Annotated in this window: 53 protein-coding genes and 1 pseudogene (1 of these 54 running past the window's edge); 15 read left to right on the top strand and 39 right to left on the bottom strand. The window is 40.4% G+C overall.

The genetic code is table 11. From position 1 onward, the window contains the following. The 3 genes in view from OD757_RS17785 to abaQ are tightly spaced (at most 10 nt apart) and all read right to left on the bottom strand, a layout consistent with a single transcriptional unit that may run on beyond the window. Positions 1-5, bottom strand: partial view of an aldehyde dehydrogenase (NADP(+)) gene (locus tag OD757_RS17785; protein ID WP_263032701.1) — the beginning only. Its footprint begins 1,570 nt before the window's first position; the window shows 5 of its 1,575 coding nt (coding positions 1-5); its start codon is at positions 3-5; the stop codon falls past the left edge of the window. A gap of 10 nt (positions 6-15) precedes the next feature. Beyond that, the gene (gene araD1, locus OD757_RS17780; protein WP_263032700.1) at positions 16-1,014 is read right to left on the bottom strand and encodes an AraD1 family protein; all 999 of its coding nucleotides are present in this window, start codon (positions 1,012-1,014) and stop codon (positions 16-18) included. Between the two features lie 10 nt (positions 1,015-1,024). Further along, positions 1,025-2,329: a multidrug efflux MFS transporter AbaQ gene (abaQ, locus tag OD757_RS17775; protein ID WP_034677663.1), complete on the bottom strand. Its 1,305-nt coding sequence runs from the start codon at positions 2,327-2,329 to the stop codon at positions 1,025-1,027. Between the two features lie 169 nt (positions 2,330-2,498). Here abaQ and OD757_RS17770 point away from each other — a divergent pair, with 169 nt between their 5' ends. Continuing rightward, the gene (locus tag OD757_RS17770; RefSeq protein WP_263032699.1) at positions 2,499-4,232 is read left to right on the top strand and encodes an IlvD/Edd family dehydratase; all 1,734 of its coding nucleotides are present in this window, start codon (positions 2,499-2,501) and stop codon (positions 4,230-4,232) included. Positions 4,233-4,315: 83 nt separating this feature from the next. Continuing rightward, on the top strand, positions 4,316-5,032 hold the full coding sequence (locus OD757_RS17765) for a FadR/GntR family transcriptional regulator (protein ID WP_263032698.1): 717 nt from the start codon (positions 4,316-4,318) through the stop codon (positions 5,030-5,032). 67 nt (positions 5,033-5,099) lie between these two features. Here the strand turns inward: OD757_RS17765 and OD757_RS17760 are convergent, their stop codons facing one another. Together OD757_RS17760 and OD757_RS17755 are read right to left on the bottom strand one after the other, a co-directional pair. Next, positions 5,100-5,894: a TorF family putative porin gene (locus tag OD757_RS17760; RefSeq protein WP_263032697.1), complete on the bottom strand. Its 795-nt coding sequence runs from the start codon at positions 5,892-5,894 to the stop codon at positions 5,100-5,102. An 82-nt stretch (positions 5,895-5,976) separates the two neighbouring features. Then, positions 5,977-6,891 (bottom strand): LysR family transcriptional regulator, encoded by a 915-nt coding sequence (locus OD757_RS17755; protein ID WP_263032696.1) that lies wholly within the window; start codon positions 6,889-6,891, stop codon positions 5,977-5,979. A 100-nt stretch (positions 6,892-6,991) separates the two neighbouring features. Here OD757_RS17755 and OD757_RS17750 point away from each other — a divergent pair, with 100 nt between their 5' ends. The 8 genes from OD757_RS17750 (at position 6,992) to OD757_RS17715 (ending at position 16,100) form a co-directional block, all read left to right on the top strand. After that, positions 6,992-8,098 carry a muconate/chloromuconate family cycloisomerase gene (locus tag OD757_RS17750; protein ID WP_263032695.1) on the top strand — a complete coding sequence of 369 codons (1,107 nt, stop codon included), beginning with the start codon at positions 6,992-6,994 and terminating at the stop codon, positions 8,096-8,098. Between the two features lie 23 nt (positions 8,099-8,121). Next, positions 8,122-8,412 carry a muconolactone Delta-isomerase gene (catC, locus tag OD757_RS17745; protein ID WP_263032694.1) on the top strand — a complete coding sequence of 97 codons (291 nt, stop codon included), beginning with the start codon at positions 8,122-8,124 and terminating at the stop codon, positions 8,410-8,412. 162 nt (positions 8,413-8,574) lie between these two features. After that, positions 8,575-9,495, top strand: a complete 921-nt coding sequence (gene catA, locus OD757_RS17740; RefSeq protein WP_263032693.1) for a catechol 1,2-dioxygenase — start codon at positions 8,575-8,577, stop codon at positions 9,493-9,495. 134 nt (positions 9,496-9,629) lie between these two features. Next, positions 9,630-10,301, top strand: coding sequence for a 3-oxoacid CoA-transferase subunit A (locus tag OD757_RS17735; protein ID WP_263032692.1), 672 nt, complete (start codon positions 9,630-9,632; stop codon positions 10,299-10,301). 18 nt (positions 10,302-10,319) lie between these two features. After that, the gene (locus OD757_RS17730; RefSeq protein WP_087088202.1) at positions 10,320-10,973 is read left to right on the top strand and encodes a 3-oxoacid CoA-transferase subunit B; all 654 of its coding nucleotides are present in this window, start codon (positions 10,320-10,322) and stop codon (positions 10,971-10,973) included. 400 nt (positions 10,974-11,373) lie between these two features. After that, the gene (pcaF, locus tag OD757_RS17725; protein ID WP_263032691.1) at positions 11,374-12,588 is read left to right on the top strand and encodes a 3-oxoadipyl-CoA thiolase; all 1,215 of its coding nucleotides are present in this window, start codon (positions 11,374-11,376) and stop codon (positions 12,586-12,588) included. A 10-nt stretch (positions 12,589-12,598) separates the two neighbouring features. Beyond that, positions 12,599-13,378 (top strand): 3-oxoadipate enol-lactonase, encoded by a 780-nt coding sequence (pcaD, locus tag OD757_RS17720; RefSeq protein ID WP_191011703.1) that lies wholly within the window; start codon positions 12,599-12,601, stop codon positions 13,376-13,378. 259 nt (positions 13,379-13,637) lie between these two features. Then, the gene (locus OD757_RS17715) at positions 13,638-16,100 is read left to right on the top strand and encodes a penicillin acylase family protein (protein ID WP_263032690.1); all 2,463 of its coding nucleotides are present in this window, start codon (positions 13,638-13,640) and stop codon (positions 16,098-16,100) included. Positions 16,101-16,170: 70 nt separating this feature from the next. Here the strand turns inward: OD757_RS17715 and OD757_RS17710 are convergent, their stop codons facing one another. The 14 genes from OD757_RS17710 to OD757_RS17645 all read right to left on the bottom strand — a co-directional run bounded on the left by OD757_RS17710 (position 16,171) and on the right by OD757_RS17645 (position 32,132). Further along, the gene (locus OD757_RS17710; RefSeq protein ID WP_263032689.1) at positions 16,171-17,658 is read right to left on the bottom strand and encodes an NAD-dependent phenylacetaldehyde dehydrogenase; all 1,488 of its coding nucleotides are present in this window, start codon (positions 17,656-17,658) and stop codon (positions 16,171-16,173) included. A gap of 44 nt (positions 17,659-17,702) precedes the next feature. Beyond that, positions 17,703-19,310, bottom strand: a complete 1,608-nt coding sequence (locus OD757_RS17705; protein ID WP_263032688.1) for a GMC family oxidoreductase — start codon at positions 19,308-19,310, stop codon at positions 17,703-17,705. A 66-nt stretch (positions 19,311-19,376) separates the two neighbouring features. Further along, a complete protein-coding gene (locus tag OD757_RS17700) occupies positions 19,377-20,594 on the bottom strand; it encodes a hypothetical protein (RefSeq protein WP_263032783.1) in 1,218 nt (405 codons plus the stop codon). Positions 20,595-20,737: 143 nt separating this feature from the next. Beyond that, positions 20,738-23,053 (bottom strand): primary-amine oxidase, encoded by a 2,316-nt coding sequence (gene tynA / locus OD757_RS17695; protein ID WP_263032687.1) that lies wholly within the window; start codon positions 23,051-23,053, stop codon positions 20,738-20,740. A gap of 208 nt (positions 23,054-23,261) precedes the next feature. Beyond that, on the bottom strand, positions 23,262-24,176 hold the full coding sequence (gene feaR, locus OD757_RS17690; RefSeq protein WP_004708584.1) for a transcriptional regulator FeaR: 915 nt from the start codon (positions 24,174-24,176) through the stop codon (positions 23,262-23,264). Between the two features lie 197 nt (positions 24,177-24,373). Next, entirely contained in the window at positions 24,374-25,330 is a 957-nt protein-coding gene (locus OD757_RS17685; RefSeq protein WP_263032686.1) for a p-hydroxyphenylacetate 3-hydroxylase reductase component, read from the bottom strand. A 45-nt stretch (positions 25,331-25,375) separates the two neighbouring features. Continuing rightward, positions 25,376-26,329 carry a PDR/VanB family oxidoreductase gene (locus OD757_RS17680; protein WP_263032685.1) on the bottom strand — a complete coding sequence of 318 codons (954 nt, stop codon included), beginning with the start codon at positions 26,327-26,329 and terminating at the stop codon, positions 25,376-25,378. 34 nt (positions 26,330-26,363) lie between these two features. Next, positions 26,364-27,101 (bottom strand): SDR family NAD(P)-dependent oxidoreductase, encoded by a 738-nt coding sequence (locus OD757_RS17675; RefSeq protein WP_263032684.1) that lies wholly within the window; start codon positions 27,099-27,101, stop codon positions 26,364-26,366. Positions 27,102-27,111: 10 nt separating this feature from the next. Beyond that, positions 27,112-27,597, bottom strand: coding sequence for an aromatic-ring-hydroxylating dioxygenase subunit beta (locus OD757_RS17670; RefSeq protein ID WP_263032683.1), 486 nt, complete (start codon positions 27,595-27,597; stop codon positions 27,112-27,114). A 10-nt stretch (positions 27,598-27,607) separates the two neighbouring features. Then, complete coding sequence (locus OD757_RS17665; RefSeq protein ID WP_263032682.1) at positions 27,608-28,885, bottom strand: aromatic ring-hydroxylating oxygenase subunit alpha; 1,278 nt, start codon at positions 28,883-28,885, stop codon at positions 27,608-27,610. A gap of 29 nt (positions 28,886-28,914) precedes the next feature. Then, entirely contained in the window at positions 28,915-29,448 is a 534-nt protein-coding gene (locus tag OD757_RS17660; protein WP_263032782.1) for a nuclear transport factor 2 family protein, read from the bottom strand. A gap of 4 nt (positions 29,449-29,452) precedes the next feature. Next, entirely contained in the window at positions 29,453-29,812 is a 360-nt protein-coding gene (locus OD757_RS17655) for a hypothetical protein (RefSeq protein ID WP_000387554.1), read from the bottom strand. Between the two features lie 25 nt (positions 29,813-29,837). Further along, the gene (locus OD757_RS17650) at positions 29,838-30,986 is read right to left on the bottom strand and encodes an acyl-CoA dehydrogenase family protein (protein ID WP_263032781.1); all 1,149 of its coding nucleotides are present in this window, start codon (positions 30,984-30,986) and stop codon (positions 29,838-29,840) included. Positions 30,987-31,022: 36 nt separating this feature from the next. Next, positions 31,023-32,132 carry an amidase gene (locus OD757_RS17645; protein ID WP_263032681.1) on the bottom strand — a complete coding sequence of 370 codons (1,110 nt, stop codon included), beginning with the start codon at positions 32,130-32,132 and terminating at the stop codon, positions 31,023-31,025. A gap of 149 nt (positions 32,133-32,281) precedes the next feature. Here OD757_RS17645 and OD757_RS17640 point away from each other — a divergent pair, with 149 nt between their 5' ends. The 3 genes from OD757_RS17640 (at position 32,282) to OD757_RS17630 (ending at position 35,864) form a co-directional block, all read left to right on the top strand. Beyond that, the gene (locus OD757_RS17640) at positions 32,282-32,749 is read left to right on the top strand and encodes a MarR family winged helix-turn-helix transcriptional regulator (protein ID WP_009392094.1); all 468 of its coding nucleotides are present in this window, start codon (positions 32,282-32,284) and stop codon (positions 32,747-32,749) included. Positions 32,750-33,148: 399 nt separating this feature from the next. After that, complete coding sequence (locus OD757_RS17635; RefSeq protein ID WP_263032680.1) at positions 33,149-34,498, top strand: spinster family MFS transporter; 1,350 nt, start codon at positions 33,149-33,151, stop codon at positions 34,496-34,498. 109 nt (positions 34,499-34,607) lie between these two features. Continuing rightward, positions 34,608-35,864, top strand: a complete 1,257-nt coding sequence (locus OD757_RS17630) for an OprD family porin (protein WP_263032679.1) — start codon at positions 34,608-34,610, stop codon at positions 35,862-35,864. A gap of 39 nt (positions 35,865-35,903) precedes the next feature. On the opposite strand, the gene OD757_RS17625 is transcribed toward OD757_RS17630, so the two are convergent. Genes OD757_RS17625 through OD757_RS17610 form a run of 4 tightly spaced genes read right to left on the bottom strand, consistent with a single transcriptional unit; the run spans position 35,904 to position 39,741 of the window. Next, the gene (locus tag OD757_RS17625; RefSeq protein ID WP_263032678.1) at positions 35,904-36,647 is read right to left on the bottom strand and encodes an SDR family oxidoreductase; all 744 of its coding nucleotides are present in this window, start codon (positions 36,645-36,647) and stop codon (positions 35,904-35,906) included. A gap of 15 nt (positions 36,648-36,662) precedes the next feature. Continuing rightward, entirely contained in the window at positions 36,663-37,361 is a 699-nt protein-coding gene (locus tag OD757_RS17620) for a histidine phosphatase family protein (protein WP_263032677.1), read from the bottom strand. After that, positions 37,358-38,479: a phosphotransferase family protein gene (locus OD757_RS17615; protein ID WP_263032676.1), complete on the bottom strand. Its 1,122-nt coding sequence runs from the start codon at positions 38,477-38,479 to the stop codon at positions 37,358-37,360. Before OD757_RS17615 ends, OD757_RS17620 begins: the two co-directional genes overlap by 4 nt. A gap of 17 nt (positions 38,480-38,496) precedes the next feature. Further along, positions 38,497-39,741, bottom strand: coding sequence for an acyl-CoA dehydrogenase family protein (locus OD757_RS17610; protein ID WP_263032675.1), 1,245 nt, complete (start codon positions 39,739-39,741; stop codon positions 38,497-38,499). 88 nt (positions 39,742-39,829) lie between these two features. On the opposite strand from OD757_RS17610, the gene OD757_RS17605 reads away from it, so the two are divergent. Both OD757_RS17605 and pcaU read left to right on the top strand, forming a co-directional pair. Next, positions 39,830-40,759, top strand: coding sequence for a LysR family transcriptional regulator (locus OD757_RS17605; protein WP_263032674.1), 930 nt, complete (start codon positions 39,830-39,832; stop codon positions 40,757-40,759). A gap of 32 nt (positions 40,760-40,791) precedes the next feature. Then, a complete protein-coding gene (gene pcaU, locus OD757_RS17600; RefSeq protein ID WP_204389372.1) occupies positions 40,792-41,604 on the top strand; it encodes an IclR family transcriptional regulator PcaU in 813 nt (270 codons plus the stop codon). A gap of 93 nt (positions 41,605-41,697) precedes the next feature. Here pcaU and OD757_RS17595 read toward each other — a convergent pair whose 3' ends face one another. From OD757_RS17595 to OD757_RS17520, 16 genes and pseudogenes are all read right to left on the bottom strand, one after another. Continuing rightward, positions 41,698-42,564, bottom strand: a complete 867-nt coding sequence (locus tag OD757_RS17595; RefSeq protein WP_263032673.1) for an MBL fold metallo-hydrolase — start codon at positions 42,562-42,564, stop codon at positions 41,698-41,700. A 4-nt stretch (positions 42,565-42,568) separates the two neighbouring features. Next, on the bottom strand, positions 42,569-42,982 hold the full coding sequence (locus tag OD757_RS17590) for a DUF6691 family protein (protein WP_263032672.1): 414 nt from the start codon (positions 42,980-42,982) through the stop codon (positions 42,569-42,571). Positions 42,983-42,986: 4 nt separating this feature from the next. Next, a complete protein-coding gene (locus OD757_RS17585; protein WP_111854082.1) occupies positions 42,987-43,400 on the bottom strand; it encodes a YeeE/YedE family protein in 414 nt (137 codons plus the stop codon). Positions 43,401-43,535: 135 nt separating this feature from the next. Next, the gene (locus tag OD757_RS17580) at positions 43,536-43,994 is read right to left on the bottom strand and encodes a DUF6438 domain-containing protein (RefSeq protein WP_263032780.1); all 459 of its coding nucleotides are present in this window, start codon (positions 43,992-43,994) and stop codon (positions 43,536-43,538) included. A gap of 652 nt (positions 43,995-44,646) precedes the next feature. After that, positions 44,647-47,076 (bottom strand): glucose/quinate/shikimate family membrane-bound PQQ-dependent dehydrogenase, encoded by a 2,430-nt coding sequence (locus OD757_RS17575; protein ID WP_009392123.1) that lies wholly within the window; start codon positions 47,074-47,076, stop codon positions 44,647-44,649. An 81-nt stretch (positions 47,077-47,157) separates the two neighbouring features. Beyond that, complete coding sequence (locus OD757_RS17570) at positions 47,158-48,477, bottom strand: carbohydrate porin (protein WP_263032671.1); 1,320 nt, start codon at positions 48,475-48,477, stop codon at positions 47,158-47,160. Positions 48,478-48,546: 69 nt separating this feature from the next. Beyond that, entirely contained in the window at positions 48,547-50,001 is a 1,455-nt protein-coding gene (locus OD757_RS17565) for a NosD domain-containing protein (RefSeq protein WP_263032670.1), read from the bottom strand. 19 nt (positions 50,002-50,020) lie between these two features. Beyond that, entirely contained in the window at positions 50,021-50,848 is an 828-nt protein-coding gene (aroD, locus tag OD757_RS17560; protein WP_263032779.1) for a type I 3-dehydroquinate dehydratase, read from the bottom strand. Positions 50,849-50,918: 70 nt separating this feature from the next. Further along, positions 50,919-51,548 (bottom strand): protocatechuate 3,4-dioxygenase subunit alpha, encoded by a 630-nt coding sequence (gene pcaG, locus OD757_RS17555; RefSeq protein ID WP_263032669.1) that lies wholly within the window; start codon positions 51,546-51,548, stop codon positions 50,919-50,921. Between the two features lie 14 nt (positions 51,549-51,562). Beyond that, complete coding sequence (pcaH, locus tag OD757_RS17550; RefSeq protein WP_016137964.1) at positions 51,563-52,288, bottom strand: protocatechuate 3,4-dioxygenase subunit beta; 726 nt, start codon at positions 52,286-52,288, stop codon at positions 51,563-51,565. A 10-nt stretch (positions 52,289-52,298) separates the two neighbouring features. Beyond that, positions 52,299-52,712, bottom strand: coding sequence for a 4-carboxymuconolactone decarboxylase (pcaC, locus tag OD757_RS17545; RefSeq protein ID WP_005306044.1), 414 nt, complete (start codon positions 52,710-52,712; stop codon positions 52,299-52,301). 15 nt (positions 52,713-52,727) lie between these two features. Continuing rightward, complete coding sequence (locus OD757_RS17540) at positions 52,728-54,083, bottom strand: MFS transporter (RefSeq protein WP_263032668.1); 1,356 nt, start codon at positions 54,081-54,083, stop codon at positions 52,728-52,730. A 42-nt stretch (positions 54,084-54,125) separates the two neighbouring features. After that, on the bottom strand, positions 54,126-54,911 hold the full coding sequence (pcaD, locus tag OD757_RS17535; protein WP_263032667.1) for a 3-oxoadipate enol-lactonase: 786 nt from the start codon (positions 54,909-54,911) through the stop codon (positions 54,126-54,128). Beyond that, positions 54,908-56,263 (bottom strand): 3-carboxy-cis,cis-muconate cycloisomerase, encoded by a 1,356-nt coding sequence (locus OD757_RS17530; protein WP_263032666.1) that lies wholly within the window; start codon positions 56,261-56,263, stop codon positions 54,908-54,910. Before OD757_RS17530 ends, pcaD (OD757_RS17535) begins: the two co-directional genes overlap by 4 nt. A 2-nt stretch (positions 56,264-56,265) precedes the next feature. Further along, complete coding sequence (pcaF, locus tag OD757_RS17525; RefSeq protein WP_263032665.1) at positions 56,266-57,477, bottom strand: 3-oxoadipyl-CoA thiolase; 1,212 nt, start codon at positions 57,475-57,477, stop codon at positions 56,266-56,268. 12 nt (positions 57,478-57,489) lie between these two features. Then, a pseudogene (locus OD757_RS17520) lies at positions 57,490-57,671 on the bottom strand (3-oxoadipate CoA-transferase); the annotation flags it as partial.

Raw genomic sequence — 57,671 nt, 5'->3', positions numbered from 1 at the left:
ACCATTTTATATTCCTTAAAGAGTAATAACTGAACCAATCGGTAGCTCTGGTTGGGTATGGGCAAGTTTGTTTTTAAGTGGAAGACCGAACTCTTTCATCTCTATTTCAAACTCATCGTTGACTTGCGCTTGAATACCGTCGGCAAAAGACAAAGTGGCTGTACCGAAATAGTGAATATGAACATCCCCTGCTTTTAAAAATTGTTGATACTTAAAGTGGTGATATTCCAGATTTGCCAAGCTATGACACATATTGTCTTCACCAGATAAAAACTCTTTTTCCCAAATAATTTGTCCATCACGGCGTAAACGACTTGTTCCTACTAAATGTTTCGGTAACTCGCCTGTCCGTAAAGCTGGACCAAAACTGCAAAAACGCAATTTTGAATGGGCCAGATATAAATAATTACGGCGCTCCATCACGTGGTCAGAATATTCATTCCCCAATGCAAACCCGATTCGATAAGGCTTTAAATCTTCCCCAATAACGTATAGGCCTGCGATTTCAGGTTCTTCGCCGCCGTCTTCGGCAAATGGTGGTAAAGGCAACTCAGCTCCCGGTCTCACCACAATTGAACCGTCACCTTTATAAAACCATTCTGGCTGTGCCCCGATCTGGCCTTCTGGTGGACGTCCCTTTTGTAGTCCCCATTGAAATATCTGCATGGTGTCGGTCACAGAGCTGTCATCGCTTAAATTTTGCTGATGCATTTTGTCGCGTGCTGATGCAGAACCTAAATGGGTTAAACCTGTACCGGAAACTAAACAGTGCGTTGGGTCTGGATGATCTAAAGGCGGCAGTACCTTTAAATCTGCTAATAAAGATGAATAATCATAAGTCTCCGCTTCAAACCCTAGCGCCTCAACTTGTTGCTCCAATGAAACTTTATTGCGGATTGCTAAAAGTGCTAAATCACGAACCGATTGAATATTTTTAACCGGATATGCCATGTTGCCTTCTACTTTGGCAACAGCACGTTGATTTGCACGATTTTCAAATTGAATAATTTGCATGTTTTATTCCTTACAAAGGCTTTTGAATATTCACTGTTTGTGTTTTTTGACGTTCGAGCTTGGCATAGACGATGTAAGTCAAAATCAGGCCAAAAAGCATGACGATAGATAAGAAATACAAACCAGCAGCCATATTTCCTGTGTATTCTTTTAAAAGTCCAATGCCAAATGGCCCAACATAGCCACCTAAATTTCCGACAGAATTGATTAAGGCAATGCCAGCCGCTGCACTTGCACCCGTTAAGAAACGGCCTGGTAATGTCCAAAACACAGCAGTTGATGAAAATAGGCAGAACGCAACCACGGCCAAAGCAGCTAATTGCATGACTGGAGAATTTAGCCAACCACTCAAAAACATTGCGCAAGCGCCTAATGCGTAGAGAAAACTTAAATGTCCATAGCGGTCATTTAGACGGTCAGTACTACGTGGAATAATTAATAATCCAATAATTCCAAAAACGTAGGGAATGCTAGATAAGAAGCCAATTTGAAGATCAGTACCACCCCCAAATTGCTTGATAATAGAAGGCAACCACAGATTTAAACCGTAAATACTTAAAGTCACTGGTAGGTAATACAATGCTAATAAAAGTACGCGTTTGTCTTTTAAAGCATGTAATGGATTGGCATGTCGTGTTTGATCGTATTCGGCTTCATCTTTAATAAGTTCATTTTTAAGCCATTGCTTTTGTTCAATGCTTAACCATTTCACTTTATCAATGTTATCGGGTAACCACAGAAATGTTGGTAGAGCTAATAAAACTGCGGGTAAGCCAACTGCAATAAATAACCATTGCCAACCGTGTAAATTTGCAATGCCATCCATGCCAAGTAATAGACCAGCTAAAGGCCCAGCAATCATCATGGCGATGGGTTGCGAAAGCACAAACATTCCCATAATTTTTCCGCGATGCCGCACGGGATACCACTGAGTGATGAGGTATAAAACACCCGGAAAAAAGCCCGCTTCTGCTACACCTAGTAAAAACCGTAAGAAATAGAAGCTTTTTGGACCTTGAATGAGTGCCATTGCCATGGTGATTAAACCCCACGTCAATAAAATGCGGGTAAACCATTTGCGGGCACCAAATTTGTCTAAAAGTAAATTACTTGGAACTTCAAAAAGAAAATATCCAATGAAAAATAAGCCTGCTCCTAGACCGTAGGCTGCATCACCAATTCCGACATCGGCACCCATGTGCAAATGAGCAAAACCCACAGCGGCTCGATCGATGTATGCCACCAGATATAGTATGACTAATGCAGGTATCAGTTTAAACGTGACCGTCCGTATTACATCCTTTTCGAAATCCATGTTCGACTCCATTTCCTATTATTTACTTATAGAGCATCTTGCTCGTAAATTATCCTTTCAATTTAAAATATAGTAATACTATTTAAATTTCAAACCTTTTAAAAATAAAATTTATGGTGTATTTTTAATTTAATTAATTCTAATAGTAATACTATATAGGGAAATTTGTATGAATAACAAACAAGTTCTTCGTTCGGCTGCCTGGTTTGGTACAACGGATAAAAATGGCTTTATGTATCGTAGTTGGATGAAGAACCAAGGAATTCCAGATCATGAGTTTCAAGGCAAACCGATTATTGGGATTTGTAATACTTGGTCTGAACTTACGCCATGTAATGCCCATTTTCGAAAAATTGCCGAACACGTAAAAAAAGGGATTTTAGAAGCGGGCGGCTACCCTGTTGAGTTTCCTGTGTTCTCAAATGGTGAGTCGAATTTACGGCCTACCGCCATGTTTACCCGTAACTTAGCCAGTATGGATGTTGAAGAAGCTATTCGTGGTAACCCTATTGACGGCGTAGTGTTACTGACAGGTTGTGATAAAACCACCCCTGCATTATTAATGGGAGCTGCAAGCTGTGATATTCCTGCCATTGTAGTGACTGGTGGACCTATGCTTAATGGTAAGCACAAAGGTAAAGACATTGGTGCGGGCACCATCGTTTGGCAAATGCATGAAGAGTTAAAAGCAGGCAAAATCGATTTAAATGAATTTTTATCTGCTGAATCTGGTATGTCACGCTCGGCTGGTACATGTAACACCATGGGCACAGCTTCAACAATGGCGTGTATGGCTGAAGCCCTAGGCACTTCTTTACCCCACAATGCGGCTATTCCAGCGGTAGATTCGCGTCGTTATGTGTTGGCTCATCTTTCTGGCATGCGTATTGTTGACATGGTTCATGAAGATTTACGTCTTTCCAAAATCTTAACCAAAGAAGCTTTTGAAAATGCCATTAAAGTCAATGCAGCTATTGGTGGTTCAACTAATGCCGTGATTCACTTAAAAGCAATTGCCGGCCGTATTGGGGTCGATTTACAACTCGATGACTGGAACCGTATCGGCCGTGGCATGCCAACTATTGTTGACTTACAGCCTTCGGGTCGTTTTTTAATGGAAGAGTTCTATTATAGCGGTGGCTTACCAGCTGTGATTCGTCGTATGGGCGAAGCCAACCTTTTGCCACATCCACAAGCTTTAACCGTAAATGGTCAAGGCATTTGGGAAAATTGCCAGCAGTCACCTATTTATAACGATGAAGTGATTCGGAAAATAGATAATCCAATTCGACAAGATGGCGGCATGTGTATTTTACGCGGTAATTTAGCACCTAAAGGTGCGGTGCTTAAACCATCTGCTGCTACACCGGAACTGATGAAACACCGCGGTCGTGCAGTTGTATTTGAAAACTTTGATGACTATAAAGCCCGCATTAATGACCCAGATCTTGATGTCGATGAAACTTGTATTCTAGTCATGAAAAATGCTGGTCCTAAAGGTTATCCGGGCATGGCAGAAGTTGGAAATATGGGATTGCCACCAAAGGTTTTAGCCAAAGGCATTACCGACATGGTCCGTATTTCCGATGCACGGATGAGTGGAACAGCGTATGGCACGGTCGTTTTACATATTGCCCCAGAAGCTATGGCGGGCGGACCTTTAGCCGTAGTTCAAAATGGTGACTTTATTGAACTCGATGCCTATGCAGGAAAACTTCACCTAGAAGTAAGCGATGAAGAGCTTAAGCAACGTCTTGAGAATTTAGCGCCTCCAGCACCGCCAAGTTTTATTGGCGGCTACCGCAAACTCTATGTAGAACACGTTTTACAAGCCGATGAAGGTTGTGATTTTGATTTCTTGGTCGGTTGCCGTGGCTCGGAAGTTCCACGTCATTCTCATTAATAATTATTCTTGAAAAAGATGATCTTGTTAAAAGACAAGGTCATCTATACCATAGGATATTCAACATGTCGTAATAGTAAAATATGAGTAAAGCTGACTATAAAAATCCTATTCCTAGCAAAAGCCAACATGCATTAATTGTTCAACAATTGGGATTAAAAATTGTTTCTGGAGAAATCTCAGAAAACGAGAAGCTCCCGAGTGAAGTAGATTTATGTGAGGAATATAAAGTCAGCCGTCCTGTCTTTCGTGAAGCAATACGCGTTTTAAATGCTAAAGGCTTAACTTACTCAAGACCCAAAATCGGAACTGTGGTGAGGCCGAAAGACGAATGGCATTTACTTGACCCCGATGTACTGTTTTGGCTAATTCAAACAACGCCTGAACACGAATTTTTTAAAACCCTTTCTACCGTACGACGCGTTTTAGAACCAGAGCTGGCTTATATTGCAGCAAGTACGGCAAACGAAGATGATATTGAACGTATTAAACATGCTTATGAAGGGATGGAAAAAGCGACCACAGTTGAAGAATTTATAGAGCCAGATATTCAATTTCACTTAGCAATTGCCAAAGCAACTCATAATGACTTGCTGGCTTATATGTCGAAAATGCTGGTCTTACCTTTACAACAATCGATCCAAGTCACCAGTTTACGCCCAAATTTACAAAGTCACTCGTTACCTAGACATAAAGCGATTTTGACAGCAATTGAAAATAAAGATCCACTCTCTGCTCGCCATGCCTCTCTCGTTCAACTAGACGACACCAAAATGGCTTATGATTTAATTAAAAAATAATTTTATAGATTGGTGGCATAAAGCCTGATCACTCAAAATAAAGTCATCAGGCTTTTTTATTTATAAATTAGAACACTTTTTTTACAGAAACTGTAAAGGTCGAATCAATCGGATTTGATATAGGTGCGTCCGGCTCACCATTACTATACTTTTTATAGAAACCATTTTTATCCCATGCTTTGGTATAAGCTAATCCTGTACTCCAACCATCGCCTAAATCTTTAATCAGCTCGGCTTTAACATCCTGAAAATTAGCTTCTGAGAAGTTTTTAATTCTTTCATAGCCATAATGAGCACCGAAGGTCCAAGTTTCATTGATAGGCTGTGTAAAGTTCAGGTCTAAATAAGTTGTTCCTCTTGACCGTTTACCTGCTGGACCTCCCATCGTATCTGAGTTATAGCCTGCATAATCGGGTGTATAGGTAATAAAATATTTAAGACTTAGAGGACCATAGCTAATTTGAGGTACAATTTCGCCATAGTTATAACTGGTACTGCCCGTTTCAGGCGTACTTGCGGCTCCCGGATAGTAGTAATAAAAAACAGTCATTCCAGCCGAAAATTTATCGAAAGTTTTGATATAACCTGCATAAAAATCCCACTCAACTGAAGCATCTCTAAGATAGTTAGAACTTACATTGGATGCCCAAGTACCCACAAATAATCCATTCGGATTTGCATAATCTAGACCAACCTGTAATGCAGGCTTGCCCCAAGTTTGTTGAAAACCACGTGAAATATATTGACTTGCGAAGGTTACATTAGCACTGTAGGGAGAAACTTGTTCTTGTTCATTTAATTGTTCAGCATGTATAACACCTGTAGACATAATGAGAGAAGCTACGCCTAAAATTTTTCTCATCTATTAATTCCTTTTAAATATTACCTATAGGTTTAAAGTTTTTAAAATAACATGATAAGTTATTTAAAAGCGTATTAAAAACTTATAAATTTAAATTTCTGGACACTTCTTCTTGACTATAGATCTCTTCAATACAATCTAAAATTTTAGGGATATACGAACTTTGGTCCATGTTTCGCATTGATAAAGAAATAGGACTATAAGCTTCTAAATCTAAGATATTTAAATAAGTGAGATTCTTCATTCCAATGTCACAGGCACTTTCCGGAATAATACAAATACCCTCCCCAGATGCCACTAATCCTAAGGCCATATGGATTTCTCGTACTTCTGTCAACTTGGCTGGAATTAAGCCTAGCTTGGTAAATAAAGCTTGAATTGTGGTCGAAAAATTAGGCTTCGGTGTGGTTGGATAAGAAAAAATAGTCTCATTAATAATCTGAGATAAGTAAATTCCTGAATCTTGAAACTCACTTAATGGATGCTTTTTATGAATCGCGAGTTTTAATTTTTCTTTTCGAAGTAAAAGTCTCTTAATGGCAGGGTCACTAATTGGTAATCGGCCAAAACCTAAATCGATTTTTCCTAACTTTAAAGCCTCGACCTGATCTCGGGTGCCACATTCAATAAGCTCGACATGAATATCAGGATTTTTTTGTCTAAATAGATAAATGACTTGGGGTAATCGTCCGTAAAGAAGTGAGCTCACATAGCCAACTTTGACAATATTTTCGACCAGCTTCATTTTTTTAGCCATCGAAGCTGCTTGAGCCGTATGTGTTAAAATTTGAACAGCATGTTGATAAAAAAACAGCCCTGCTTCTGTGGCTTTTAATGGACGCGACCCTTTCACAAACAAATCAATGCCTAACTCTTCTTCTAGTTTTTTGATTTGACGTGTTAAAGGTGGCTGGGCAATAAAAAGCTTCTCAGCCGCTTTTGTCAGACTTTGCTCCTCAACAACGGTCACAAAATAACGTAGATGTCTTAATTCCATTAATATACCTTTTTAGTATCTTAAAATACCGTTCTATATCTATTTTAGGCTATTACATTCTTCTATGGTATGTAAACAAGTTTGAAATAGTTGAAACTTCATGTATAGAACCATAGAAACCATACTTGTGGATATTCCAACTATCCGTCCTCACCAATTGTCTGTGACTACAATGCGTACTCAGACTTTGGTGCTCGTTAAAATTACGACCACGGATGGTATTGTCGGTTGGGGCGAAGCGACCACCATTGGTGGACTGAACTATGGTGAAGAAAGTCCTGAAAGTGTCAAAGCCAATATTGATACTTACTTTGCACCATTACTCACATCAGTTAAAGAGTTAAATGTTGCTCAAACACTAAAACTGATTCGTAAGAATATTAATGGTAACCGTTTTGCGAAATGTGCCATTCAGACTGCCCTACTTGATATTCAGGCAAAACGTTTAGGCGTGCCGTTAAGCGAAGTTTTAGGTGGACGTCTGCGTAATAGTTTACCTGTACTTTGGACACTCGCGTCTGGTGACACAGAAAAAGATATTGCTGAAGCTCGAAAAATGATTGAGTTAAAACGTCATAACACGTTCAAACTCAAAATCGGTGCACGCCATTTGCAACATGATGTTGATCATGTGATTGCAATTAAAAAAGCACTAGGTGCAGATATTAGTGTACGTGTCGATGTAAATCGTGCATGGTCAGAGCTGGAATGTATTCAAGGTATTCAACAACTGCAAGATGGCGGGATTGATTTAATTGAACAGCCTTGTGCTATTCAAAATACTGAAGCACTTGCTCGTTTAACGCGTCGTTTTGATGTCGCAATCATGGCAGATGAAGCTTTAACAGGCCCTGACAGCGCATATCGTATTGCAAAAAGTCAGGGTGCAGATGTATTTGCCGTGAAAATTGAACAGTCTGGTGGTCTGATTGAAGCATGTGAAGTTGCCAAGATTGCGGGTTTAGCAGGAATCGATCTTTATGGCGGCACTATGCTTGAAGGCCCTGTAGGTAGTATGGCTTCTGCTCATGCATTTGCAACCTTTGAAACATTAGCGTTTGGCACAGAATTATTTGGTCCGTTATTACTTACCGAAGAAATTTTGAAAGAACCGCTGCGTTACGAAAACTTTGAATTGCACTTGCCAACAGCTCCAGGCTTAGGCATTGAAATTGATGAAGATAAAGTTGAAAAGTTACGTCGTTAAGGCAACAGGATAAGGAGTTTCCCATGTTATTTCAAGTACGTATGGATGTGCATATTCCACTTGATATGCCAGCCGACAAAGCAAATGAAATTAAGGCCGTTGAAAAAGCCTATTCGCAAGATTTACAGCGTCAAGGTAAATGGCGTCACATCTGGCGTATTACAGGCCAGTACTCAAACATCAGTATTTTTGATGTCGAGAGCAATGAAGAATTGCACAACATTTTACAGGGATTACCTCTCTATCCTTACATGAATATCGAAGTGATGGCGCTTAATCGCCACCCTTCTTCTGTTCGTGATGATGATTCGTAATCCAAAAAAAATAGTTTGAGTGTGTGGTCTGAAGCACATTTAAAAACTAAATATATTGATTCAGAAGGTAACAAGGAACGTGGCAGCAACCATTCGCTAGCAAAATAAAATGCCCGCAACGCTGCCACCCAAAACCGTATTGCATACTTAAGGAGCTTTAGTATGAACCGTCAACAAATTGATGCGCTTGTAAAACAAATGAATGTCGACACTGCAAAAGGCGAAGTCGATGCACGTGTTCAGCAAATTGTAGTGCGCCTTCTCGGGGATTTATTTCAAGCCATCGAAGACTTAGACATCCAACCTTCAGAAGTATGGAAAGGTTTGGAATATTTCACAGACGCAGGTCAAGCCAATGAACTTGGTCTTTTGGCAGCTGGCTTAGGTCTAGAGCACTATCTTGATTTACGTGCAGATGAAGCTGATGCAAAAGCTGGCGTTACTGGTGGCACACCTCGTACCATTGAAGGTCCACTTTATGTAGCGGGTGCGCCTGAATCTGTTGGTTTTGCGCGTATGGATGATGGTACTGAATCTGGCAAAATCGATACCTTAATTATTGAAGGTACTGTGACTGATACTGATGGCAATATCATTGAAAATGCTAAAGTTGAAGTTTGGCATGCCAACAGTTTAGGTAACTACTCATTCTTTGATAAGTCTCAATCTGACTTTAACTTACGCCGTAGTATTTTGACTGATGCAAATGGTAAATATGTTGCATTAACGACTATGCCTGTTGGTTATGGTTGCCCGCCAGAAGGTACAACTCAAGCCCTTCTTAACAAGTTAGGCCGTCATGGTAACCGTCCATCTCACGTTCACTACTTTGTATCAGCACCAGGTTATCGCAAGCTGACTACTCAATTCAACATTGAGGGTGATGAGTACTTATGGGACGACTTCGCTTTCGCAACTCGTGATGGCTTAGTAGCAACAGCAGTTGATGTAACTGACCCAGCTGAAATTCAACGCCGTGGTTTAGATCACGCTTTCAAACACATCACGTTCAATATTGAACTTGTTAAAGATGTTGATGCTGCACCTTCAACTGAAGTTGAACGTCGTCGCGCTAGCGCTTAATTGAAAGTGTATGTGAGTTAAAAGTTCGCTTTTGACTCACAAAATTTATTCCATTTATTACTACCATTAAGAATTTCAATAAATTTTTAGCGGTAGTAATACATCACGTTACCTCATGCTCTAAGGTTTCTCACATGATTGACAAAAGTAAGTCCTCACTTAGCGAGGTTCTATCACAGATTAAAGATGGCGCGACCATCCTGATTGGTGGTTTTGGTACCGCAGGACAACCCGCTGAACTCATTGATGGTCTTATTGAACTGGGTGTTAAAGATTTAACGATTGTCAGTAATAACGCCGGTAATGGCGATTATGGTCTGGCGAAATTGCTGAAAGCCGGTTCAGTTAAAAAAGTAATTTGCTCTTTCCCTCGTCAGGCAGACTCTTATGTGTTTGATGAACTGTACCGTGCCGGAAAGGTTGAGCTTGAAGTGGTGCCACAAGGTAATCTGGCTTGCCGTATTCAGGCAGCAGGTATGGGCCTTGGGGCTGTGTTTACCCCAACAGGCTTTGGAACACTTTTAGCTGAAGGTAAAGAAACCCGTGAAATTGATGGTAAAGACTACGTACTCGAATATCCGATCAAGGCGGACTTTGCCCTCATTAAAGCTTACAAGGGCGACCGCTGGGGCAATCTGGTTTACCGTAAATCTGCACGTAACTTTGGCCCGATCATGGCCATGGCTGCGGATGTCACCATTGTTCAGGTTTCTGAAGTAGTGGAACTCGGTGGATTAGATCCAGAGCACATCATCACCCCAGGCATTTTTGTACAGCACATTGTACAAGTACAGCCCGCACAGTAAGCAATAAGGAGAAATAACATGAGCTACCAGAAACTCAGCCGTGACCAGATTGCAAAACGTGTGGCACAAGATATTCCAGATGGCGCCTATGTAAATTTAGGTATTGGCCTACCGACCAAAATTGCGAGCTATTTACCTGACGATAAAGATATTTTCCTTCACTCTGAAAATGGCCTATTGGCCTTTGGCCCACCGCCAGCGGCAGGTGAAGAAGACCCTGAACTGATTAATGCGGGTAAAGAATTTGTGACCATGCTAGAAGGTGGCAGCTTTTTCCACCATGGCGACTCCTTTGCGATGATGCGTGGTGGTCACCTTGATATTGCCGTGCTTGGTGCGTTTCAGGTTGCAGCGAATGGCGACTTGGCAAACTGGCACACCGGTGCACCGGATGCAATTCCTGCTGTGGGTGGTGCGATGGATTTGGCGGTTGGTGCCAAGAAAGTATTTATCACTACAGACCATGTGACCAAGCAAGGTGAGCCTAAGATTGTTGCTGAGCTCACTTATCCGGTTACAGGTAAACACTGCGTTGACCGTATTTATACCGATCTATGTGTGATTGATGTGACTAAAGATGGTTTAAAGGTGATTGAGAAAGTTGAAGGTCTTAGCTTTGAAGAGTTACAGGCTTTAACGGGTGCAACTTTGATTGATGCGACTCAAGGGTAAGTTTAAACAGCAGTAACTATCGTGAGAGGCGACATGGATGTCGCCCGTTGGACAGGGAGGCAAGGAAGCCTCCTCTGTTCAACAAAGGTTTTTGTTACTTTTGACCTTTCAAAAGTAAGGTATCACTTAAGCAAAAGACCTACGGATATCACAGTAAATTACAGCCGTGATGTTATCCGTTGATATGAAAATTTATAAATCATCACAACGTAGTCTTATCTGTTTAAGCCAGATGCCACCAGCTAATTCGTGTCACTTTTTTAAAAAAGTAACCAAAAACCTTTGTTACTCAGACACAACTTCCTTGTTGTGCTGAGCAACGAGGCGACATCCATGTCGCCACCGTGAAATACCTACGGAGAATGGCTAAAAAGGCCTGAAGTAAAGGACAAAAGTTAGAATGAAAAACGCTTATATCATCGATGCCATCCGTACTCCATTCGGCCGTTATGCCGGTGGCCTTGCACCTGTCCGTGCCGATGACCTTGGCGCTGTGCCGATTAAGGCTCTCATCCAGCGTAACCCAAATGTAGATTGGGAACAGGTCGATGATGTGATCTATGGCTGTGCTAACCAAGCCGGTGAAGATAACCGTAATGTTGGCCGTATGTCAGCTTTACTTGCAGGTTTGCCGTATCAAGTTCCAGCAACCACCATTAACCGTTTGTGTGGTTCATCTCTCGATGCGATTGCCATTGCTGCCCGTGCCATTAAAGCAGGTGAAGCAAATTTGGTGATTGCAGGTGGTGTAGAAAGCATGAGCCGTGCACCTTATGTGATGGGTAAGTCAGACAGTGCTTTTGGCCGTAGCCAGAAGATTGAAGACACCACTATGGGCTGGCGTTTCATTAACCCGAAACTTAAAGAATTGTATGGTGTAGACACCATGCCCCAGACTGCCGAAAACGTCGCTGAACAGTTCAACGTCAATCGTGCAGATCAGGACCAGTTTGCCTTGGTGAGCCAACAACGCACCGCAAGCGCGCAAGCCAAAGGCTTTTTTTCTAAAGAAATCGTGGCAGTTGAAATCCCTCAGCGTAAGGGTGAGGCTGTTGTGATTGATACCGATGAGCACCCACGTGCATCAACCACGCTTGAAGCTTTAAGCAAACTTAAACCGGTTGTCAAAGCAGATGGTTCTGTGACTGCAGGTAATGCTTCAGGTATTAATGATGGTGCAGCAGCTCTACTGATTGCTTCTGATGAGGCAGTTCAAGCTTACAACTTAAAACCACGTGCCAAGATCATTGCTTCAACAGCAGTGGGTGTAGAGCCATGTATTATGGGTTTTGCTCCGGCACCAGCGATTAAAAAATTACTTAAACAAGCCAACCTAACGTTAGATCAGATGGATGTAATTGAACTCAATGAAGCCTTTGCTGCACAAGCTTTAGCCGTGACCCGTGATTTAGGCTTACCAGACGATAGCAACAAAGTAAATCCAAACGGTGGTGCCATTGCATTGGGTCATCCACTTGGTGCATCAGGTGCACGCCTCGTGACTACAGCCTTAAACCAGCTTGAACAGACAGGTGGACGTTATGCCTTATGTTCAATGTGTATTGGTGTGGGCCAAGGAATTGCTTTGATTATTGAACGGGTTGAAGCACTTTAAGGAGAAACAAATGCCATCTTTTCAATCTGCCGATGCACAAATTAACTATCAAACCTTTGGTGAGCCATCTTCCCCTGCTCTGGTGTTTTCCAATTCTTTGGGCACCAATTATGGCATGTGGCAAAAACAGTTTAATGAATTGAAAGATCAATTTTTTGTGATCTGCTATGACACTCGTGGTCACGGTTCATCATCTACGCCTGATGGCCCATACACTGTAGAGCAATTAGGTGAAGATGTTGTCCGTTTACTGGATCATCTGAATATTAGCAAAGCTGCTTTTTGTGGAATTTCTATGGGTGGTTTAACCGGTCAATGGCTTGCAATTCACTACCCTGACCGTTTTAGTCATGTGGTTGTGGCAAATACTGCCGCTAAAATTGGACAAGAACAAGCATGGCTTGACCGTGCAAAATTAGTACGTGAGCAAGGTTTACAACCGATCGCAGCCACAGCAGCTTCGCGATGGTTTACAGATCCCTTTATCCAAAGTCATGCTTCAATTGTCAACAACCTGTGTAACGACTTAAGTGCTGGCAGCGCAATGGGTTATGCCAATTGTTGCGAGGCTTTGGCTAAAGCGGATGTCCGTGAGCAGTTAAAAGACATCAAAATTCCTGTATTGGTGGTTGCTGGTACTCAAGACCCTGTAACGACAGTTGCGGATGGTGAGTTTATGCAGCAACGCATTCCACAATCAAAACTTGCAGAAATAGATGCCTCTCACATTTCCAATGTAGAGCAGCCAGAAGCTTTTAATAAAATCTTAAAAGATTTTTTATTGGGCTAAATTCGTCTTCTATAAAAGTCATTCATTTAAAAAAGGCCTATAACGGCCTTTTTTATTCTCTCAAAATAAAAATCTAAATAACTTGTTCGAGAAGGTATAAATATATACCTCAAATGTAATGGAAAATTACATGGATAAATAACAGTATTTGAAATTCATGAACAGGGCTTGTTCATCAGTGACACGAATCTAAGAAGATTCTTAGATCGATCACGTCTACATCATAATGAAAGTAAGGATATCTCAATTGAACATAACTATGCTGAACTCTCGGCCTCACCCTACACGCCCTTTAATTAAATATGGAATATTACTTTTAGGCGCACTTTTAGCGGGTTGTAATTCTTCATCAAGTTTAGACCCCACACCGACACAAAAGCAGATCACAATTAAGCGCGATAAATTCGGTACACCACATGTATATGCAAATGATACCTACGGTCTATTTTATGGTTATGGCTATTCGGTAGCGACCGATCGATTATTCCAGATGGAAATGTCAAAACGTACAGGACAAGGTACAGTGGCTGAGGTGCTCGGCCCCGATTATCTTCAATATGATATTGCGACACATAGCCGTTTTGATCCAGAAAATATTAAACAACAACTCGCCGCACTCTCACCGGAAGACCGAGCAATTTTTGAAGGTTATGCTGCAGGTTTTAATAAACGGGTTAAAGAGGTTTTAGCAGATCCAAATCTTATGCCTAAAGAGTTCACAGATTATGGTTTTAAACCATCAACATGGCAAACAGAAGATATTGCTATGGTTTGGGTGGGCTTAATTTTGAATCGTTTCTTTTCGGCAAGTTCGGAAGTCTCAAATTTAGATTTACTCACGCAACTGCAAAAAGAAAAAGGTCAAGAAGAAGGCCTTAAAGTCTATCAACAATTACGTTGGCTAAATGACCCAAGTGCTCCGACCATTATTCAATCTGAACAAAAACCACAGCTCATAGCGCGCCAACAGCAAACACTCAAAGACATTAGCCCTATTTCAAACAAAGCAGCCAAAACCTATTTAGCTCAAGCTCGCATTGCTTTAGGCAAAAGTGTGATAGACGGCGTACCTACCGCCAGCAATGCATGGGTCTTAAAAGGTGATAAGACCATTGAAGGCCAAGCAGTTTTATATAATGGCCCACAACAAGGATGGTATACACCAGCAATTACTTACAGTATTGGTTTACATGGTGCTGGCTATAATTTGACAGGTATTACACCAGTCGGATTACCTGCAATTTTATTTGGAACCAACGGCAAAATCGCATGGGGTTCTACGGTAGGCTCACTCGATACTAACGATGTTTACCAACTCACCTTAAACCCAAGTAACTCAAAAGAATATTTATATAAAGGGACTTATATTCCATTTGAACACAAGCAAGTAAAAATAAAAGTTAAGAATCAAGCTGACCATGTTTTAGATGTTTATAAGAGTAAACAAGGTTTTGTAAGTACATGGGATGAAAATAACCATACGGCGTATGCACAAAAACGTAGCTGGGAAGGCGTAGAAATTGAAACCTTATTAGGATGGGCAAATGCAGCGAAAGCCTCAAATTGGGATGAATTTCTTGCTCAAGCCAAACGTGTCGCAGCCTCTATCACTTGGTTCTATGCCGATACTAAAGATAATATTGGTGTTGCTGCTTTAGGTCGTTTACCTATTCGCCCTGAAAACCAACATATTCAGCTTCCAGCTAAAGGTGATGGTTCAATGGAGTGGCAAGGTTTTTATGACTTCTCTCATAACCCTAAAGAATACAATCCACAAAAAGGCTATATAACAAGCTGGAATAACAAAGCCTATGCAGGTTTACGCTCAGATTCGTCAAACTTTTCTTATGTAGACCGGGTGAATGAACTACTTGAACCTTTAGAAAGTAAACCCAAACTGAGTCAGCAAGAAATTTGGGAAATTAATAAAACGGCGGCATGGTCTGATTTAAATGCGCGTTATTTTGTACCTTATATGGTCAAAGCTGCACAAAGTCCCAAGGCATCACCGTTAGCCAAAAAAGTCGCTCCGTTACTTGCCAGTTGGGATCTTAAATTACGTCCTGATAGTGAAGCCAAATATTATCAAGGTGCAGCACCAGCAATTACCCGTGTATGGCTTAATCAAATGATTGAACTGGTACTCAAACCTAATCTTTCAGAGAATATTTATAAGCGTTATACCGATACACTTTATCCGGTAAATAATGATCCGCGTAGTGCCCAGCCAGCGAGTGCATCAAAATTAATCTGGAATGCCCTACAAGGAAAACAGGCCAGCGTTCCTCAGAATATTGATTTCTTAAAAGGACAAACAGCAGATGAAGTCGTATTAAAAGCTTTAGAAAATGCGCTGAATGAACTTTCAAATCAATATCACTCTACCGACCCGAACGACTGGAAAATTCCGGTGGCAACCATGGGCTTTTCCAGCAAAAATTCGGTAGGCATTCCTTGGGCTGATCCATCGCATGAACAACAGCTCAGCACTTATGGAAATACGGGAAGTGCTACATTTAGAGTGGTATTAAATCCAAATCAAGTCACCATGTGTTCGATTTTAGCCCCAGGACAAAGTGGTTTTATTAATCAAAATGGAAAACCGGATGCCCACTTTGCAGATCAGCTTCCTTTATTTGAAAGTTACAAGTGTAAAGATGATGCGGTGAGTCAAAAAGAAATCGACCAATCAACTCAACAAAGCATCACTTTAAACTATTAACTTTTTAGCCCAATTTTTATGTTAAAAGCAGAGGTTTGTTATTTATAAAGTGACAAACCTCTTTATTGGCTTAATACCGAATCATGACCGATTTTAATTCGGTGTAATCTTCAATAAATGCATCTGAAAACTCTCTGCCAATTCCTGAAGCTTTTACCCCGCCAAATGGAACTGATGGATCTAAGAACGTATGCATATTGACCCACAAGGTCCCCGCTTCAATCTTAGGAATTAAACGCAAAGCTTTCGATAAGTCATTTGTCCAAATACTTGCAGTTAAACCAAAGCGCGACTGGTTCATCAGTTGAACGAGTTCTTCATCAGTGTCGAATGGCATTATCCCGACCACTGGACCAAAAGTTTCTTCTGAAAATAAAGGATCATCCGTATTTTTAAAGGAAATTAAAGTCGGCTGTACAAAATATCCTGATCGATCTAGAGCCTCACCACCAGCAATAATCTGGTTGTTGGCTTTAGCCATATCTAAATAATGTTTTACTTTATTAAAATGTGGCTGATTAGAGAGTGGACCAAACATACTTCCTTCATCCATAGCCGATCCAATTTTAAAACTAGAGAGTGCTTTAGAGAGTTTCTCGACCAGTTCATCATGTTTTGTACGGTGTACAAAAAAACGTTCTGGGGATGCGCAAACTTGACCTTGATGCACAAAAGTTGCTTGCAACAAAGTTGGTAAAATCTCATCAATATTTGCATCAGCCAAGACGGCTATAGCATTTTTACCGCCCAACTCTAGACTTACCCGAGTTAAATCACTGCTCATCGCAAGCTTACCAATCGCAATACCCGTTGGTACTGAACCTGTAAACGAGACTTTCTTAACGAGCGGCGACTCAATTAAATATTGCCCTGTATTCCCCTTACCCGTAACCACATTAATTACCCCAGCCGGAATACCTGCCTCAATGGCAAGTTCAGCTAAACGTAATAAAGATAAGCTGGCAAACTCACTTGGTTTAAGCACAATGGTACAGCCGGTTGTTAAAGCTGAGCCGATTTTCCAAACGCCAATCATGAGTGAAAAATTCCAAGGCACAATCCCTGCAACCACGCCAATAGGTTGTCTTAAAGTAAAGGCCGTATATTTTTCACCTTGCATAGAAGGAATAGACGGTTGCATGGTTTGACCATTAATTTTGGTTGCCCAACCCGCAAAATATCTTAAGAAAATAACAGATTGTGCGACTTCAAGATGGCGGGAAATATTAATGAGTTTTCCGGTAGACAACGACTCAAGCTGTGCAAGTTCTTCACCATATTGCTCAATTAAATCTGCCAGTTTATTTAGTTTAACGCCACGTTCATACGGCGTCGTTTCAGCCCAAGCATTTTGAAAAGCATGTTCAGCACTTTTCACTGCTCTTTCGACGTCTTGTTGACTACCAATACTAATTTGAGCAACCACTTGTTCAGTCGATGGATTTACAATATCCACTTTATCTAAAAGCTCGGCAGCAACTAACTTTCCATCAATAAAATGTCCATGTTGACGTGTCATAAATTGCTGTACGCTTGCTAAAATCTGAACTTCACTCATGTTCTTTTCCTCTTTTCATTTCTAAAATTTTGTTGTGACAGCAACTAGGCGACCTGATTCAAAATAAAGTCTGCACCGCGTTCACCAATCATGATGGCAATTGCGTTGGTATTACCGCTTGGAACTTGTGGGCAAATCGAACAGTCAACAACACGTAAGTTTTTAAAACCATGTACTTTAAGGGTCTGATCTGTGACCGAATCTTGCGGAGCATTGCCCATTTTGCAGCTACCCGCGGGGTGATAGACCGTTTTAATGTTCTGGCGCATCCATTGATCAATCGCTTCAATATCATCAGGATCGATATTTGCAGGCTCAATCACTTCTTTAATAATTGCTTTTAATGCCGGTTGTTGTAATAAGCGAAGTCCAGCCTGTACCGCACGGATATTTGCGTCAATATCTTCTTTATGACCTAAATAATTAGGGTCAATAACAGGCAAATCTTTTGGGTCTTTACTACTTAAACGCAAAGTCCCACGTGCTTTTGGCTGTACATGTCCGACTTTAATGGTAAGGCCATGTGCCTGAGCAACTGCTTTTTCACCAGGGGTATTATCGAAATTATCCAGCACAGGTAAAAAATGAAATTGGACATCAGGTCGACCATTGTTATTGGTGTCAATAAAACCACCACCCTCTAAAATATTGGTGGTTAACAACCCTGAACGTGTAAAACACCACTGTAAAAAGTGTCTTACCGCAGTTAAACCTTGATCTTCACCGAGCAGACTATTATTGGTTGTTACTGTCGCATTAACCGACATATGCAAATGGTCGTGAAAATTTTCACCTACGGGTAGGTCACGGATACATTCAATGCCGAGTTCATCTAAATGCTGTTTTGGACCAATTCCCGAAAGTAATAAAACCTTAGGACTACCAATTGCACCAGCACTCAGAATGACTTCTTTTTGAGCCTGTACCGTAATCGGTGATTTTCCGCCAACACTATAAGTAACCCCAGTAACCTGATCACCTTGAGTTTCAATTTTATGTACTAAGGCATCCGTAATAACCGTGAGATTTGGGTGGTTTTCGACTGACTTTAAATAGGTTTTTGAGGTACTCGCCCGTGAACCATTTTGAGTAGTCGTTTGATAAAACCCTACACCGGCCTGATCCCAACCATTAATATCATTGACGTAATTCATCCCCATTTGCTGACCTGCTTTAATACAAGCAAGCGTCAAAGGATGGCGATAGCGATTTTCGCTGACAGGTAAAATGCCATCTTGTCCATGATATTCATCAGCAAGACTTTCATTTTTTTCTGCTTTCTTAAAAAAAGGCAGTACATGTTGATAAGACCACTGATTGCATCCCCATTCCGAGGCCCATAAATCATAATCCTGACGTTGGCCTCGGCAATAGATCATGCCATTAACCGAGCTTCCACCTCCCAACACTTTTCCTTGTGCAAGGATCATTTCACGATGATTACAATATTTCTGCGGAACGGTCATGTATTGCCATGATTTTTGCTGGAATACTTTAACTACTGTTGCAGGTATAGTATGAAACATACTGCTATCTCGGCTTCCAGCCTCTAAAACAAGAACGCGCCCTGCCTTGGCTTCTAATAGTCGTGCTGCGACCACACAACCTGCTGAGCCAGCACCAATCACGATATAGTCATATTGTTGATTCATCTGATTTCATCCTAATTTTATTTCTATGAATGTACCGCCAATAAACACGATCTCCTTCGCTCTAATTTAATAGATGTATTGCAGAATCAACTGCGCATATACATTGGTCTTGTCATCGTAGTTTTGAGTACCGCCACTATGGATATCGTGTTTTGGTTTATAGATCCCGACTAAAGGAATAACATTGAATTTTTTATTGACCGACCAAACCGAAAATACATCCAGTTCATGTCCATCGACATTACTTAAAGACTTATTTACTGTTTTGAACTTATAGGCCAAAGCACCCACCATAAAATTTTCTTTTAGATTCATACTGTAAGAAACTTGGTGAATATCGGCATTTTTATTAAATGGACCAGCATAGTTTCCGGCAACTTCGCCCTGAAACCATGTACCAAAGCCGACTGTATTTCCATAAAACATAGGGTCGTATTGGTCTGAAAAATGACTAAAACGATAGCCTAATGAAGGCGTATATTTTGAAGATAAAAAGTTATAGTTCAGCGCTAAGTAGCCAGCATTTTCCGTACTATCTTTTTTATCTTGCACAACAAACTCAGTTTTAACTTGTAGCTCTGGTAAAGGTTGATAATTCAAGCGTAAAGCATAATTTTTAAGATCTTCGCGCCCTGAAACGTGTTCAGCATCTTCAAGGTCTAATACATTTAAGTAAGTGAACCCAACGCCCCTATCTTTAAGCTGATACATCAGATCAGTCACAAAGAGTTCCGGGGAAAATTGTGCTTTATTGTCTGACTTTAAATAAGCCAGCTTTAGCGTTGTATTCTCTTGCGGTTTATATTGAAGCAAACTTGTAAAATCAAAGCTTCGACGAGCTGCCAGATAATATGCTCCGCCCCGATCTAGTGTGCCATCCGCAGGCGCTTTACCGAGGTTTAACGCATCACCCGCAATGAAGAACCCATCACCAATCATAATATTTTGTTGACCAATACTTAAATCATAGGTCGTTAACTCATCTTTATTGGTGCCGTCTTTAAAACCAATGATCCATTCATTCACATCTGTTTTACGTTCTTTACCATTACTATTTTGGCCAGCATCACCATCACCAAATGTTGCCGAGCTAATACCGCTCAAGCTTGCATAAAGCTGATTGTTTTTAAAGGTGTATTGACCTTTAGCACCATATTTAAGGTGGCCTTCTTGCCAATTGATTCTTTCATCCTCTAGGTTTTCACCGTTATAGCTTTTACCGCTACTAAAAGCCCCAAAAGTTGCTTCAAAAGTCGGTTTAATTTCAATTTCACCAGCATGCACAGTTGAAAAAAATGAGACAAAGAGAGTCCCTCTCACAACCTGAGAAAATAAATTTTTCATTGAGAAATTCCTTTTTGCGAACGGCTTACCCACGCTCAGGTGTGGGTAACCGATTCGTTACCCACTCTAGATCATGCACCTGTTTAATGATGGTCGTGCTTTGTGTTTTGCTCTTCTTCACCCAAGTTTAAAGTCGGGGTGCTGTCAAAGAAGTTCCAAGGTTTGATGAGTGTATTCACCCACTCTGTCGGCATGATTGGCCATTCTTCAGCACGTGCCACATGGGTTGTTCCTGTTGTCATCCACACCACAAGGTCTTTATTTTCAATATTTTCATTGTTGGCAATGAATTGTCCTAATCCTGTGTCATGAGTCGAACGGTTTGAATATTTCCCTTCAGGGTAACGTTCGTCTGGATTGTACTGAGTCACCCAAATTTGCTTATCCATAAAGTTCAAACGTTTAAATAACCATTCATCTTTAGAGAAATTGGCTCCTTTCGCCACAGGGTGTGTTCCACCTGCAAAAGGAATGAGTTGATAAGAAACCGGATTACCTAATTTATTTTCCTTGTTGAAATTCGTGAGTAAGCGAATAGTAGACGGATCAAATTTTTCAGCTGCATTTTGCTCATTCGTAATGACTTTACTGTCAATTTGCATTGAGCTTGTACGAACACCACCTTTGTCATTGGCTTTCACCACAGGGTCCATATGCATAAAGCTGTTGTTTTCCCCATCTACATCCATGTCTAAGCGAAAGTTATAGATATGTTGATGCGTTGTACCGACAATATTATGGTCAATTAAAGTTCCATATTTGGTGTCTTCTTTTGCGGTACTATCATGCATAGTGCGTGATTTAACGCCTTTAACAGCTTCAATACCTGTTGCACCCGCATTAATCCCAATTACACCATTTTGAGCAAATACCCAGTCAAACATGTAATCGTAGTTTCCAACCGTACTAATCCAGCGCACAACAAGTTCACGGCGGGCTTCACTGGCATCTTGGTTACCAAAAATTTCGTGATGTTTATATTCAGGTCCAGCATAACGCTCAAACACAGCAATGGCATTTGGAATTACTTGAGGCTGGCCTTTATAGTCTGCGATCACAGCATCAAGTAAAACAGCGTTGTCGGGTGCATCTGTTCCAGGAAGAATAGATGAGGTAAGTGTTCCCATCCCATATTCGCCAGAGTCCAAATAAGATTTGAAGTACCAACCAATATCAGGGTCGCCATATGGAACCACCATTCCACCCAAGTTCCCTTCATACATGACTTTACGCTTAACGCCTTTATCTTTATAAGTCACGGTTGAAAGCTGCAAGCCAACACGAGAATCTAACGCCACATGCAAACACCAGTTCCCCCAATGTATGGTTTGGCCAGTAATGCTAAAGTTTTTGCCCTCAGGTTCAGTAATATTAAGTGGTTTTAGCTTACTTGCTACTGGCTCATTCGACATATAAGGTCGATTTGCCATTGGCACAGGAATGATCGCACCTTCTTCAATCTTGATAATTTTTTCTTTATCTAAATCGACTACAGCAACTAAATTTTCAATAGGATGCGCCCAGTAGTTACCATCGCCTACATCGAGATAAGCGACGACTTTTAATATATTGAGTTGTTTATCCAGACCATCTTTACCGCCAAAATATCCAACAGTTAGAGGTGTAGCAATCACTTTCTTCACATCGGTAATGCCACGTTTCCGTAAAGCTTCCTGATATTCTTTACTTGTCTCAATTACACGCTGTACGGCTTCAAAATTATCGAGCAACACCATTCCATGAGTGTCTTTAAGTACATTCCATTTTGTGACTTGTTGAGTATTAAGATTAACTTCACCTTCAATCGCTTGACTCCCCTTTAACAAAATAAATGAGGCCATACGATCTTCTTTAAATTCTTTGTGATTAATAAAGTAATCCCAAACTTTTGCTTTTTCAGGTTCTTTAAGCTTTAACTCGGCAAAACGCATATTTTTATAGGCGTATTTCGAGCGGTTAATCACATCAAATGTCTTTTTAATTTCGTCGGAATTTAAGCTATTGAGTGGATGAAACGTATTTTCAATTTTAAAAGTTTGATCTAACCCAGACTGGAATACTTCATTAAAAAAATCTTTTCCAATAACAGGTTTACCATCTTTGATTAATAAAGGCACGCTGAGCTTAAAAGGTTTGCCGTTCACCAAAACCTGATCTGAATTAGGTTTAGCTCGAACCACCATAGAACCTTTGGTGATCATATAAGTATTGGTAAAATCATCTTTAACAACTTTAGCACCTTGCTCACTCATGTTTTGATAAAGTGAGACCATTTCGGCATGTCCACCATGAGCAAACGCTTGAGTATTGATTCCCCAAAAGCTTGCAGCGATTGATAAGTTAAGTGCCAGTATTTTTTGTATGTCATTCAATAATCGTTGTTTACGCATTGGTTTCATCCTTTTCATCTATCCCTGAACTATCTGAATCAGACAGTTAAAATGCACTTCCTGTGAGTGAAATTCATTAGACTAACTTAATAGTTTTATCGTTATTAAGCTTATCTAACCTGCTCTAATGAATTTAATTTCAACACAGTTACATAGGGCTAGCTTGTTCAAGAATGACGTCGAATTTGTCTAAAAATGACATTGAGAGATGAAAGATTTAAACCGACATACCCTCTCTAAATTCTTTAGGAGAAATACCATAAGTCTTTTTAAAGATTTTTGAAAAATGAGCACCGTCCCAAAAACCCCATTTCAAGGCAACTTGGGTAATTGAGCTTTGTTTATTTCTTTTATCAAGCAAATCTGCTTTGACTTTTTCTAGGCGTTTGAGCTGTATATATTTGTTAATAGATAAATTTTCTTGAAGGAATAAACGGTAGAGATGACGTAGCGACACCCCTATATGCTCTGCAATTAATTTAGGTGTTAAATCAGGTTTTGCTAAGTTTTCTATAATATATCGCTCGGCTTTTTCCATCAGATTATTTGAGCTGTTTATATTTTTATAATTGATTGTGGGTTTGATTAAAGCAATTAACGCATCTTCAAAAGCATTGCCATCTTCGGTTGCATACCAAAGTTTGATGTTTTCAGCAGACATATTTTTCAAAATATTCTTGAGCAAAAAACCACTCATATTTTGAGTAATCAGTTTTCCAAAATATTCGGTACTAATATTTTCTTTCAGTAATTTTTCACGCGACAGATGGACTGAAATCTGACTTACCAAACCTTGCGGATACATCGAAATAGTTTCGACCGGATCGACCAACACAATATCGCCTTCATTTAGGCTTAGAGTTTCATTTTTATACTCGAGCAGCATTTTTCCCGAATACTGCAAAATCAAAAAACAAAAACGATTATTCACTCGATCGATTTCATCGGCTTTTCGGACAATTTTATTGGCATTGTTTTTGATAAAAGCAATTTCGGTATCGCCCAATAAAAAGCACTGAACTTCACCAATGAATAAATTACGGGTTCCGTCAAAATCGGTTTCAAAATTGCCGCACACACTTTTAATATGGTGCGTCCATGTGAGTAATGCATCGCTTACATATTGGTTCATCCCTTACCTCTCTATACATGTGCAACCGCTCAAAATTTTGCGTTTGTGGTGGTGCACTGTCTTGGCTTTTTACAATCTTGTTTTATTGATAAACAAATTGTGTGCCAAAAATTCCTTATCCTTGGAATTGTTTTGATGATAGTCAGCTAGATGTGAAGAAGCTGATAAATCAATTCAATTTATCAGCTTAATGGGACTTATGCTACTCCTGCAAAATCTCGCAGCATGGTAATAAAAATATCCTTTTGTTCCTCAGAATACTTTTTAAATACCTCATTTTGATGGCTATCGGCAATATCAAATAAATACTGCGCCGTTTGTTTGCCTTTTTCAGTCAGTGCATACAAATTATCGTGATCGACCAATAACCCTTCAAATTTTAAGATTTCAGCCGATCTTTCCACTTCCTGCATTGGCATAGCAATATCACGCGGTAAATCTTCCTTACTTGAAGCAGTACCACTGGCCAAAACGAGTAAAAGACGTGATTCACTGGTCCGGAAACCAGAAGCCATTTGCTTAGGAATATAGTCGGTTTGATAAGCTTTAAAAGCACGGCTCATTAAGTAGCAGACATTATTATATAAATGCCCATAATGTGTTTGGTCTACGCCGTTCTCTTCAGTTTGCTTAACTTGAAGGCTTGGATGCGGCATGACACAAGAATATGCGCCTTGATGGTAGACCAGTGGGCTTCGACCTTGGTCATGGAAACGAACCACTTTACCAACAATAATCCAGTGGTCACCACCTTCAATCACTTGATAACGTTCGCACTCAAACACCGCAGAACAATTTTCTAAAATGGGTGCGAGTCCTGCACCAAGTTGAAAATTGGTGTCTGCAAATTTATCAATATTGCGTCTCGAAAACTTATTAGACAGCTCAATTTGTGTGCCCGATAAAATATTGACTGCAAAATGTGTTGCTTCTTCAAATACTGAAAAACTTGAAGATTTTTTATCAATGCTCCACAAAATAAGTGGCGGGTCGAGTGACACCGAGTTAAAACTATTTGCGGTTACACCGACTTTCTCACCTTGTGAATTTTGTGCAGTAACAATGGTAACGCCTGTTGCAAAATTTCCTAATGCTCGTCGGAACTGTAGTGGATCGACCGTAAACTCATCTATTTGTTGTAATACATTCATCATCTTTCTCCTAAACCTTCTCTTACATCCATATAAATCGCGAGAGCATTAGATATCTAAAACTAGTCTCGGTGTTTTAGAGCGCGAACAACATACCAATATTTGTTCATTGCTGGCTTTTTCTTCGTCAGTAAAATAAACATCTCGATGGTCAGGTTCGCCTTCAATTACATCGCACATACAGGTTCCACATACGCCTTGCTCGCAAGACATTTCAATGTCGATGCCTTCTTTAGCCAATGCCTGCAAAATGGTTTCACCTGCTTCAACCATAATGATTTTTCCACTACGCTCAGCCACCACCTCAAATGAATCTCCAGAAGTGTCGGTTTCGACTTGGAAATATTCTTTGTGAATTTGCTGCTCAGGAAAATTGTGAGTCGTGGCAAGATTAATCACCCAATCCATAAAACCGACTGGACCACATGTGTAAATATGGCTTTCAAGGTCAATATCTTTAATGGCAGATTCAAAAAATGCTCTGTGGCTTGCACCTTCGGACTTAAAATGAAAGGTTGTGTATTTTGCTAACTCACCATTTTTAATTTCATCAACAAAAGCACAGTGTTCAGGACTAGCTCCACAGTAGTGAAGCTCAAATGATTCACCTTCATGTGCAAGTTGATATGCCATCGTGATTAATGGCGTAATCCCGATTCCACCGCCAATTAATACACTGTGTTTGGCTTTTAAAAGTGGAAATAAATTTTTTGGCTCACTGACCTGAATTTGCATGCCATCTTTAATTTCATCAAAAGCTGAGACTGAGCCACCACGTGATTCAGGATCACGTAAAATTCCAAGGCGAAACTTACCTTCGTCATTTGGATTTTGGCAAAGTGAATATTGGCGCACCATACCATTTGGTAAGTGCACATCAATATGCGCACCCGCTTCAACTTTTGGCAATGTTGCAGAAGTTGCAGATTCAAATTCCATAACTGCAATATTTCCACCTTCCACATGGCGATTTTTAACGACAACATCATAAAGTGTAGTCATGATTTAACTCCCTTTTCATGCGTAGCCTATTGGCTTAACGCATGAATAAACCACCGTTAATATCCCATGTCGCACCAGTCACAAACCCCGCATTTGGACTCGCAAGCAAGCCACAAGTTTCAGCAATAAAATGCATACTTCCTAAGGCTTTAACTGGAATATTCTGGATGAACTGTTCCATTTTTTCGTCTGACACCACGCTATGAACGATTGGTGATTCCATCGGTCCCGGTGCAACCGCATTAACCGTCACCCCTTTTGCGGCAAACTCTTTGGCAAAAATTTTGGTTAACGTCACAATCGCGCCTTTGGTTGCCGCATAGTGTGCACCCGTTGCAGTACCACCGTTTTGTCCCGCTAAAGACGCCATATTAACGATGCGTCCATAGCCTTTTTTAGCCATATACTGGCCAATAATTTGGCAAGCTTGAAAGGTGCCGCGTTGGTTGACTTGGGTCACCCAATCAAAATCGGCTGCGGTAATTTCAAGTACTGGCGTTGCTTTGGTGACGGTGGCATTGTTAATTAACACATCAAGTTTAGAAAATTTCTCTTCAATCCATTGCACCGCCGCATGAAAATCTGCTTCGACCGAAATATCCAGCTTTAAAGGAAACATATTTTGTGCATATTGACTTTGTGCCTTGGCGTTTTCGGCTTTTTCAAGCGTACTCGCTGACAAAATCACTTGATGGCCTTGGCTCGCAAAATATTCAGCAATGACATTACCGAGTCCAGAAGCAGCACCTGTCACTAAAACAGCCTGTTTCATGTTACCGCTCCTAAAGAATGTAGCTAATACCAGCTAAGGTATCGGTTGAGTTAACCAAGTTAATAATTTTACGGTTAATCTTAAAGACTGTAGCTGCATCACGAGTCAAATGATAAGTAATATCTGCGGTGTAATGCTTAAGGTTTTCTTTACGGAATTCACGTAAGTTTTGAGCACAACGCAAAACGATTTCATTGTCCTGATCTTGAATAACACGTACGCGAGAAACGCTACGTACGGTATTTGCTTTCGGTGCTGTAGAAATTGCTTCACCATTTTCAAGACGCTCTACACGTAAAGTACGCATATGATTATCGTCATAGGCATAATTTAAGTTGTTTTCATAGTCAGTGAGGTTTGGGTCAATTGGAATGATATAAACACCCTTTTCATTCCATAAATTAAGCCATTCACGGTACTCGCTGTGGTCTAACATATCTGCTTCAGCCCAGATGAAAGCAGTGACTTCATTTAATAATTGCAGATTCATATTCATTGCTCTCTCCTTAAGCCTTCATCATCTTTTTCCATTGCTGATATGCTGCGCGCATACCAGTTTCAGCACTGACATCACTTTTTAAGCCATCTTCGGTTTTGACTTCGCCTGGTAAACCACGGTTCAACATGATCCATAAATCATTACCCGCATTGGCGCCGTGTTGTACACGCTCCCAAGCTTCAGAGTCATCTGGCGTACCAAAACCAAATGGACCTTGGAAATGTTCATGCAAACGTAGGCGATATTGGTTGGCAATTTGTGGACCACCGTCCATCGTAATTACCGAGTGATGAATTTCTGTTTCAGCAACTGAAATTGGCTGTAACACACGGAAGAACGCCATTGAACATGCAATATTCGGGAATAAATTTAAGTTAAAACCAGAACCACCAACTGCACGAACAATACGGCGCACTTCTAATTCTTCGTGGCCTTCATCACGCAAAGCTTGAGCCAAATCTTCAAAACGTTCTTGTATTGGACGTTCCATGAGCTCTTCGTCTAAATCGATAAGATCAGGAATCATGACCATCACACTGTGACCATTCCCTAAGTCTTCAACAAAGCCTGGCTGGTTTTCGAAGTTAAAGAGTTCTTCGGTTTTTTCATCGACAGAACTTAAGAATGACTTATGTACTAACGGGAAGTGATATGCATCGGTGGTATTTTCAAGCTGGATTTTCCAGTTACCCGGGAAACGGAAACGGTGCTCACCCAACACTTTGATTGGATAACCCGCACCTTGTTTCATAAACAGGTCAATCCATTTTTTTGCTGGCCCAAGGAACTCTTCAAGCGGTTGAATGTCTTCTTTAAATGAAGCGAAGATCATGCCGTTATATTCTTCTACCCGTAGACTCACCAGTGGTAATTCTGATTTATCTAAACAATCGCCGTAGCTTTCCGGAGATGGCACACCGCGTAAACTGCCATCAAGCGCATAACTCCAACCGTGGTACGGACATACAAAACTATTGGTTTTGCCCTTTTTATGTTCGCATACGGTTGCGGCACGGTGACGGCAACGGTTTAAAAGTACATGGACTTTCTTTTTACGGTCACGTACCACAACTACAGGCTGTTTACCGATATTAATGGTTTTATAGCTTCCACCTTCTGGAATTTCGCTGGCATGCGCAACCCACACCCAAGTGCTATAAAAGATTTTCTCCATTTCTTCATCAAAAATACGTTCATCTTTATAAAGAGAAGTATGGGCACGGTCACTTTGAACCAAAGCATCGTAATCAATGCCAATGTTATGCGTTGGGATAATACTGTTCATATCAATAGTCCTTTTAAATATGTCCTGGGTCATTCCTGGGAAGGTATCGGCAACTCGGCTTCACTGTGCCAATGCGATACGGGACGACTGAAAATATTCTGTGTTTGGAAATGTTTAATTTTCCATGTTCCATCTGCTTGCTTTTGAAACTTCACATTGAGCTTTGCTGCATTCAGATGGCTACGGCCATCTTTAAACGTTGAAGTTTGCAACATGAGCCATGAAGCATTTGCATCATTTTGATTTACATAAATTTGTTCTGAATTTACAAAGTGTGCATTCATAACAAAGTGAGATTCTTTTTGGGTATAGCTTTTAAACATGTCGTAAATCGACTGCCAAGAATCATAACGGCCAAAAGATTTGGCATATTTCTCGCCAACACCTTCCCAAATACAATCCTGATCAAAAAGATTCATTAGCTCATCAAGGTCTGTATTTGCATTAAGCTCGTCGCAGATTTCCATATAGCGGTTCAGGCAGTTACGAATCGCGTTATGCGCTTCCAACTGTTCTAACCGCTCTAAGATTTCTGCAATATTCACTTTGTCATTCATTGCTATCGCCTTAACGTTGGATAATCAATTCGCGCCCAACACGAGCTTCAACTTTGCAATATTTCCACAGTTTGTATGGCCCTTCACCCACCACCGTCGTTCTAAATAAGTTACAAGCGGCATGTACGGTTTCAATATCTGGAACATCTGCAAGCAAGTACGTCGTCCAAGGCCAACCTGCACTTGGGCCAACCATACTTTGGTCATCATCAAGATTTCCAAAAACATGCACACCCGGTAAGTCATGAATGCCATTCCACATTTCACCAAACGCTGCCCAAACCGCTTTTGCTTCAGCAGGTTCTGCATCAAAAAAGTTTTGGTTAATACCCATGCAGAACAAAACGCGTAATGATTTTTTAGCTTCCATTTCAATATCCTTTTAAAAATTAAACTTATAGATAACCTGGGGTTGGTTTTAAACCGAAACTAATCGAGCCTGCATTTTGTAAGGTCGCATCGCCCATGAAGGCATGCTGAGTCACCACGTTGGTGTCATTCACAAAACGGCTAAATGGATTGTTGGTATAAATTGCTGTCATGCCCGCGAGCATTTGCATTTTTCGGGTGACTTTGGCGCAAACTCGAGCTGCATGGGTACATGCCAGACGCATATCGCTAATTTGTTCAGCAGTGGCTTCACGCCCAGCAATAATTTCATTCCAAACAATATCCATGGTTTGATAAAACCAAGATTTTGCCGCCTGAAATTCTGCATCTGCCTGAGCAAACTCATATTGAGTCACAGGACGGTTGGCAATTTCTGACCCGCCAGTAATGGATGCTTTACCCGGTGCCAATTTTTTAAATTCTTCTAATGCGGCAGCGGCAACTCCAATACCCACCACGGTTAATACTTGAGTCGCTAAAGACAGTGACGGATATTTAAAAAATGGCTCACTTAGTTTTGAAGGTTCACCACGTACAAAGGTCCATTTCTTTTCGACCAATACGTCTTCGACGACCAAGTCATGGCTTCCTGTACCTTTTAGGCCAACGGTATCCCAAGTCATTTCAATTTTGGCTTTTTTTGCAGGCATCACTGCCATGCGTGGTAAACCTTGCATTTCATTGTTTTTAAGCGGTGAAATCCCCACGCCAACAATGTCAGCGCCCATACAGCCGCTTGAGAATTTCCAACGTCCACGAACCACGACACCTTCATCGGTAATTTCGGCAGGTTGTGGCGGAAAAATACCTCCAGCAAATACGACATCTGGTCCGTTTTGGTACAATTCTTTAAGTGTATCTTCAGGTAAACTTCCCAAATACGCAGGGCTCATGCCGAAACTTGCCACCCAACCCACTGAACCATCAGCTTTAGATAAAGTTTCAATCAATTCACAAAACTGTCGTGGTGACCATTCTTCCCCGCCAAAACGTTTAGGAACTAATGCACGGTAAACACCAATCTGCTTAAGTTTTTCGATAATGTCTTGGCTCACATAAGCCTGATTATCAAATTCACCTGTACAGGCGCGCTCACGAATTTCTTGGCACAAAGCATCTAAGTCAACTGCTTTGTCTTGAGAAGCAAACTCCATTTTAGACAACTTATTCATCATCTAACTCCTTGTAATTTATTGCATTGCATCAACACAAAATTTAGCTATAGCGCATAATTGCTCATCTTTTTGATGCTTCGATACGATCTGTAAGCCCACAGGTAAACCTTCACTGGTTTCAAGTGGCACTGAAATAACGGGATGTCCTGATAAATTAAATGGTCGAACTAAAGCTGTAAGATTCAAAAAAGCGACCGTGTTTTCAGCTTCAGAAACTTTCGGTGGAATTTGCGGAAGTGTCGGTAGAACCAATGCATCATATTTTTCTAATAAAGCATCGAGTTCTTGGGTCAGCTGCGTTCTCACAACTTCTGCTTGTTTTACTTGCTCTAAAGTTGTTGCGGCAGCTTTTAATAAACGACCATTTACATCAGAACCAATTAAGCCTGTTTGGGTTAATTCACCAAAAGCTTGCCAGTTTTCATAGTTAATAATCTGCATGCCTGCATCATAAGCAGCTTCAAAATGTTCAACTTTCTCTGAAGTAGTCTGTAAATTGGCTTTTTGAAGTGCCTGATGAATACAGTTCCAAATAACGTCCTCTGCTTTTACATCTAAAACCGCAAGTTTTGGTGCACTAGTAAATTCAGTTGGCTTAAAAGTTGGATCAATAATTTGCATCGCTTTTTCAATCATCTCGACTGAATTTGCAAAAGGACCAACGCAATCTAAAGAACTTGATGGTGGATATATGCCTTTTCTGCTAACACGACCAAAAGTCGGTTTTAAACCAAAAACGCCACAGCACGCAGCGGGCATACGGATAGAGCCGCCCGTGTCGGTACCTAAAGTAAAATCAGCTTGTTTTGCTGCAACTGCCGCAGCCGAACCACTCGAAGATCCGCCTGGAATAAGTTCAGGATATTTAGGGTTAATGGGTGTACCAAAAGCATGGTTAATGCCTGTAATACCAAAAGCCAATTCGTGCAAATTTGTTTTGGCAATAATTTCACAGTCAGCTTTTAAAATGTTTTTAACCACCTCAGCATCATCTTGGGCAGGTTCAACATTTAGTAAAGCGCGACTGCCAGCAATGGTTTTCAGACCCTGAATATCAATTGTGTCCTTCACCATGACCTTAAGCTTGCCACTTCCTTTATGCACGCTTTGGCTAATAATATTCATTCACTTTTCCATGTATTTTTATCTATTCATTAAAATATGGGAAAATTTAATGGAATTGTCAAGTATTTTTTATAATTTGTTCTCAAGGAAATATGCAAAATTTTGTTTATAATAGGATTACCCTTTTTTCACTAAGTTATTGCTTAGCTATGCTTGATCATTTAGAACAATTTCTTCCTAATAAAGAACCGTCGAGTATTCAAAATTTCCCTTTTTTTTGGGTTTCCCAAGTCAATGGCAAATACTCACAACTCATTGAAAAATCAATAAAAAAACTAGGTATTGATAATACACGTCGTAAAATCATTTTAAGTACCAATGCCTTGGGTGAAGCGAGTATCACCGACATTGCTAATCTTTCTACTTTAAAGTTAACTACGGCAACTAAAGCTGTATATCGCTTGGTAGAAGATGGAATTGTTGAGGTCTACTCTTCTACTACCGATGAACGGATCTCGATGGTGAAATTAACCGCCAAAGGAGTTGAGCTGGTTGAACAGATTAATCAGATTAGTGTGGTCACTTTGGCAGGCATCCTAAATGCCTTCTCAGAAGATGAGCTTCATAATTTAAATCATCAGTTAAAAAAATTATTTGATCTTATGCCCTCAAGTTAATTACTTCATTTGATGAAAAATTAGCTCACTTAGAGCAGTTAAAATTTATCCTTTTTAGCTGCTCTCTTATTAAAAATAATAAAAAACTAATATAATCAATTTATTATCGAATTAAATTATTAGTATACGTTTACTTAACATACTTTTTAGGTATTCTAACATACTCAATAAGTAATGGAATTTTACATATAAAAAGAAAATAATAATTCCATGATCTTAACATCCCAATTATCTCTTAAATGGGTTTAGACACTCTTTTTCAGGTCTGGACAAGGCCAAACTACTCATTTCCAGTCTATTTATTATTCAGTTTGAAGGGGGAAATATCGAAAACTTCTGAGGAACAATAAAAACTGGATATCAATTTTTTAAAGCGTTTTATACATAAGGATTAAGTGTATGAACCAAAGTAATATCGCTGTTGAAAGGACACAAAAGAAAAGCAATGCGTATGCATGGTATGTCGTCACACTTTGTATGTTGGCATATATATTTTCATTCATTGATCGTCAGATTCTGGCACTTATGATCGAGCCCATTAAAGCCGATCTTCAACTTTCAGATACCCAATTTAGCTTGTTACATGGCCTCGCCTTTTCACTTTTTTACGCCGTAATGGGTTTACCTCTCGCTTATATTGCCGATCGTTTTTCACGACCAAAACTGATTTCAATCGGGATTATTGTTTGGAGCCTAGCAACAGCAACTTGTGGTTTAAGTAAAAACTTTATTCAACTGTTCTTGAGCCGTATGGCGGTCGGTGTAGGTGAAGCTGCTTTATCTCCAGCCGCTTACTCGATGTTTAGCGACATGTTTAGTAAGGACAAACTAGGTCGTGCTGTCGGGATTTATTCAATTGGCGCTTTTTTAGGTGGTGGTATTGCCTTTTTAGTGGGCGGTTATGTCATTAACTTGCTTAAAGGTGTGACATTAATTCAAGTTCCTCTATTAGGTGCACTTAAAGCATGGCAAATTGCCTTTTTTGTAGTCGGTTTACCCGGCATCATTATTGGTTTGCTATTTATTCTGACCGTTAAAGACCCTGCACGTAAAGGACAACAGCTCAACCAAAATGGACAAGTTGACCAAGTTAAATTCTCACAATGTCTTCAGTTTATTAAAAAACATTCCAAAACTTTTGCTTGTCATTATTTAGGTTTTACCTTTTATGCAATGGCGCTATATAGCCTGACTAGCTGGACACCTGCATTTTATATTCGAAAGTTTCAACTTGCGCCAACTGAAACAGGTTATATGCTCGGCACAATTCTGTTAATTGCAAATACATTAGGGGTGTTTTGTGCAGGTTGGCTAAACGACTGGTTTATAAAAAAAGGTCGTCAAGATGCACCGATGTTCACAGGTGTGATTGGAATTGTTGGCCTGATTATTCCAATTGCATTTTTTACTCAAACAGATCAGTTATGGCTTTCAGTCAGCTTACTGATTCCTGCAATGTTCTTTGCATCTTTCCCTTTAGTGATTTCAGCAACTGCTTTACAAATGTTAGCCCCAAACCAATTTAGAGCACGCCTTTCTGCCCTCTTCCTTTTGGTGAGTAACTTAATTGGACTCGGTATTGGTACAACATTGGTGGCCATTATCACAGATAAAGTTTTTGGTAGTCCGTTAATGGTGGGTTCTTCTCTATCTATTGTAGGTGGTCTGTCGTGTGTACTGGCTCTAATTCTACTTTTTAAAGGCTGCAAATTCTTTAGTGAAAGTATGAAGCTTGAAAAATTAAATTAATAGATCTCACCAATTGCAAAAATGTACTCTCTAACTAAACGCTTAGAGAGTACCGACATATTCAAAATTACGTAGTGCCGAGGACTGGCATACATCTGGGAAATGGATTATGGAATTATTTCACCGTTTTAAACCACACACTTTAGCCGTTGCCACTTTATTACTGATGTGCAGCAACTCATGGGCCGCAAATCCAAACCAGCAAACTGAAGATGAATGGAAATTCACTTTAAAAAATGCTTATATCAACCGCGACTATGATAATGACGCACTCAAAGATACTGGCAGTTGGTCTCAGGCAGCATCTTTATTTTATAAATCAAAAATGCATGACACTCCATTAGTCATAGCAGATAAGCCGATTACGATTGGGGCTGATGCTTCTGTTCAATACGCCGTGCGTTTAAGTTCAGACAAACACGTCGCAGACACGGTTTTGCCTTTTAATAAAGAAACCCAGTCACAAGCATCAGACTATTTAAAATACGGCGCGACTTTAAAGCTGGGCTATGACAAAACCCTTTTAAGTGTCGGTGAACTCTGGCTAGATTTACCTGTAACGGCTGTCGATGCTAGCCGCCAGTTACTCACCTCGTATTGGGGAACCAACTTAAAGTCACAACTTTCAGATCAGCTTTATGCTGAAATTGGCCGAGTGGAAAAAGTGTCTCCACGAAATGAAGAAGACTTTAAAAAGTTTTCGTTCACCGCAAATGGAATCACCAAAGAATCTGATGGTTTGAATTATATTGACTTACGTTATCAATTTACGCCGTCACTCAAGGGCGAATATTACTTTGGTAATTTGGAAGACCTCTACAACAAACACTATGTTGGGCTAGAACACACGTGGAAGCAGCCAACGTTTGCCTTAACGTCTAAGTTTAAATACTTCAATGCAAAAGATGATGGCAACACTTTTGATATCGATGCGCAAAACATTGGAGTGCTAGAAACACTTAAAGTAAAGAACCATACCTTTGGTTTGGGTTATCAACAGATTATCGGTGAGTCAGCCTACCCACTACCAGATGGATTCTTACCAGAGACCTATTTCATTAACTGGAATGCTACTGGTTTCTTTAAAGAAGATGAAAAGTCTTACCATGTCATGTACGGCTACGACTTTAAAGATTACGTTCCGGGCTTAAATGCAATGGTGAAATATGTTTACGGCCATGACTTTAAAGCAGCAAATGGTGAAAAAAACCACGAGACTGAGTCGAATGTGATTTTAAACTATGCGTTTCAGCAGCCCTTCTTAAAAGGCGTTGCTCTGCAATATATTCGCATTGATTACAACGTTAAACATGGCAATGACTTTGGTGAAGACCGTTTATTTGTGAATTACACCAAAAAGTTTTAATTATCAAAAATAACCCCCTAAAATTTAGGGGGTATTTTTTTAGCCTAATTTATTGACTAACCTTAAAGGCAAGACCTTCATGGCAATACTCATTGGTAACCACGGCCACTGCGGTACATAAGCTTTTACAGGTTGTTTTTCGATCGCTTTTACTAAAGCTTTACACCCTGCTTTGGTGTCGACTTCAAAAGGTAAATGTTTAGCACCTTCATTCATTTCAGTTCGGATGTAGCCCGGGAAAATGGTGGAGACTTTAATTGGGGTATCCAGTAATTCAGCACGAATACCTTCAGCCAAATGAGCAACCGCGGCTTTACTTGCCGCATAGGTCGATAAATGCTTTGGTAATCCGCGCATCGCACTCATGGATGACATCACCACCAAATGACCAGCGTTTTGCTCTCTAAAAATTTCAACCGCAGCTTCACACTGCGCTAAAGCAGAAATAAAGTTCGTTTCAGCAGTAGCTTTGTTAATTTCAAAATTACCTTTACCAATACGGCGGCCATTTCCGACTCCGGCATTTACAATAATTCGGTCTAAAGAACCAAATTCTTGTTTAAAGGCGCGAAATACTTCAAAAACTTGATCGTAATTGGTAACGTCCAGACTTTTTGCAATGACTTTAATACCATACTCATTTTCAAGTTCAGTTTTTAAAGTCTCTAATCTGTCTAAACGGCGTGCACAAATCGCTAAGTTATAACCTTTGGCTGCAAATTCATGCGCCATGCCCGCGCCCAAACCAGAACTTGCACCTGTAATTAAAATTGTTTTTGCCATGCTTTTATCCTTATTTTAAATCCATGTCAGTAAATCTGGCCGCTCAGCTTTTATAAAATGATGTTCATTTAAACTTAAAACCTGAGCTTCATTTCCAACCAAACGCAAAGTCGTGAGGCTTGTATTCGCAATTGCCCAATTCAACGCAAAAGTTCGATTGGGACTCAGTTCAAGCAATTTTCCAATTGCTACAGAAATCACACCACCTGAGGTAAAAACGACTGCATAGCGAGGTTTGGTTTTCGCTAACTCATCACAAAGTTGCTGTAGCGCCGATTCGACTCTTTCTTTAAAGTGCGGCCATGACTCATCATATTCATGATGAAAATCGCCATCTGTCCATCGTCCAATGGCACCTTCGAATATTTTGGCAAGATATGCACGTGGGTTCTGTTCCTGTGCTACGTCAGCTTTTAACAGTTCAGGTTGTTCAAAACGTGGTTCATAGCGTGCAAAAACCTGTTGATGGTTAAACTCATTCCATAAATTATTATGATGAATTACTGCATCTGGAAAACATTCATTGAGTGCGAGCTTTGCAGTTTGCTCATGGCGTTGCATAGTTCCTGCAACAACATACGGCTGTTCTTTCAATATTTGCTTAAAATAACGACCTAGCAAAGTCGCCTGAGCTTCACCATTTTCAGACAGTTCATCATAGTTACTTTTACCAAACGAGGCCTGTCCGTGTCTTACCAGATAAATTGTGGTCATCTTCTTAAAATACCCTGTATTTTCTGTATAGATTGCTGAGCAAATTCTGATTCTTGCAATTTTTGCTGTGCGATAAGTTTTAAAGCTCGCACATGTAGGGCATGAATGACAATCCAGAAATCTTTAAATGCAGGATTTCGGGTTTGCTTGTGGTAATAACGGTAATAGATTTGCTGGGCAATCACTGCTAATCGGAATACACCGAAGACTTCGTAAAAAGTCCAGTTTTCAGGTTTCAGTCCTGTTTTTTGCAAATAATATTCAACGACTTCTTTTCGAGAGAACATTCCCTTTAAGTGAGTCGGCTGACGGCGGGTCGATCTAAAAATCATGTTATCCGTAGGCTCAACCCAATAGGCCAAAGCACTGCCCAAGTCCATTAATGGATCACCCAAGGTTGCCATTTCCCAATCCAGCACGCCAATCACTTCGGTTGGATGCTCTGGATCTAAAATCACATTATCAAATCGCCAATCGTTATGAATAATACAAGTGGTAGAGTCTTGAGGGATATTATCGTTCAGCCATTTTCGGACATATTTAAATGAAGGAACGTTGATTGTGCGGACTTTTTCATAACGCTTATCCCAACCTTCAACTTGTCTGCGGCAATATCCCGCACCTTTGCCTAGTTCAGCTAAAGGCGTGTTCTCATAAGGAACTTGGTGTAGCTCAATGAGCTTATCAACAACATTTACACAAAGCTCATGAACATCTTCTTCATTAAAGCCAAGTTCAGGCGGTAATTTTGCACGAGGAATAATACCTTCAATGCGTTCCATGACATAAAAATCACAGCCAATGACCGATTCATCCTGACAAAGTGCCACCATTTTAGGAAGCACTGGATAATAAGGCGCCAGATTTTTCTGCACCATATATTCACGGGCCATATCGTGGGCCGACTTCGCTTTTGTTCCTTTTGGAGGACGACGTAAAATTAAATCGGTATTTTCATACTTTAAACGATAAGTCCAATTCGACGCCCCACCTGTATATTGAGTAACGACTGCTGGGCCAACCAACTCAACACCTTGGTTTTTTAACCAGTTTTCAACTGCCCCAATATCAAGTTCTTCACCTTCACGTACTTCACCGCCTACATCAATTACCGACATCTTTATTTCCTTTAAACTTATACTTTCTTATGACGACCGAAATAACCACGTTTGGCCAACTCTAATTTGGCAATCATGCCTTTATGTACTTCATCTGGACCATCAGCTAAACGTAAACTGCGTGCCTGAGCAAAGAAACCTGTTAATGGTGTGTCTCTTGAAAGGCCCGCACCGCCATATAGCTGAATCGCCATATCGACTACTTTTTCTAAAACACTCGGAGCCACTACTTTAATTGCAGATATTTCTGTTAAAGCAGCCATATTTCCTAAAGTATCCATTTTATAAGCAGCATACAAGGTTAAAAGTCTAGCTTGATCTATGGCTACCCGTGCATCAGCTACGCGTTCGAGATTTCCACCGAGTTTTAAAATTTCTTTTCCAAACGCCGTTCTAGACATGCCGCGATCGATCATGAGTTCTAGCGCTTTTTCAGCAGCCCCGATACAGCGCATGCAATGGTGAATACGCCCTGGTCCTAAACGCCCTTGTGCAATTTCAAAGCCTTGACCTGCACCACCAATAAAGTTATCAAGAGGCACTCGAACATTATTAAAATGAACTTCACCGTGTCCATGCGGTGCATCGTAGTCACCAAACACTGGTAACATCCGCTGAATTTCAACACCTGCCATATCAATCGGTACTAAAACCATAGAGTGTTGATGATGGCGGTCTTTAGTTTCATCTGGGGTATGTGCCATAAAAATAATGACTTTAGCATTCGGGTCCCCTAAGCCAGACGACCACCACTTTTTGCCATTTAAAACAATTTCATTACCATCAATGAGCGCAGTCGCTTGCATATTCGTTGCATCACTTGAAGCAACGTCGGGTTCAGTCATACAAAAAACCGAGCGAATTTTTCCGTCCAATAAAGGCTGTAACCATTGCTGTTTTTGTTGCTCACTGCCATAGCGCCATAACAATTCCATATTTCCCGTATCAGGTGCATTACAGTTAAAAACCGTAGGTGCCAATAAACTACGACCAGTCAGTTCGGCAATGTGGGCATATTGTTGAACTGTTAACCCAGCACCGAGCTTTTCATCGGGTAAAAACATATTCCAAAGGCCAGCTTGTTTAGCTTTAGATTTCAGAGTTTCTAAAAGCTCGGGCCACTGCCACTTTCTCCAGTTTCCATCTGGATTTAACTCATGCACTTCTTCCCAAAATTTTGTTTCGACTGGTTCTATTTCTTCTTGAATAAATTTTCTGGTTCGCTCAACAAAATCTTGAGCCTTTTTTGAGAGTTCAAACATTCTTTTTCCTTTACATCATTATCTTGTCTTTACATCAACATAACTTGAAACTTAATATGAATGAAATGATTTTATTAAATAACGCCTCATGAATAATATTCATAGCCTACATGGTCTAGACCTAAATTTTTTTCATCGAATTGATATCAATTTATATCCACTTTTTATCGCGATTTATGAGCAAAAAAGCATTTCAAATGCTGCAAGTAGTCTTAATATTACCCAGTCGGCAGCAAGTCATGCTTTACAACGGTTAAGGCAGCAACTTGAAGATGACGTGTTTGTACGAGTAGGCAATAAAATGTCTGCAACTCCTTTTGCAGAGCAGATTTATCCAACTGTGAAGCAAGCTCTTTTAACGATTCAAAATATTAGTCAGCAAAAGCATGTCTTTGACCCAACCAGTTTAAAGAATTTAAAAATCGCCGTGCATGATGAAATTGAGCCGATTATTCTTCCACGGCTTGCTCAACATTTTCAGAACCTTAATTTAGATCTGCAATTTGTCAGTATGAAGCTAGATCGAAAACATATTATGGCTGACTTGGCGACGCAGCAGCTCGATTTCGTGATTGACCTAGAACAGTACTTATCTTCCAAAATTACCTTTGACCATCTGGTAACAGATGAGTTCGTCATTTGTAGTCAACTTAAAGAAGTCGATTTATCGAGTTATATCAATGGACGACACATTGGTGTTTCATCACGCCGTACGGGGGCTTTACTTGAAGATATTTATTTAAACCAACACCAAAAAATTTCAAGAAACGTATTTATGCGCTGTCAAAACTACTCAACGGCGTTACAGGTGTTAGATGCTCAACCTAATGCAATACTCACCATGCCTCGTATGATTTTGCAGCATTTATCTTATAGTTCTTCAATTCACTTACATTCTCTGCCTTTTGAGATAACCAATATTAAAATGGGTATGTTTTGGCACGAAGATTTAAGGGATAATTTAAGACATCAATTTTTGCGACATGAAATTACTAAACTTTTCAGTAAAGCCAATTGATCTACTAAGCTTCTATCATACAAGGACCAGTAATGAGTAAAGATGAACGGATAATCCAGAATCAGGACAACAAAAAAACGATTCGTCATGAAGATTACATTGCTGGTATTGGTAAAGGCATGTCAATTTTAGATAGCTTTAGCAGTAATCAACATCGTTTAAACATTTCTATGGCGGCTGAAAAAACTGGACTTACCCGAGCAGCAGCGAGACGTCATTTATTAACTTTAGAATATTTAGGCTATCTTGAATCGGATGGCCACTATTATTATTTAACTCCCAAAGTTTTGAAGTTTTCAGGGGCTTATTTAGGTGCAGCTCAGCTTCCAAAAGTATCTCAACCTTTATTAAATCTGTTAACCAACCAAACCTCTCTTATTTATTCAGTGATGGTGCTTGATGGTTATGAAGCCATTACCATTGCCCGTAGTGCCGCACACCAACAAACTGACCGTGTAAATCCATACGGCTTACACTTGGGTAACCGCTTACCTGCTCATGCGACATCTGCGGGTAAAATTTTACTTGCCCATTTAAGTCATGAAGAACAATTGGACTGGCTTCAAAAGTATCCACTCCAACGTTTAACTAAATATACGCATGTCGAAAATGATAAGTTTTTAGAGTTACTACAAGAGATTCGAGAACAAGACTGGTGTTATTCACGTGAAGAACACGAATTAGGTGTTCATGCGCTCGCCGTACCCATTTATGGACAAGACTTTAAAGTTGTTGCAGCTTTAAACATTGTTTCTCCCACCATGAGAACAACTGAAGAATATTTAATTCAACACATTTTGCCATTATTGCAAGAGACTTCGCGGGATTTGAGACAAGTTCTTTAAATCTTGCTTAGGCTATTTTTATGAGATAATTTTATTATTTGCTTAGGCTATTTATATGGTTAAAAATGCTAGGAATAACTGCTTAGGCTATTTCTAAAAGTAATTGAAAGGGATTTTTAAATAACGAATGCCATTCGACTCAGGTTCCGAAAAATTTCCACCATTCATGTTAATTTGAATTGAAGGCAGAATTAATTTTGGCATTGCCAAAGTTGCGTCTCGTTCTTGGCGCATTTTTATGAATGAGTTCTTGGAAACGCGTCGATTTAAATGAATATTGCTTTGCTTTTGAGTTTTTATGTCTGTTTGACAGATATATTCATCACGGCCTTCAGGCTTATAGTCATGGCATAAGAACATGCGCATGTTGTCAGGCAGTGTATAAAGCTTTTGTACCGAATCATAAAGTGCCGCCGCACTTCCTTTAGGAAAATCGCATCTGGCTGAACCATAATCAGGCATAAATAAAGTATCCCCGACAAAAACAGCATCACCAATCACATAGCTTAAGCAAGCAGGTGTATGCCCTGGTGTAGGAATGTTATAGGCTTCTATCTCCCCTATTTTAAAATGTTCATGATCTTCAAACAAATAATCAAAAGGCTGATTTTCATTAAATTTATTAAAATCAAAATTATAGATAGCGGAAAATGTTTCTTGTACTACCGAGATTTTTTTACTAATTGCAACTGTACCGCCCAATTTAGATTTTAAATATTGGGCAGCGGTCATATGGTCAGCATGTACATGGGTTTCTAAAATCCATTGCACTTTAAACTTCTGAGCCAAGACATAATCGATAATCAGATCAGCATTGGTTGTTTTTGTAGTGGCTGAAGCTGCGTCGTAATCAAGCACACTATCAATAATAGCGCATTGACGAGTCGCTAAATCTGCAACAACATAGCTAAAAGTATTGGTATTTTCATCAAAAAAATCTTTTACTAGAGGTTGTTGCATAAGTTTAATTTCCTTTATTTAAAATTCGGTAAATCAACATTCCTAATAGCATTGCGACAATAAAATAGAGCGCTTCAAAATGTCCTAATCCAATAAGAGTTAAAGCGGGCGCTGGACATATCCCTGCTATTCCCCAGCCTATACCGAAAATAAAAGCACCCACAATTAACCTTTGGTCAATCTGTGTATTTGTTGGTAATTGAATTTGCTCATTAAAAAGTGTTTGAGGGTTTTTTATAGCCTTTTGAAATGGAATAAATGCCACAGCAATCGCGCCTAACATCACAAACATTAAGCTAATATCCCACTGCCCAAAGATATCTAAAAAACCTAATACCTTTTCGGGATTAGACATGCCCGAAATCATTAAACCTAATGAAAACAAACCACCAAATATAAAAGCAAAAATGTTTTTCATAGGACTATCCCAACACATGACGAATGATATAAACCGTTAACATACCAGCAAACATAAAAACTGCTGTCGCTATCATCGAGCGTTTTGATAGCCTGCTCATTCCACAAATGCCATGACCACTTGTACAGCCAGAGCCTAGTCGTGTTCCAAAGCCAACGAGTACACCTGCTAAAATAAGTGCAAATGTATTGGCTTTAATTTCAATTTCAGGCTGATAAAAATAGCCATATATGAAAGGCGTAATCACGAGTCCTGCAATGAACCAGAATGCAGAACTTTTAAAAGTATCTTTAGTAGGATTAATAATTTGAGCAAGCAATCCACTAATTCCGGCTATACGGCCATTTATATATAAATATCCAACTGTTGCGATGCCCAGTAATAAACCACCCAAAAAGGCATAGACAATATTTGACATATCACCACTCTTAACAATATATGTTTTTATAATCTGTATTATACGCTGATTCTTTTAGTAATACTTAATATAAAACTTTTGAGTTTATAATTCTTCTTAACAAGAAAAAGCCCCAAGGTTTTGGGGCTTTTGTCATTAAATTAGATCTTTAATGCCTAATTGTTCAGGCAGTTTTTCCATGACTTTATTCAATCTATTATTTGCAGGAGACATACAACCTGTGTAATGGCTTAATTTCGTTTCCGTGCCATTTGGTTGAATCCAAGTAATGTAATAGCTAGACATATCAGTTGCTGTTTGCTGACAACCCCCAGTTTTTGCTTGTATACCTGTTTCAGGACGATAAGCTTTTAGATCATCTGCAAGTTTTTTATAGTCTTTTACGCTGCCTTGAATTTCTTTAACACCGATAGCTTTAGTATATTGCTTGCCTTCAAAACGAATTAAACCCGTAGGTGTTACTTCTACAGAATAAATTGGACATGCACCAAAGCATGGGCTAGAAGCATAACGAATAGTTTCTTGTGTATTCGGTGCCTGCTGAACAGAAGCACAACCCATCAAAGCTAAACCAGATAAAGTTGCAAGAACCAAAAATCTCATCGTATCACCTATTATTATCAAGTGGCTTTAATTTATCAAATCATAGACTTCTTGTCATTAAAGACTATTTTTTGTGATTGTTTTCATTAATTCACAAAACCCTATGCTTAGGCTATTTATTTAATAATCTTATATCATAATTTGAATCGCATAAAAAAAGGCCCATCTTGCGATGAGCCTTAAGCCAATAAAAGCTTAAATTCCTGAAATACAAATTATTACTGGGAAGTAATAACCTGCGACAACCATTCTAGCGTAATGCAATAAATTATATAAATATAATATAAATATATATTTACGCCTGTTTTTCCAGCAAAAAAATCCTACTTTTGAAGACTAAAAAGACAATAATGTTTATTTCTAATTAAAATTCACAACCTTAAGTTAAACAAAACTTAATAAACAAACTAGTTTTATTTATAGGTAAAACATTGTGAAAAAATATCTAAGAGTTCGGCTATATCTGCTGTTCAAGCCTTATCAATCTTAAGAATATTTTAGGTTTTGCAATGAGTTAAAACACTTTTTTACTGTTTGGTAAAGCTATCTAGTTAAAACAACAGAATTTACTCTCACACTTTAATATAAAAAATATATTAAAAAATAAAGGCAAAAGAGAATTGCTCTCTTTTGCCTTATTTAATTATTGTTCTAAGCTATAAGCGACTACATAATCACCATGATCAGGAGACTGGCGAGCTCCACCGGCTGTAACAACTACATATTGTTTACCTGTTTTTGGTGAAACATAGCTGATTGGAGTTCCTTGGCTACCGACTGGCATGCGTGATTTCCACAGTTCTTTACCTGTAGATGAATCAAAAGCACGTAAGTAGTAATCTTGAGTTGCTGCAAAGAAAACCAAACCGCCTTGTGTTGCCATTGGTCCACCAATAGTTGGCATACCAATCGGTGCTTTTAAGCCCATTTTGATGCCCATAGGTCCTGTGTCTTCAACCGTACCCAGTGGTACTTGCCATGCGACTTGACGTGTTTTTAAATCAATCGCGGTCATTGTACCAAACGGTGGTTTTTGACAAGGAATACTTAGAGCCGACATAAAGCGGTTTTTATTCACTTTATACGGTGTACCTTTCATTGGTACAGCACCCATACCTGTATTTACTTTTTCTCCGCCATTCGCCTGAATCTTAATATCTTCAGGAGTCTGTTCCATTAATTGAACCCATAAACCAAGGCGCATATCGTTGACGAACATATAACGGTGAGTCGGATCAAAAGCAATGCTACCCCAGTTCATGCCACCCAAAGAACCTGGGAAGCTTAATGAAACATCAGTACCAGGTGCAGTAAATAGACCTTCGTAACGCATTGACTTGAAGTTAATACGACACATGAGTTGATCAAACGGCGTTGCACCCCACATATCTGATTCAGTTAAAGTCTGATTACCTATTTGAGGCATTTCAACTGATCGTGGTTGAGTCAGACTATATTGTTCACCCGGAATATTGGCCGGCTTAACTGGTTGTTCAATCACTTTAGTAAGCGGTTTACCCGTTACACGGTCAAGTACAAAGAATTGGCCGGATTTGGTTCCAATAACAACAGCAGGTTTAGTCGTACCATCTTTTAATGGGAAATCGACTAAACTCGGTTGCATTGGTAAGTCAAAGTCCCATAAATCGTTATGAACAGTTTGATATACCCACTTTTCTTTACCTGTTGTCGCATCAAGTGCTAAAACAGAAGTATTGTATTTATGATCTAACGGATTACGATTACCACCCCAAATATCGACAGATGAGCTACCCATAGGTAAGAACACTGTATTCATTTGCGGGTCATATGACATTGCAGCCCAAGAGTTTGCCGAACTACGTTTATAAGTTTCACCCGGTTTAAGAACATAGTTAGGATCTGGATTACGTGGATCAAAGGCCCAGCGAAGTTTACCTGTAATCACGTCATAACCACGGATAACACCACCAGGCATATCTGCAGCTACGTTGTCGGCAATACGACTCCCCACCACAATGGTTGTTCCAGCAATAGTCGGTGCAGAAGTTACTTCAAAACGTGGCGCTTTCGTTCCAGCACCAAGACCTTCTAACAAATCAACGGTACCATTTACACCAAAATCAGCACAGCGCTGACCGTTATCTGCATTGACTGCAATTAAACGACCATCAGGTGTATTGGTATATAAACGACGTGGACATGCCGTATTGGTTGCAACTGTGGTTACTGCATTTGCACCAGCCAAAGTCGGTTGTACAAGTGGCTTCGTTGAATCAAAATATGCAACCCCACGGCAACGCTCCCAAGCATCAGCTTTAGAGTTTACTTCAGCTTTCCAGAGCTGTTTGCCCGAGTCAGCATCTATCGCAAAAATGTTGTTATGTGGTGTACATAAAAAGACTTTATTTCCTACTTGTAGGGGGGTCATTTGGTCTTCAGCACCATTACCACTACCCGTTGTAAAATCGCCTGTTCTAAAACGCCAAGCTTCTTTTAACTTATGAACGTTATCTCGGTTAATTTGGTCGAGAGCAACAAAGCGACTCCCCCCTGCATCATTTCCATAGTTTTCCCAATTCACCTGTTTTTTAGCTGGGTCAACTGGTACTAAAGGTAGTTTTTCACCTGAACTTGCTACTGTTGGATGCGGCTGGAACATTTGATAGAGCGCAATCAACATACCAACAACAACTAACCCGCCTACTGCATAGGATGAAGCTGCCAAGCTCGTTTGAAATTGGTAACGTCGAATTGAAGGTAAGGTAAATAGCAGTGCGGCAAAAAGGCCAGCAGGAAACATTAACCGCGAAAATAACGGCCAAAATTCCCATCCTGCATCAACAAATGACCAAATTACGGTGCCAACAAAAACAGCCGCAAAAATCCAGACACCAAGCGCCTTTTTACGAAAAATACTAATTGCGGAAATTGCAATAAATAATCCTGCAATAAGGAAATACCAAGATCCGCCTAATGTAACTAGCTTTCCACCGCCTACGATGTAAAAAACACCAGTAGCCAGTAAAACTAGACCTAATAGAAAACACCATATTTTGAATAAGATATGAAACTTAGAATCTGACTCAGACATAGATCCTACTCCACATATACTGAACACAATAGTTCAAGCATTTGGGCCAGTTAAACTATGTCTAACCAGCCATCAACATTGTTAAAAATTGACTTTAACGCTTAAGCCCGCCACCCAAGCATCATCAACCGCTTTTACACCAGCAGGTTGATGGATATATTGAATGTTTGGACGTAACATGACAGCCGGAGACCATTGATAGGTATAGTTCAACTCGACATTTAGCTCATCGTCTTGAATTGGAATATAGTCAGACGCAATCGCATCATAGCTATAATATCCACGACTTTCGTTGGTTGCGATCTGCTTATCTTTAGCACGATCATTGACCACATAATTAGCAATACCAAAACCAATCGAATCATTTGGGCGGCTATCAAACGGCCCTTTGTACCAAAGTGCAAGTTGTTGTGTACTTTGAACAAAGGTGGTTGCTTTATCATTTACAACACCGTTCAAACTTACATATAGACCACGTTTAGGGTCTTCACCTTTATGGGTCAATTGTTGCTGAGCATTAACCCAAAAACTTTGCTTTCCGTCATGAACTTTACCCGCTGTTTTAATGTCATTCGCTTCTGCGGTTGAGTACAGTGCACCTACTTTATACTCACCCGGTAAGCCATTAAAAGCAGCAAGTTTTGGTTTCCATGCGAGCTCAACTGGTATGGTTGCTCCCTTCACGTTGTTCATATCCAGATTAAAACCATCACTATTTGATTCGGTTTTAATGTTGTCTGGATTGACCTCATAAACACCAACACCCAAAGTCCACTCAGGTGCGAATTGATATTTAACATTTGTCGCCCACACACCGACTGGTGAGTTGTACCAAATTGAACCGATTGATTTTCCTAACTGTCCACCGCAAAGCAATAAGTTCTGAAACTCACATTGAGAACTATTAAAGTCTTCTGACATGCCCATACGGCCAAATTTGACTTGTACAGTGTTATCTGCGAAACCCTTTTTTACCCATGCTTGAGATAAACGCCAGATTTTACCGCGTCCATAAATCTCTTGAGCATTGCCCAATTGGCTAGAACGTGGGTCTTTAATACGCTCGAGAGTTAGTGCATTGCCATCACGTTTAGTCACGACTAAACTCGCTGTTGTATCTTTCCATCCAGCAATTTTTTCTAAATCGAAGTTTGCACCCAAAGAAAGCTGCGCAGCATTTTCAAAGGTATTACTGTCGTTATAACCGCCATCTAAATTTGTAGCAGCTTGGCTCATAATAGAAGCTGTAAATTTATAGCCCTGTTGCTCGAGCTGTTGGCGTTTACCATTCCAGTCACCTAGCAACCATTGACGATCTTGTGACCACGGCTCATTGGCAAGAGCAAACTGGCTACCTAATACAACAATTGTTAAAACACTCAGTTTCATTATATTTGGCATTTCAAGTCCCTTTTATCATTTCTATATTTCTATGCTGCGCCTCGGTGTGAGGCGTTTGCCTTATTGTTATTATTTAATTTGGACGGCCGAACTAAGTTCAGACGTCGCACCAAAGCGATCAGTAATATTCGCTGTAATTGAGGCAACTTTTACAGACGGTTTCCAATTCGCTTTTGCATTGCCTTCGGCATCTGTAGCAACAGTAACAGCTCCTAAATATTGCTCAGCCTCTTTTGATGCCGCATTTTGATTTCCAAAGAACTCAACTTGGTAGCGTTGATTTGGTAAACCATTAACTTCAGCAGCAACTGAGCCTTTGTTCACAGTTAATTTAGGTGCTTTAATGCCCTGATTAGGTTGAGCATTACAGTTTTGTTCATTTGGTTGAGTACATGTTTTTTGTTGTTTCGATGGATCAACAACAACACCGCCACCACGCGAGCCTACAAACCCTGCATGCTCAAGTGCTGGCACACCAAATACAACTGCACCCAAGCGCTGATTTGGTACACATGAGCCACCCGCTTCACAGCGCTTAATATCTTTACCATTGTCCCAAATCTGGTTTTTAGTCAATGTAATTTTTGCAGTTGCATCTTTTTCCGAGCGAATAGCCACCCCAATCCGATTACCATGAATTCTATTGCTATCAAGGATATTACCGTCGCCAGTCATATTAAAACCAATCGAGTTATTGGTCATTTCGTTGTAGGCAATATAATTACGCTTACCCCAGTTAATCTGTAAACCATCCGAATAGTTCTCGAATTTATTACCGACTACCGCATTATCATTACCCCACAAAATTTCAATACCTTGTGATGGCTCAGGATTTGCCTTAGTCGAAACAAAATGGTTATTTGCAATCAGGTTAAACGCAGCACCGCGAGTTAGCTCTAAACCATCGCCATTGTCTTGGAAAATATTATCTAAAACCTTATTGTTATTGGTAGTTGTCGCGGTTGGGTTACCTTGACCATCATCACCTGTTAACATGACACCCGCGCCACCATAGTTGTTACTAATACGGTTGTGTTGAATGAGGTTATTGCTTGAACGGTTGATCAATACCCCAATACAGAAACGATGAATGTCTAAACCTTTTAAAGTGACATTATTTACATCACGTAGTACTAAACCCGGTAAAGTCATCGTACGTACATTTGTTCCGTACTGTTCAGGGTTTGCACCAGGACAAGCTTTTGCACCTTCGCCTTTAATGTAATTTGATCCATCAATTGCGATGTATTCACCAGTTTTATCCCACTGAGTACCGATGATTTTAACTGGAGCTTTAATTTCAGGAAGCGCGCTGTTTAATTTTATTGCATAAGGTGCTTTGCCTACTGCTTGAATCAAAATGTCGCTCGCTTCATTTGGGGCTGCATTGGCTTGTTCAATTGCCCAGCGTAAAGAACCTTTATTGTTATCGTCTTGATAGTGATCAACAACATAAGTTTGTGCCGCAGCTACTCCTGAAACCATCAAACCTAATGCAAGAGTAGTTAAACGTAATGTATTCATTTCATCATGTCCTTATGATTTACGGGTTTGCTGGTTGAACGGTTTTTAAAATCTGTTTGAGCTTGGTCACATCAATTTGACCCGGTGCAGAAGCCTCACCAATCATGCCAAAGCTATAACTTCCGCCCATATTGGCTGTCGCAACACGAGAAATCGTACCTAGCTGTCCCATCGACATCGTTAACAATGGTTTAGTGGTTTGCTGACTTACTTTTAAAGTTGCGTTCATTAAAGTGAAAACGTCTTGTTTAGATTTTGGCATTACGGCAATTTTTAGAATATCTGCCGCCATTTGATCCTGTTTTAACAAGCGTTTTTCAATTTCATCTTGGCTTGGTGTTTTTTGGAAGTCATGATTAGACATGACAACTAACACTTTCTTTTGATGTGCTTTTTGAACAATTTCTGAAACTACTTTTTGATCACGGAACATTTCAACATCTAACCAGTCCATGAATGGATTTTTTAAATAAGCCTGATAAGTTTTGCCATAATCTGCATCGCTAATTTCAAGCTGTCCACCTTCGTTTTTAGTACGAATTGTGGCAATCATTGGCTTATTACCTAAAATCTTTTTCAACTCGTGGCCCAACGCAATCACTTGTTTTGTATCGCTGGCAAAACTAAGTAAATCGATACGAAATTCTGCTAAATCGGCATCTGCTGTATTTGCAATGACTTGAGCCTGTGCCAAAGCTTGTTCTTTGGTTTTTGCTGTAATTGGAACAATTGTTTTAACTGCTATAGTCGCAGATTGTGTTTGAGTAGCTAAAGCAACAGGTTCAGCATTTACCTGTGCGGTAAAAAATGGGAGTGCAAGCAAACTTAAGCTTAATAATGTTTTCATGTTCATATCATTCATCCTTAAAAAAGGCTACACGCATCCATAGTCGATCATGTGTAGCCTTAGGTGTTTCTTAAATATCAAAAAATACAGTTTCGTTATCGCCCTGAATACGTATATCGAAGCGGTAAACAACTTCGCCATTTTGTTCAGAACGTTTTGCAATAAGCGTCTGACGACGTGGAGCCCATTCAATACTATTTAGAATTGGGTCATTTGCGTTCGCTTCAGCTTCATCTTCGAAGTAAACACGTGTATGAAGCCCCAAGTTAATACCGCGAGCGAAAATAACTAATGCAATATGCGGTGCCTGAGTTGAACCTTTGCGGCCCGCAGTTGCACCCGGCTTAATTGTATTAAAGCTCCAGATACCTGTTTCAAAGTCAGCTCCCGTACGGCCCCAACCGTGAAATGCAGGATCAGCTTTTTGCTCACGCGTATCTGCCTGACTTGGGTAAATACCGTTCGCATCGGCCTGCCAAATTTCGATCAGCACATCGCGTAGCGGTAAACCTAGTCCGTCAAAAACCTGACCTTCAAGACGAATACGCTCGCCTTTGGTTTGGTCTTGTACTAACTGGTTATTAAAGTTGTTTTCAAACACTTCAATATTTGCTTGTTGTGGCAATAAACCAATGTGAACGTAAGGACCACCTGTTTGAGATGGAGTTTCTTTTAATTCCTGAAAATTCCAGTTATTCATGCTCGTGCTCCCGATTAAGTCAAATCATTTTCGAAGTAAGTCGCTCGACGACCACGTAAAGTGATGTCAAAACGGTAACAACGGCTATCAGCTTCGATAAAGTTGTTTTTATCTTCTAGTGCAATCAATGCACGACGTTGATCTTCAGAAGGAATCGTTTTTAAAATCGGGCAAGTGTCAATAAGTGTATCGCCTTCAAAATAAAACTGTGAAATTAGGCGCTGAGCCCAACCGTCAGCAATTAAAGAGAAGTGAATATGAGCTGGACGCCATTCATTAATACGGTTACGCCACGGATATGGACCTGGTTTAATGGTACGGAAGATATAAAAACCATTTTCGTCAGTTAATGTACGACCACAACCACCGAAGTTAGGGTCCATTGCACCAATAAATTTATCGTTTGGATGGCGATAACGACCAGAAGCATTGGCTTGCCATACTTCTAAAAGTGCATTTTTTACAGGACGACCAAACTGGTCTCGGACATAACCATGAACAATGACACGTTCACCAATTGGTAAACCATCTTTGGCATAGTTCAAAATCAAATCGTTATCTTTTGGGCCAAACAAATTTGAAGAAAAATGCGGTGAAGTAACTTCAGTTAAAGTCTCATTAATAGAAATCAATGCATTTTTTGGCGAACGTAAAACACTTGTCTTATAACCTTCCGCATATGCAGGTGGATGATCTTCTGTATTACGTTGGGCGTAAGCACCCCAGCTATGTTGTGACATCTTTATCTCCTTAATCCTGTTCTTTCGCTGCAACTGAGTTGACTTCTATTCCCAACTCTTTAAAGACTTCTTCGGCCATATGCATTGCAGCGTTTGCAGCAGGTAAACCTGCATAGAGTGAGCTATGTAAGATCAACTCTTTTAAATCTTCTTTAGTTACACCATTGTTGAAACAAGCACGTAAATGCATGCGTAGTTCATCTTCGCGGCCAAGCGCCAATAAAATTGCGATAGTCACTAAACTACGGGTATGACGTGGCAAGCCCGGACGAGACCACACCTCACCCCATGCATAACGGCTAATAAAGTTTTGAAAATCTTGGTTAAAGTCATTTAAGTTTTGCAAAGACCGACCAACATGCTTTTCACCCAAAACTTCAGTCCGCACTTCAATGCCTTGTTTATAGCGTTGTTCATCATTCATTGTGATAGACCTCTATTAAGTTGCATCGGTATGCGCAACAAGTGATTTAACAAATACAGCAACAGCCGCAGCAGTCGCTGGAATTAGTAATAAACTGAGAATGGCAGTAAATGACCAATCATTTCCGAGTAGTACAGCACCAATCCAAGCACCAAATACTGCCCCGAAACGACCAATACCCGTCATCCAAGACACACCCGTTGCACGGCACTGCGTTGGATAGAAGCGTGCACTTAAAGCTGGCATTGAAGATTGCGCACCATTAATCGCGATACCTGCACAAAGCACCAATACAGCAAGTAATGTTGAGTTTCCTAAGCTTTGACCAACAGCAATCGCAAATAGACCAGCGGCAAAATAGAAAATGGCAATGACTCGGTTCGGGTTAAATTTGTCCATCGCCCAACCAATAAACAATGCACTCACCACACCACCAAACTGGAACAACCCACCAATAAATGCAGCACGCTCCATTGAAGCACCTGTTTCACGCATGAGTGTTGGTAACCAGCTTGTCAGCAAGTAAACAACCACTAAGCCCATGAAATAGGTCAACCAAAGTAAAAGTGTTCCTTTTGCATATGGTTTAGAAAACATAATTCCAAAGACATTTTTCTTTTGAGCTGTTTCAGTTTTCTCTTCAGGTACGTGAAATGCAGTCGCATTTTGAATTTGGGTTGGCGCGATATGATTTAAAATTTTGCGTACTTTTTCAGGGTCTTTACCTTTAACAATTAAAAAGCGGTAAGACTCAGGTAAAACAAAAATTACTAAAACCATCAAGATTAAAGGCGACCAACCACCAAGCAAAAATAAGCTATGCCAACCATAGGTCGGAATAAGCCAGCTGCTAATAAAACCGCCCGTTGCCATACCTAAGTTGTAGCCACAGAACATACATGTCACGAGCAGTGAACGAATGCGTGTTGGACAGTATTCAGAGAATAATGTGGTAGCATTTGGCATAGCTGCGCCAAGACCAATACCTGTCAAAAAGCGTAATACAACAAGGTTATCCAGATTTGTTGCATAAGCAGATGCCAAGGTGAACCCACCAAATACGAGCATCGAAAAAGCTAAAACGATTTTGCGGCCAAAACGGTCAGCTGTCGGTCCAGAAACCAAAGCTCCAATAATCATTCCACCAAGTGCAGCACTCATCACTGGGCCTAACTGAGAGCGGTCAACGCCCCAGTCTTGAGCCAAAGCCGGAGCGATAAAGCCCATTGCAGCAGTATCGATACCATCAGTAAAAATAATTAAGAAACAGATGATTGCGATCATCCATTGATATTTACTAAGTGGAGCATCATTAATCAGTGCTTGAGCATCGATACTTTTGTTTGGTGCAGCGTAATCCTGAGACGCCATATTTGCCTCCTTAAGGCCAATTCCTTTTAAACTGCTAAATTTCTAAAGCTGTTGAATAAATCGAGTTAATTCCTGAGTAAATTTTTGCGGTTGCTCGATATTAGAAAGATGTGATGCATCTACTTTCGCAAGTTGACTGTTGTTGATAGCACACTGCATAAACTCAGCATCTGCTACTGTAGTTACCGGATCGTATGTTCCTGCAATGAACAGTACCGGAATTTGGATTTGTGCAATTTCATCTCTTAAATCGGCATGTGCTAAAGCACGACATGCATTGGCATAACCTTGTGCGGGTGTGTTTGCTAGACTTTGAATGGTCGTTTGTGCAACAACATTATGTTGATAGTCAAATTTTTCGCTAAACCAACGGGTGTGTGTCGTTTTAACCAACTCAGCCAGACCATTTTGCTCTACAGATTCAGCGCGGCTCAACCAAGCATCAGCCTGTCCAATTTTGGCTGCCGAGTTCGCAACAGTAATGCTTAGAAAGCGCTCTGGGTAATGGATACCTAACCAAAGCCCTGTAATTCCGCCCATTGAAATGCCACAAAAGTGAGCTTTTTCAATATTTAAAGCATCTAGAATATCTACAACATCTTCCGCTAAATTTTGCAATGAAGTGTCGCCAATCACCTCACTTTCACCATGACCACGTGTGTCATATGTAATGACATTAAAATGACTTTTTAACTCATTTAACTGCGGCTGCCACATGCCATGGTCTGTTCCTAACGAGTTAGAAAACACAAGCACAGGAGCATCGTTTACACCTTCACTGTATACAGCTAGCTGTTTACCTTGACGATTGCTAATAGTCTGTTTCACTTTGACTCTCCTTGTGCTTCTTGCAAAACTGCATCAATCTGCTGCTGAATGTTGCCTAAATAATTTTCCGGTTTAAAAATATCCCGTATCTCTGTTTGGCTAAACTGTTCTTTTACTTCATCTAACTGGCTAACGACATCGCATAAATGCTGGTTTTGTGCCACTGCTGTTTTACAAGCTGTTTCAACCAAATGATGAGCATTTAAACGGCCAATTTTTGGAGCAAGTGCCATCATTACAGCTTCCGCCATAATCAGCCCATTGGTACAGTCAAGGTTTCGTTGCATATGCTCAGCATTAACTTCGAACCCTTGTAAAACTTCATTAGTACGACTCAAAGCCCCGGCGCAAAGCTGAAAAATCTCAGGGACTGCCAACCATTCTGCATGCCACGCACCTAAGCTACGCTCATGTTCCTGCACCATGCTTTGATAGATACTAGACATAAGTGCTGGTACACGATTTGCTGCTGCAAGTACTGAAGCTGCTGCAACTGGATTACGCTTATGCGGCATGGTTGATGAACCACCACGACCTTTCGCGGTTGGCTCAAACAACTCTGCAATTTCAGTTTGCATCATGAGTGACCAATCACGTGCCATCTTGCCCGTATTCCCGACAATCATGCCAAGCACACTTGCGATTTCTACAATACGGTCGCGCTCACCATGCCATGTGCTTGTCGGTACAGTCAGATTCAGCTGCTGAGCAAATGCACTGACCACAAGTGAACCTTGATCTTGCAAAGAAGCTAATGAACCCACAGCACCGCCTAACTGAGCAGTGAGTACACGTGATTTCATAGCCTGTATACGGTCTAAATCACGTTTAAATGCAGAAGCCCAACGAGCAAGTTTATGCCCTAAAGTAATGGGCAAAGCTTGCTGTAACCATGTACGTCCAATCATGACTTGATGACGATATTGATTGGCTTGCTGTAATGCTGTGGCATAGCACTGTTGAAGTTGTTCTTCCACAATGTTTAACGCATCGCGGCATTGCAAAATACAAGCTGTGTCTAAAATATCCTGACTCGTTGCGCCCCAATGCACATAACGTGAAGCATCTTCATCAGCATCTTTAACAATTGCCGTCAGTTGCTTTACAAATGGAATTGCGATATTTCCAGCTAAGCCAGTTGCCACAGCCAATGCTGGAAAATCAAACTTTTCTATTGCCTGCTCAGCTACTTGGGCAATGGTATTAGCCGCATTTTGAGGAATCACGCCAACTTTTGCCTGAGCTTGAGCTAGCGCAACTTCAACCTGAATCATATATTTGATTAAAGATGAGTCACTAAAGATGTCAGTGACGTCTTTTTGATAAAACAAGCTGGCATATAACTGGCTCATGATTAGACTCTCTCAATAATCAATGCGATGCCTTGACCCACACCAATACACATTGAACACAAGGCATAACGTCCACCTGTCTGTTCAAGCTGGTTTAAGGCTGTAGTGACTAAGCGTGCACCTGATGCACCAAGTGGATGACCCAAAGCAATTGCCCCACCGTTTGGATTTACCTTGGCAGAATCATCTGGTAAGCCTAAATCACGAGTCACGGCTAAAGCCTGTGCAGCAAAAGCTTCATTTAACTCAATCACATCCATCTGATCTAAAGTCAGATTGGCTTGTTTTAGTAATTTTTTAATCGCTGGTGCCGGAGCAAAACCCATAATACGTGGCTCTACACCCACAGCTGTTGAAGCAATGATCTTGGCACGGGGTTTTAAATTATAAGCTTGAACTGCCTCATCAGAAGCAATCAGTAGAGCTGCTGCACCATCGTTAATACCTGAAGCATTCCCCGCAGTGACTGTGCCATCCGCTTTAACCACAGGTTTAAGTTTGCTTAAAGCTTCAAGTGTGGTCGATGCACGTGGGTGCTCATCGGTATCAATCACCACAGCATCACCCTTACGCTGAGGGATTTCAACTGCCACGATTTCTTTAGAAAAAAAGCCTTTGGCTTGCGCGCTTGCGGTGCGTTGTTGGCTCACCAAGGCAAACTGGTCCTGATCTGCACGATTGACGTTGAACTGTTCAGCGACGTTTTCGGCAGTCTGGGGCATGGTGTCTACACCATACAATTCTTTAAGTTTCGGGTTAATGAAACGCCAGCCCATAGTGGTGTCTTCAATCTTCTGGCTACGGCCAAAAGCACTGTCTGACTTACCCATCACATAAGGTGCACGGCTCATGCTTTCTACACCACCTGCAATCACCAAATTTGCTTCACCTGCTTTAATGGCACGGGCAGCAATGGCAATCGCATCGAGAGATGAACCACACAAACGGTTAATGGTGGTTGCTGGAACTTGATACGGCAAACCTGCAAGTAAAGCTGACATACGGCCAACATTACGGTTATCTTCACCGGCTTGGTTAGCACAGCCATAGATCACATCATCGACCTGTTCCCAATCTACATTTGGGTTACGCTGGATGAGAGCCTTAATCGGCACAGCGCCAAGGTCATCGGCACGGACAGGTGCAAGGCCACCGGCATAACGGCCGAATGGAGTACGAATGGCATCGATGATATAAGCGTTTTTTAATGTCATTTCCCTACGTCCTTACCCTTGAGTGGCATCAATTAAAGTTGCACCAGTCAAAGCCTGTAACTCATCAAAGCTAAGACCTTCAACTTTCTCAATTACTTTTAAACCTTCGCTAGTCACATCAATCACACAAAGATCGGTATAAATACGGTCAACACAGCGTTTACCCGTCACCGGATAGCTCAGCTCAGCCACAA

Source organism: Acinetobacter sp. AYS6, from assembly GCF_025630795.1.
Taxonomy (GTDB): Bacteria; Pseudomonadota; Gammaproteobacteria; order Pseudomonadales; family Moraxellaceae; genus Acinetobacter.
This window is presented reverse-complemented; position numbering and strand designations above follow the sequence as displayed.

Coding starts and splice junctions, on each gene's coding strand:
- pcaF (WP_263032691.1), top strand. CDS start 11,374: ATGAAAAACGCTTATATCATCGATGCCATCCGTACTCCATTCGGCCGT.
- OD757_RS17630 (WP_263032679.1), top strand. CDS start 34,608: ATGGAATTATTTCACCGTTTTAAACCACACACTTTAGCCGTTGCCACT.
- OD757_RS17735 (WP_263032692.1), top strand. CDS start 9,630: ATGATTGACAAAAGTAAGTCCTCACTTAGCGAGGTTCTATCACAGATT.
- OD757_RS17705 (WP_263032688.1), bottom strand. CDS start 19,310: ATGAATCAACAATATGACTATATCGTGATTGGTGCTGGCTCAGCAGGT.
- OD757_RS17685 (WP_263032686.1), bottom strand. CDS start 25,330: ATGATGAATGTATTACAACAAATAGATGAGTTTACGGTCGATCCACTA.
- OD757_RS17665 (WP_263032682.1), bottom strand. CDS start 28,885: ATGAACAGTATTATCCCAACGCATAACATTGGCATTGATTACGATGCT.
- pcaD (WP_191011703.1), top strand. CDS start 12,599: ATGCCATCTTTTCAATCTGCCGATGCACAAATTAACTATCAAACCTTT.
- pcaC (WP_005306044.1), bottom strand. CDS start 52,712: ATGAATGATGAACAACGCTATAAACAAGGCATTGAAGTGCGGACTGAA.
- OD757_RS17640 (WP_009392094.1), top strand. CDS start 32,282: ATGCTTGATCATTTAGAACAATTTCTTCCTAATAAAGAACCGTCGAGT.
- catC (WP_263032694.1), top strand. CDS start 8,122: ATGTTATTTCAAGTACGTATGGATGTGCATATTCCACTTGATATGCCA.
- OD757_RS17590 (WP_263032672.1), bottom strand. CDS start 42,982: ATGAAAAACATTTTTGCTTTTATATTTGGTGGTTTGTTTTCATTAGGT.
- OD757_RS17770 (WP_263032699.1), top strand. CDS start 2,499: ATGAATAACAAACAAGTTCTTCGTTCGGCTGCCTGGTTTGGTACAACG.
- OD757_RS17645 (WP_263032681.1), bottom strand. CDS start 32,132: ATGAATATTATTAGCCAAAGCGTGCATAAAGGAAGTGGCAAGCTTAAG.
- OD757_RS17755 (WP_263032696.1), bottom strand. CDS start 6,891: ATGGAATTAAGACATCTACGTTATTTTGTGACCGTTGTTGAGGAGCAA.
- OD757_RS17750 (WP_263032695.1), top strand. CDS start 6,992: ATGTATAGAACCATAGAAACCATACTTGTGGATATTCCAACTATCCGT.
- OD757_RS17570 (WP_263032671.1), bottom strand. CDS start 48,477: ATGCCAAATATAATGAAACTGAGTGTTTTAACAATTGTTGTATTAGGT.
- OD757_RS17530 (WP_263032666.1), bottom strand. CDS start 56,263: ATGAGCCAGTTATATGCCAGCTTGTTTTATCAAAAAGACGTCACTGAC.
- OD757_RS17655 (WP_000387554.1), bottom strand. CDS start 29,812: ATGGAAGCTAAAAAATCATTACGCGTTTTGTTCTGCATGGGTATTAAC.
- pcaH (WP_016137964.1), bottom strand. CDS start 52,288: ATGTCACAACATAGCTGGGGTGCTTACGCCCAACGTAATACAGAAGAT.
- OD757_RS17715 (WP_263032690.1), top strand. CDS start 13,638: ATGCTGAACTCTCGGCCTCACCCTACACGCCCTTTAATTAAATATGGA.
- OD757_RS17615 (WP_263032676.1), bottom strand. CDS start 38,479: ATGTCGGTAATTGATGTAGGCGGTGAAGTACGTGAAGGTGAAGAACTT.
- OD757_RS17625 (WP_263032678.1), bottom strand. CDS start 36,647: ATGGCAAAAACAATTTTAATTACAGGTGCAAGTTCTGGTTTGGGCGCG.
- OD757_RS17635 (WP_263032680.1), top strand. CDS start 33,149: ATGAACCAAAGTAATATCGCTGTTGAAAGGACACAAAAGAAAAGCAAT.
- OD757_RS17710 (WP_263032689.1), bottom strand. CDS start 17,658: ATGAGTGAAGTTCAGATTTTAGCAAGCGTACAGCAATTTATGACACGT.
- aroD (WP_263032779.1), bottom strand. CDS start 50,848: ATGAAAACATTATTAAGCTTAAGTTTGCTTGCACTCCCATTTTTTACC.
- OD757_RS17760 (WP_263032697.1), bottom strand. CDS start 5,894: ATGAGAAAAATTTTAGGCGTAGCTTCTCTCATTATGTCTACAGGTGTT.
- OD757_RS17540 (WP_263032668.1), bottom strand. CDS start 54,083: ATGGCGTCTCAGGATTACGCTGCACCAAACAAAAGTATCGATGCTCAA.
- OD757_RS17595 (WP_263032673.1), bottom strand. CDS start 42,564: ATGCAACAACCTCTAGTAAAAGATTTTTTTGATGAAAATACCAATACT.
- OD757_RS17575 (WP_009392123.1), bottom strand. CDS start 47,076: ATGTCTGAGTCAGATTCTAAGTTTCATATCTTATTCAAAATATGGTGT.
- OD757_RS17675 (WP_263032684.1), bottom strand. CDS start 27,101: ATGAAACAGGCTGTTTTAGTGACAGGTGCTGCTTCTGGACTCGGTAAT.
- feaR (WP_004708584.1), bottom strand. CDS start 24,176: ATGAACCAATATGTAAGCGATGCATTACTCACATGGACGCACCATATT.
- pcaG (WP_263032669.1), bottom strand. CDS start 51,548: ATGAATAACTGGAATTTTCAGGAATTAAAAGAAACTCCATCTCAAACA.
- OD757_RS17585 (WP_111854082.1), bottom strand. CDS start 43,400: ATGTCAAATATTGTCTATGCCTTTTTGGGTGGTTTATTACTGGGCATC.
- OD757_RS17765 (WP_263032698.1), top strand. CDS start 4,316: ATGAGTAAAGCTGACTATAAAAATCCTATTCCTAGCAAAAGCCAACAT.
- OD757_RS17650 (WP_263032781.1), bottom strand. CDS start 30,986: ATGGAGTTTGCTTCTCAAGACAAAGCAGTTGACTTAGATGCTTTGTGC.
- OD757_RS17680 (WP_263032685.1), bottom strand. CDS start 26,329: ATGACTACACTTTATGATGTTGTCGTTAAAAATCGCCATGTGGAAGGT.
- abaQ (WP_034677663.1), bottom strand. CDS start 2,329: ATGGATTTCGAAAAGGATGTAATACGGACGGTCACGTTTAAACTGATA.
- araD1 (WP_263032700.1), bottom strand. CDS start 1,014: ATGCAAATTATTCAATTTGAAAATCGTGCAAATCAACGTGCTGTTGCC.
- pcaU (WP_204389372.1), top strand. CDS start 40,792: ATGAGTAAAGATGAACGGATAATCCAGAATCAGGACAACAAAAAAACG.
- OD757_RS17610 (WP_263032675.1), bottom strand. CDS start 39,741: ATGTTTGAACTCTCAAAAAAGGCTCAAGATTTTGTTGAGCGAACCAGA.
- pcaF (WP_263032665.1), bottom strand. CDS start 57,477: ATGACATTAAAAAACGCTTATATCATCGATGCCATTCGTACTCCATTC.
- OD757_RS17620 (WP_263032677.1), bottom strand. CDS start 37,361: ATGACCACAATTTATCTGGTAAGACACGGACAGGCCTCGTTTGGTAAA.
- OD757_RS17605 (WP_263032674.1), top strand. CDS start 39,830: ATGAATAATATTCATAGCCTACATGGTCTAGACCTAAATTTTTTTCAT.
- tynA (WP_263032687.1), bottom strand. CDS start 23,053: ATGAAACCAATGCGTAAACAACGATTATTGAATGACATACAAAAAATA.
- catA (WP_263032693.1), top strand. CDS start 8,575: ATGAACCGTCAACAAATTGATGCGCTTGTAAAACAAATGAATGTCGAC.
- OD757_RS17565 (WP_263032670.1), bottom strand. CDS start 50,001: ATGAATACATTACGTTTAACTACTCTTGCATTAGGTTTGATGGTTTCA.
- OD757_RS17670 (WP_263032683.1), bottom strand. CDS start 27,597: ATGAATATGAATCTGCAATTATTAAATGAAGTCACTGCTTTCATCTGG.
- OD757_RS17730 (WP_087088202.1), top strand. CDS start 10,320: ATGAGCTACCAGAAACTCAGCCGTGACCAGATTGCAAAACGTGTGGCA.